The organism is Plantibacter sp. ME-Dv--P-095, assembly GCF_030209365.1.
In the GTDB taxonomy this organism is placed as follows: Bacteria; Actinomycetota; Actinomycetes; order Actinomycetales; family Microbacteriaceae; genus Plantibacter.
Genome location: NZ_JARVSB010000015.1, coordinates 1 through 42,580, shown reverse-complemented (window position 1 = coordinate 42,580; position 42,580 = coordinate 1). Strand labels below are relative to the sequence as shown.

Genomic DNA, 42,580 nt, shown 5'->3' with positions numbered 1-42,580 from the left:
ATCAACCGGCGCTGCTGTTCGGGGTGCTGTTGGTGCTGCTGACGCCGTGCATCGACTACGTGATCGTGTTCGCCGGCCTCGCCGGAGGAGCCGCCGAGCGCCTACTCGCGGTGGCTCCGCTACTGATGCTCGCGCAGATCCTGCTGCTGCCGGTCTACCTGCTGCTGTTCATCGGTCCCAGCGGTGTCGCGGCCGTCGAGCTCGGCCCGTTCGTGCGCGCGTTCCTGCTGCTCATCGCACTACCCCTGAGCACGGCCGCCGTGACGCAGCGGCTTGCCAAGCGGCACCGCATCGGGCGCGGGATCGAGCGCACCATGGTGGCGCTCATGGTGCCACTGATGGTCGCCACGCTCTTCACCGTCGCGGCCTCCCAAGCGGGAGCCGTGAGCACCGCGGCGTTGCAGTTGCTCGTGCTCATGCCGGTGTACGGGGCGTTCCTCGTCATCATGGCGTTCGTCGGCACGGGCGCCGGGCGCCTGTTCCGCCTCGACATCCCGGCAACCCGAGCCCTGGTGTTCAGCGGTGCCACTCGCAACAGCCTCGTCGTCCTCCCGCTCGCACTCGCACTGCCCGCGTCACTGGCGCTCGCGCCCGTGGTGATCGTCACGCAAACGCTCGTCGAGCTCATCGGCATGGTCGTGTTCGTGCGGCTCGTACCGCGGCTGGTTCAGGACCGAAAATCGGTCCGCTGACCCGGCCGCCACCTGTGAGTAACTCAGGCGCCGAGAGCGCTGATACTTGCGCAATCCGCTGGGGTCATCCGCATGCGGCACAAGCCGCTGGGAGCGGTCAAACGGCAGCCGTCGCGACTCACTGCTCGAGCAGACCGCCCGTGACAAGAACCCCCGCTGCAAGTGCAGCGGGGGTTCTACTCTCGCTGGCAGTCACGTTGTTTCGGATCGATCGTTCGGACCATACGCCGCGATCGCGGCTAGCCCTGCTATCGGAACTACCCTTCGTTTAACCGGCGAAAGACCTCGAAATTCGCCGACATCCGAGAACAGCGAGACCACTCGCAATTAGCAATGCTGCAATGAAGGCCGGGACTGGGGCATCGGTTCCCGATGTAGCCAACCCTTCACGCTCCGGGACGTCTGCCTTGAGGCTGGGGACCTCTGCCCCAGGCCCTGGGCCTGGGGCAGGGCCTGAGCCTAGGGTCGGGGTTGACGCAGCGACTACCTCAGCGCCGGCCAAGGAGACAGAGGACATTGCTGGCGAGCTTGCGAGGACTTCGACCGCTCCGGACGTTTCGCTCGTGATGATCGGAGGTAGGGGTGCTGCGCCGTCCGTCCCTGAGGCCACCGTTTCACTCATGGATCCGTCGGAGAAGGTTGCTGGCCCGGAGAGCTCAAACGTGACTTCCCGATTGGGAATTGCATTCCCTGTGGCGTCCAGGATGCTGACTCCTTGATCGAGGTCCGCCGGAGTAGACGTGAGTAGCGTTCTCCGATCCCCCCCGGGGATCATCGAGACGGGATGGGCGATGCCGTTTACGTTCAGTTCGGAGACGCCCGATGAGCCACCGTACTCCCAGTCTCCCCATGCGTCGAACGCCACGCGAATCGCGGAAGTGGTCAGTGGAGGAATCCTGACGGTGTTCGATACGTCTCGTTCCCGACCAGGTAGTTCGGTGTTGGTCGAGCCGACATCTAGCCAGCTGCCGGTGGCTTCGTCGAGACGCTGAATCGTCCAGGCACGGGGTGGGATGAGTCCCTGGCGTGCATCGTCGGTGGAGTCGCTTGCGAATCGGACGGACAAGCTGTCGATCGTCACGACTTCGGGCCACTGGAGGCCGATCCACTGTTGCCCGATCTTCGGCCATGAGCTCCAGAACGTGTCGGCGCTGCCGTCGACTGTCGAGTCGACCGAGGTCTGATCGGCGGTGTACGACGCGGTACGCGCTGCGAGCGGGGCGATGTCGCCGAGGTACTGCTGGCAGGGGACGGTGACGGTGACGGTTGCCCGGTGATGTTCCTCGTCGATCTCATCGACGCGAACGTTCATGCCGGAGTTGAGGGCGACCGTCTCACCGGCGAGTATGAACTCGTTCCCGACGCTCGAGTCGCCCGGGCGCTCCAGGAGGTCGCCACCAGGACGGTCGACGCTGGAGCGAAGGATCTGAACGCCGGAGATGGTTCGAGGAGTTTCCCAAGGGCTGCTGTACTCGCCGCCATCCGATCGCGCGTCGGCCTTGTCGTTGTACTGCAGCCAATAGAGCGCAGCACTGTTCTGCGGGTCCGCCCAGGTCAGCACTCGAGGTGCGCCGGGGCCGGCGCCGAGGGAGTCGATCTCCGTCGTGCGTGGTTCACCGCAGCTTGGTTGTCGGGTTGCAGAGAGCGTCCCCAGACGAGCGAGGGTCGGTGCCGATAGCGGTGTGAACGTCCACGAGTCACCCATGACGTCAGTGAGGTTGCCGTACTCACTCCGAGGGCAGTCCGGGGCATTGCTTTGTCCGCCATCGTCCCAGCCGCTTGCACACTGGACGCTCGAAGCGTGGTTCAGGGACAGATTGTGCCCGAGCTCGTGGGCGAGCAGGATCGCGTCGGGGCCGCCCTGGAAGGTTCGCCCGCCATCGTCAGGATCCCCGGGCTGTTCACCATTCGCCCAGATCGGGCAGGGGTCTCCGGGCGGGACCATCGCGACCAGGTGTCGCGCGGGTCCTGGTTCCCAGCCGAGCTTGCGAATGATCCAGTCGTGGAGTCCGCCGGTGTTGCTGCACCCGATCGGTTCATCGATGACCTGCCAGTCGATCAAACGCTCCAGCTCGAAACGGACAGCCCCGCCGGTCTCCCGGTTGTAGAACCGGTCCACGAGCTCCAGGGCGCGGCTGGCATCTTCTTTTGCGAACGATGGAGTCGTGCCCTCCGGAGCGACCAACGCGATGGTCACCTGATGAGTCACGATGTCGGCGCGCAGCGGAATGTCGACGTCCACGAAGTCGGCGTCGGCGGCGCTCCTGGACACCGCGGAGACGCCGATTGCTGGGCTCGGTGATCCGGTGTCGATCGGGACGACGTGGTCGTCGATCGGAGCGACTGGAGATCGATCCGGGCCGTCCACGGTGTTCCCGATCAGGGGCCGGTCGTGCAACTCCTGTGCCGACGCGCTCCCCCCGACCAGGAGAGGCACGACGACGAGCCCTACTGCCATCAGGCCGAGTGTGGTCAGGGTGCGTTGGAGTCGGGCGGGTCCGTCTGGACCATTGCGTGAGTATTTGGTCATGGTTCTCCCATTTCGGTGTACATGAACATGCGGAACTGGAGGCTGTGGAGGCTGCGGTACAGGGATCACTGCACGGTGAGAAGCCGCGGGCGTGGATGGTGATGCGGCGAGGGGCGTTCTCCGTCCCCCTCTGAGGAGGCGATACCCGCGGCGGTGCGGTGCACCGATCACGCGGGTGTCTCAATCGTCCGAGTGATCCGTCGACGCATGATCAGCGTGACGACGCCGGAGGCCACGCTCATACCGGCCAGGACTGCGAGCCAGAGGGGAATCGCCACGCCGGTCGTTGGCAAAGAACCGCCGTGCTGGTCGCTGCTGTCGGGGACGCCTACGCCGGGCACGCTCGTTTCGGACGGCACCGGAGCGGGTGTCGGCACGGACGGCCCCTCGCTCGCAGGCACGATGACCGCGTTGCTCAGCCGAGACTCCGTCTCATACCCTCGTTTCCGACCGGTCACTTGGAGCTGGACGGTTCGCTGATCGTCCGAAGGAGCGAGTACCAGCGCCGGCACGGAGCCGAGCAGGTCGCTCTCCGCAGGCACGGGGATCCCATCGACGACCCACTGCGAGGTCAGTGCGACGCCCGGGTCCCATGAGCCGACCGAACCGGTCAGGGAGCGTGACGACTCCGATGTGATCGCCGGGTGCGCCTGGCGCTCGAGTGCGGCCGAGTGCCCTCCCACGCGCAGGACCTCTTCGAAGGAGTTCCCGCGACCTGAGTCGGCGATGTCGGTCGAGATCAACGGCGTTGGCCCGTCGGGCGCATGCGCGGCCACCCAAGCGTGCATACGATCGAGATAGCTCCAGATATCGGTGTTGTTGTAGAAGCCGCCGTGTCCGACGCCTGGCAGAACGGATATCTCGGCCCAATCCGACCCGCCAAGACCTGCGACGGTCTTCTGGAATTCGATGACGCCGCCGTCGAGGTAGTAGTTGTCCTGTTCGCCGACCGAAATGTGGAGTCGGCCATCGAGTGCGGCGCCCAGGTTCCTCTCCGTTGACCAGTTCTGCGTGAGGTACTCGGACATGTCCATGGATTTCCAGTACTTCACCGCGTCGGGGTAGATCTCACCCGTCACCTTGTCCCACGGTTCCAATGGGTAACCGTTCAGGCCTTGCACTCCGAAGACAGCGTTCCAGATGTCCCACTGGAGGTTGGACCGGGAGGATGTCCCGAACACGAGCTCCCACTGGTTCTCCTGCTCGACCGTCGTGAGCACCTGCTCGACACCGCCGGGGAAGCTGCGAACGGAGCCGATCTTCGAACCGTCCGGCCTCGTATAGGCATTGGCGCCAGCGTAGAGGTCGATGTCCTGGTGCTGATTGAAGTCGAGCGAGTCGGGATAGTACGAGAAGGTCGACCCGTACAGGTCCGGTCGGAAGACGGTGTTCGCTACAGCGATCCACCCGCCGGTGGACCCGCCCTCTTGGATACGTGCGTACGGCTCAGCAATGGTGTTGAAGGATGCGTCGAGGTACGGGAGGAGCTCGTCGTTGATCGCATCGCCCCACGGACCGAGGTTCGCCGAGTTGACCGCGTAGGAATCGTCGTAGAACGGAGCCTCGTGACGCAACGTCACGAGAATCATCTTCGGGATCTCGCGTGGAGCACCGTCGGAGTCGGCGATCACTCCGGCATCCCAGGAACGCTGGAAGTCGTCCCAATCCGGGTAGCCGAAAGCGCCGCCTGGACCTGGCCAGTGGCTCTGTGAGAACACGACCGGGTAACGTGTGGTGCTGTCCGCAGCGTTGTAGCCAGCGGGAAGGAGGACATTCGCGCCAATGTACATGTCCCGGTTCCAGAACTCACTGAGCACGGCGCTCCGGACCTTGACGTGCTTGAACGTGTCCGTGTCGCCAAAATTCCCCTGCTGGCACCCGCCTGATTCAGGGCCGGACGGTGAAGCAGGACCGTTCTGGACGGAGAGCACCAGATCGAGTGACTGGGGACCGTTCGTCAGGTCGACATCCAGGATCTCTGACCTGAGACTTCCGGCACCGTCCAATTTCGGGGATCCGTCCCCGCACGGGAACCGAAGGCTGACGGTGGATCCGTCGGCTCTCGTCGCGGACTCGTAGGGCGTGAGGAACGCTTGAACTCGATACCGGCTCGGCGGCAACTCGCCGAGGCTGCGGTACGGGAAGCCGTCGACGACTGATCCCGCCTCCGCAAGGTCGTCTCCGCTGAACGAGGCCGAGCTGTCCTCCCCGAAGTCGCTCACGTCGATACCGAAGGACGCGTTCGGGCCCGAGGCCTCGGTGTTCCAGAGCGGGTCGGCTCCTTGCGGAGCAAAGATCACGACGAGTCGTCCGTCGACGTTCTGCTCGAGAAGGTCCCCCGCGACGGAGACGACGACTTCAGGTGTGGCAGCCTCGGCACCGAATGCGGCTCCCCCACCGACGAGCGGAACACCAACCCCGACCATGAGGAGGCTGACGAGGCCGACTCGGCCCGGCTTCCGCGTTCCGCTGAAACGAGGTCTTCGGCTCTTGTAAGAAATGCTCACAGCTTCTCCAATGTTTGGCGTCGGCAAGTCAAGATGAAGGATAGAAATGGGACGTTTCGGGCGTATTGCCAAGCAACAAATCGCACGGTTGAGAGGGCGAAAGTGCCACCCCAGGACCCTTGCATGAGCGAAACATCACATGAAACAGCCACCATCGGTCGGATCGCTCTACGATCAACACATGGACGCGTTGGACGAGAAACTGTTGAACTTCTTGCGGCAGGACGGCCGTGCCTCATCCGCATCAATCGCACGAAAACTCGGAGTGGCGGCGTCGGCGGTCAAGAGACGAATCGAGTCACTCAAGGCCCGGGGGATCATCACAGGATTCACGGTGGTGACCTCCTCCAGCCAGGGTCCGATCGGCACGGAAGCCCTCGTCGAAGTCTTCTGCCGGGGAAATGTGAGCACTGATGAGCTCCGCAGCCTGCTCGCGGCCAGCCCCACCGTGGTATTCGCCGCTTCGATAGCCGGAGCCGCAGATGCCGTCCTCCTCATGCAAGCCGACTCGGTAGGCGCGATATCGGCAGCCGTCGAGGCCATCCGATCCTCCCCTCGAGTAGAGCGGACCCGGACGTCCGTGGTTTTCGAGCGTCTCTAGCACGTCCGACGGCGTCTGCGCGGCAGCCGGGCTGCGCGGGAGACCGGCTGCTGATGCGACCATCAACTCAACCCTCGGCGTGAGAAGACGACGCTGAACCGTGATCGGACTGCCACCCTGCTCCGACGAGCTCACACCTGGCGACCGCGACTGCGGCGAGACACCGGCCCAGATCGGCCGAGCCTCGCCGCTCTCGTGGTGACTACCGGGTGACCGTGAGTGGCACCGTCGCGGTCAGGATCCCTGCTTCACCGGTTGCGACGAGACCGAACGACCCTCCTGGAGTGTCGGCCGGAATCTTGAGGGTGATTCTCGCTGCGCCGTTGACGTCGGTGTACACCTGCCCGATCCGCACGTCTCCGAGCGTGAGTGACAGGAAGTCCCAACGCTCATAGCCGGAGACGGTCACCGTCACGAACTGGCCGGCCGCCACCTGTTTGCTGGTGACCGATACCTTGGTCGGCGGGTCGGCGGCGATACGCACGGTCACGGACCGCTCGGCCTCCGTGTTCCCGGCCGCGTCGATCGCACGGTAGGTGACGACCGAGTCACCCACCTGACCGAAGATCACAGGACCGGTCACCTCCGTCCACGGGCCGGTGCCGATCCGATACTCGAGGCGCTGCACGCCCGAGTGCGCATCCGTCGCGGACAGCTGGAAGCTGACCGGGTTTCGTGGCGTTCCCGCCCGCGTCGTCGGCGTCGACAGCACCGTGGACTTGGGCGTCGTCTTGTCGATACGCACCGTGGTCGTCCCGTCAGAGCCCGGGACCACGACTGCGTCGCGGATCAGACGGTGGTCGACGAGGGTCTCACCCGTCGTGCCCAGCGAGATCGACCTCGAGTAGGTCTTCCAGGCTCCACCCGCGACGCGGTACTGGATCTTGGCGGTGACACCGGATGGCACTGCGAGCTGCAACAGCACGTTCTGCCGGTACCAGCCGCCGGCCCCCGGATCGGTGGTCGCCACGATGGTCGCGACCGCTCCGGCGGATACCGCGTCGACGATGACCGAGGAGGGCGTCGACACGTTCCCGGCGACGTCGGTCGCTCGGGTCCACACCTCGGTCCGCTCGGCAGCGGCCGCGACGGGCGAAGCGTAGGGGGTCCAGCTCGCGCCACCGTCGAGGCTGAACTCCAGGCTTGCGACACCCGAGGTGATGTCAGCCGCGGAGGCGGACACGGTCCGGGCTACGGCGTCGACGACGGCCGTTACCACCGGCTTTGCGCCGTCGATCGACACGGTGACCACCTGGGTCGACGAGCCGCCGGCCGCGTCGGTCGCGACGATCGTCACCGCGTGGGTGCCGTCGCCTGCGACCTGCACCCCCTGCGGCGACGACTCCACTGCGGCGCCGTCCACGCTGTAGCTCAGTGTCGGAGCGGTACCGGAGTCATCGGTGGCAGTCGCGAGGACCGTCACCGCTCCCGTGTTCCAACCGGCGGCGTTGGGAGCCGGCGCGGTTTCCGCGCTGATCGCCGGGGCCACGTTGACCGCCGACACCGTGCTCGGCGTTCCGACGACCGCGGGAGCGATCACGAAGTAGTCGAGGTTCGGTGCGTAGGCCGACGCGTTTCCGAAGGTGAGTGCGCCGTCGCCCGTGGCGAGCTCGATCGGGATGGTGCGCTCCCAGAAACTGTTCCACGAGTAGGTGTAGCGGAAGTAGGCTTCGGCACTCGCGTCCGACCCGGACTCGTTCACCTGCAGGCGGCGGTCTACGACCTGCGGGTTGTAGTCGTGACTTCCGGCCAACTCCGCGTTCGAGTACCCGACGACGATGTCGTACAGCCCTGGCTGGTCGAAGCCGGCAGCTCGCGGAACGGTGAGCGTGTTGCCAGCACCGTTGCCCACAAAGTCGACGTTCGTCCCACCCGAGGCGTTCGTGCCCGTGGACGCTGCGATCGGGTTCTTCCGTGCTGCACCGGCGACCGTTCCCGCCTCGGCCTCGACTCGCACCGCTGCACTGTCGGCCTCGGTGAACCGCGTGGTGCGGACCTCCTTCACGAGCGCACCGTCGGCAGAGCGGATCTCGATCTCGTTGATGCCCTGCGACAGATGCAGACGAGCCGTGGAGATCCAGTCACCTGCGGCGTCGGCAGCGATGTCGGCGACGCGTCGACCGTTCACGTCGATCGTCACCGCCGTGGCGGCTTCGCTCGCATAATGCACGGCGACATCGTAGTAGCCGGAGTCCCATGCGGTGGCGTACACGTCGGCACGTCCGTCCCCCGCGAGAGCGGCCGCTCCCTCTGCACCGTCCACGGCGTAGGAGAGCTGAGCTCCTCCTGCCAGACGCATGACACTGCTCGGATAGGTGGTGGGCTCTCCCGCCGTGACATCGGTCAGGGTGTACTTGTCGAGCGTGATGTCGGAGTTCGCCAGAACGCTGGTGCCGTTCTCGCTTGCCCGAAGTGACAACACGTGGGAACCGGCCGTGAGGTCGATGACGACTTCAGCGCTTCCCCGGTACTTCCAGCGGCTCGTGTCGTTCAGCGCGAGGTCGGCTGTGTACTGCACGATGGTCGACTTGGTTCCATCCACGAAGAGCACGTGGCGCCCCGGGGTTCCTGGGGTCGCCCCGATGACCTGGAAGCGGTACTTCCCGTCTCGCGGGACCTCGACGGTCCACTCCGACTTCGCGTTCACGTTGTTGAAGGATCCGACGTCGCGTGAGCCGGAGGCCAGGAAGTTCCACCCGCCCTTGTCTGTCGGGCTCTGCTCGTAGGTCTGTGCCCAGGTGAGCTGCGTTGCCTCGGCCTCGATGCTCGTCGACCAGACCGGGTCGTTCACGAGGGTCCGGTCCTGCTCTGGCGTGACGACCACCTGGTAGCCGGCGTACCGGTCGTAGTTCGGGACGTCGAGCGCGAGCGATCCGTCCGACAAGGCGACACCTTCGGAGACGCTGACGACCCGAGGGGTCGCGGAGAGCCCTTCGGCTCCGGTCAGCGGAGCCTCGCGGACCTCGACGTCGACGTTCGCGCCGAACACCTGCGGGTCGAGGCCCGACAGGTCGAGTGACACGGTCGATGCTGACGAACCGCCGTAGAGCACGGTCGCGCGAGCGTTCACGGTATCGACGGCGCCGATGCCCTGGAGCGTGTCGGCGACGTTCAGCTGCGGCGGCGTCACCGCGACGGTCTGACTCCCGGCGAGATCGCCGTACCACTTGAACATCCACCAGCCGGCGTTCGCCGCGCTCGTGCGCGCGGAGTTGTCGGAGAGGTTGCCCGCGTAGTTCCAGTAGGCGGTCTGCGCGTCGACCTTCGTGTCCTCGAACATCGAGAACCACTGGATGAGCTGGCCCGGCACGCTCATGTCACGCAGCAGGCCGTACTCGGTGATGTTGATCTGCAGCGGTGCGATCCCCCGCGCCTGCTCCATCTGCCGGTATTCGGCATAGTGCGACCGGTAGGTGGCGAGGTTGTCGATCCCGAGTTCGTGCCAGATCATGAACTCCGGGATGGTGTCGGTCGCCTTCACGTAGTCGAGCCAGACCGCTGTGCGTTCGGCACGCCAGGCGGCATCACCGGGGCCGCCGATGACCGGGTCAGCCAGTCCATGGCGCGCGTAGACCTCGTGGATCTTGTCGTACGCGGCCTTCCAGTCGGCCATGAAGTACTGGCCGAAGACGTTGCCGTCGCCGTACCAGTTACCGGCGTCCGGTTCGTTGAAGGGGATGAACACGTACCGCTCCGGGTAGGAGGACTGCGTGGCGACGGCTTCGGTGACGATCTCGACGACTTCGAGGTAATCCCATACGCCGTTCCCGCCGTCGACGTAGGTGCCCGTCGCCTGGTCGTAGGTGCGGTCGTCGCCGGGACGCCGACCACCGTTGTAGGCCCAATCGGGGTAGTAGTCCTGCACATAGATGTCCAGGTCTTTGCCGTTCTTGGCGAAGAACCCGTCCTCGATCTTCAAGGCGTCGCCGCTGGGGTGCTGCGTGCCGAACGGCGCCTTCTGCGAGGTGTTGGTGATGTGCGCACCGTTGATGAGGGCCTGAGTGGGCGCTCCCTCGTCGCCGAGGCCGTACAGCGTGCCGCTGGCTCCGCCACGGAACGCGCCGGTCGTACTCGAGAAGTCGACGGCGAGGGTTTCGGAGCCCGCCGCGGCTGCGGCGGCCGGGGCTGCGGCGGGCGGGACGGTGATGACTCCGCCGACGACTGCCGCGAGGGTCGCCAGCGAGAGGAGAGCTTTCTTCATTGAGAGCTGCTTTCGTTGAGGTGGGGCCGCGATGGAAAGCACGGCTCAAATTGATAGCGTTATCATGATAACGGTATCAAGAGCAAAAGACCAGGACCGGTGGTCCGGAGCAGCGACGTCAGGCTCTCGGGCCTGAACTCTCGCGCACGACCACCTGTGGTTCGACCGTGGTGATCGACGCCGTCGGCCTTCCTTGGATCAGCGACAGCAGTTGACCGAAGGCGCGCGAGCCGAGTTCTGCGAAGTCCTGTCGCACGGTGGTGAGTGCGGGCACCCACATCTCAGCGAGAGGATGGTCGTCGAAGCCGACCACGCTGACGTCGTGCGGCACCCGGCGTCCACCGTCCGCCAGCCCTCGGATGACGCCCATCGCGATCTCGTCGTTGCCGCAGAAGACGGCTGTGACGTCGGGGCGAGCCGCGAGCTCCGTCCCGATGCTCCGACCGCTCGCCGGCTCCCATCCGGCATCGATGACCGGCGGGATCAATGCGCCGCGCAGTTTGAGGGCGTTCCGCCAACCGGTGGTCCGGCCGTCCTCGCGACGCGAGGGCGGGATCCGCACGTGGTGGACGGTTTCGTGGCCGAGGTCGAGCAGATGGGCGATGAGCTTCTGTGCAGCCGCGGACTCCGAGAGCAGGGCCTGCGGGACCCCCTTCTCGCGCACGCCTGAGATGGAGACGGTGTGGATGTCCTCAGGCAGCCGCTTCAGCACGGCGACACCTGCCGGGTCGAACTTGAGGACGATGATCCCGGCGATGCTCTGCCCGAGGACCAGGTCGACGGCGTCGTCGAGGCGATCCTCGGCGTTGTCCTCCACCTTGGTGATCGAGACGAGGTAGCCGCTGTTGCGAGCGCTCTCCTCGACGCCGCGGATGGTCTCCGCATACCCGTAGCGGGACGTATCCCCGGCGAACACGGCGATCATCTTGGGCTGCCGTGCAACGAGCGCGCGCGCCGCGGCGCTGGGCCGGAAGTTGAGCGTCTTGATCGCCCGCTCGACCCGCTCGCGTTTCTCGTCGCTCACCCGAGCCGCTCCGGTGAGCACCCTGGACACGGTCGGCACGGAGACCCCGGCGAGACGGGCGACGTCACCGATGACGATCGCGCGTCCACGACCGTCTTCACCTGCACTCACGCTACGAACCCCCAAGACGTCACGGTCCCTTACTTTACGGCTCCGCTGGTGATGCCCGAGATGATCTTGCGCTGCATCACCACGAAGGTGATCAGCAACGGCAGGCTCATCAGGATGATGTAGGCGAAGATCAGGTGCCAGTTCTGCAGATACAGCCCCGCGCTCGCGACCTCGTAGAGGTTGAGCGGCAAGGTGTCGAGCCGTCCGCCGACCACGAAGAGGGCGTAGAAGACGTCGTTCCAGATGTAGAGGCAGATCAGGATCGTCGCCGTCGCCAGGGTCGGTCCGAGCAGCGGGAAGATGATCCGGAAGAACACCCCGAACGGCCCGACACCGTCGACGCGCGCGGCTTCCTCCAGTTCGACCGGGATGGTGCGGACGAACCCGGTGACGAAGAAGATGACGGTCGACAGGTACATGCCCATATAGACGCCGATCATGCCGACGGCGGTGCCGGCCAAGCCGATCTGACGCAGCAGTAGGACGACGGTGACGACCGCGGGTGGAAGGACGATGCCGCTGATCGCGAGGGCGTAGACGATCGCCATGACCCGGCTGGAGCGGCGCGCGAGGACCCACGACGCCATCGCTCCCAGGAGCAGCACGCCGACCACCGCGGGCACCATGATGAGCAGGCTCCCGAAGAACGCCGGCGCCATGTTCCCCTGGGTGAACACCTGCCCGAAGTTCTCGAACAGCTGCCAGTTCGTCGGCGGCACCAGGTTGGGGTCGAACGCCTCCTCCTGTGACTTCCCGGCGGTGATGATCACCAGATAGAACGGGACGCCCAGGAGCGTGACGACTGCCGTCAGGGCGACGACGGGTTGGACGAGGTGCTTCCATGACCGGTGCACTGGCCGACGGACGGGCCGCGAGGAGGTTGTGGCGGACGCGTTCGCGCGACTGGTGGTGAGGGTGCTCACAGGACGTCTTCTCTCTTGCGGAGGAACCGGATGACGGGGAAGGCGAGGATCGCGACCATGAGGAAGAGCGCGAGGCTCATGGTGGTCGCTTGAGCGAAGAGCCCCTGCCCGAAGGTGCGGAACACGAAGATGTTCAGCAGCTCGGTGCTCCCGCCCGGCCCACCACCCGTGGTCGCCTGGACGATGTCGAAGCCGTTCATGGATCCGAGGAGCGAGGTCGCGACGTTGAAGGTGACGGCCGGTGCGAGGAGGGGGAAGACGATGGTGCGGAACGTCGTCCACCAGCCCGCGCCGTCGAGGCGAGCCGCCTCCTTGAGATCTTCGTTGATGGTCTTGAGCCCTGCCAGGTAGATGAGCATCGACAGCCCCATCCACTTCCAGGAGTGGATGAGGGCGACGACGACGATCGTCCAGGTGGTGTCGCCGAGCCAGGCCGTCGTCACCGACGTGCCGGTGAGGGCGCTGAGCACCTGGTTGAGGCCGCCCTCGGGCTTCAACAGCGCCTGGAACACGTAGCCGACCGCGAGTGCCGACATCACGACGGGGACGAAGAAGGCGACGCGCGCGATCCGGTTGACGCGGGTGTCACGCTCGAGCAGGAGGGCGAGGATGAGGCCGAAGAGGTTCTGGAACAGGGCGACGAGCAGTGCGTAGACGAGCGTGATGCGAAGGTCGCGCAGCAGTGTGCCGTTCGAAAGGAGGTCCTGCACGTTGGAGAACCCGACGAAGTTGATCTCGGACTTGAAGCTCGACCAATCGGTGAACGCGTAGACGAAGTTGAAGATCGTCGGGACGAAGAAGAACACGACGAGGACCAGCAATGCCGGGGCGATGAACCATGCAGGATGGTCCTGCTTCTGCCGCGCCGTCGCCCCGCGCGGATCGAGTCTCACCGGCCGGGGCTTCGGGAGGATGGACGTTGTCGTTGCCATGATCTGTGGTTCCTTCGCGCCGATGCGGAGCAGTGGTACGGGTTGGGAGCCGGGCCCGAGACTTGGGGGGTGTCTCGGACCCGGCGGCTGAGGGAGGTGGCGATCTCGATCGCCACCCTGACCGCTGTGGGCTAGAAGCCGGAGACGCCCTGGGCCTTGGCGAGCTCCTCGAACTGCTCCTGGGTGGCCTGCGTCACTTCGGTGGCGGTCATGGTGCCCTGGATCATGTTGGTGAGATTGATCCAGAAGTCGGGGTTGGCGACGGCTTGCGCCTGCATGGAACCGACGGAGTCCTTGATCGATGCGTGAACGTCGAGGAGTGCCTGCGGAACCGTGTCGGGCGTGGTGGCCCCCTTCAGCAGTGACGGCGTCGACTGGGTGTCGATGAAGTCCTGGTAGCCGTCGCCGAGCCAGTAGCTGAGGAACTGACGTGCCGCCGCCTCGCGCTTCTCGTCGCCGGTCTTGAAGGCGACTAGGGCGTTGCTCTGGTCGGGGATGAAGGTGCCGACGTTGCCCTTCGGCGAGATCGGGAAGAAGCCGATCTTGTCGTTGAGCTCAGCGGTGTCCGCCTTCGCCTGCAACTGGTTGAAGAAGGAGTTGACCTGCACGACCATGGCCGCGTCACCGGCGAGGAGGGCGTCGCCCTGATCTTCGAAGGTCGAGGTCTTGATGTTCTCGTTGAACAGGCCCTCCTCGATCAGCCCCTGGTAGGTGTCGACCGCTCCCTGGATGGTGGGATCGGTGAACTTCTCCTCGTTCGCGTTGACGCGGTCCCAGAGACCGTCGGCGGCGGCGTCGGCGAGCTGCACTTGGACCCACCACTGCGTGGACCACCCGGGATCACCCATCTCGTAGAACGGTGTCACGCCCTGCGACTTCAACCCGCGGCCGAGCTCGACGAGCTCCTCGAAGCTCTTCGGCGTCTCCGTGACGCCGGCCTTCGCGAGCACCTCCTTGTTGTAGTAGACGCCCTCGACCGCCGGGCTCGAGACGAGCGCCGCGTACCGGGTGTTGTCGAGGAGCCCGGTGAGGTCGCCGAAGTTCGCGTCGTAGTTCTCGACCCACGGAGCGCCGTCCAGCGACTGCAGGTTCGTCTTCGCGTTCAGTGCGGTGAGCTGCGAGGCGGTCGGCTGCCAGAAGGCGAGGTCCGGCTTGTCGCCGGTCGCTACCTTGGTCTGGATCCCCTGTTCGTACGGGTCGGGGATCGTGACGACGTCGACCTTCGCTCCGGTGAGCTTCTCGAACCCCTTGATGACGCTCTCCGGCGTCTTGTTCGAGTTCTGCGCGGCCCAGATGGTTAGGGTGGTGCCGTCGAGCTTGGTGTCCTGCGCAGGCCACGACGCAGGCGCGTCAGAGCCGCCACCGGCGGAGGGGTCCGAGCAGCCGGTCAGTGCGACCGCTGCGACTGCGGCCGTCGCGACGACGGCCTTCCAGGAATTCTTCATTGAACGTCCAACCTTTTCTTCAGGCGCCTCGGGGTTGAGGCTAGTTGTGTTTTGGTGCCTCCGGGGAGGAGATGGGGGTCAGTCCGATGCCGGGCCGACGGAGATCAGGCGGGCTGCCGGCCCAGGTGAGGCATTGGTGATGCTCAGGATTCCGGTGTCCGGATTCCAGTGGTGCTCCCAGGCGGGCAGGCCCGAAGGGAAGACGGTGGAGACGGCGATCGGTCGACCGACGTGTCGGGGCAGGTGCAGCTGGACAACGGAGTCGCCCTGTCGATCCCAGATCCCGACGACGGTGCGTCGGTCCGCGACGAGTGCGAGCGCGACCACCGGGTCGTCCCATCCGGGAAGGCCCAGCGGCCATGCCGGAATCGCCGTGCGGATGTGCGCTCGCAGCTCCTTCGCGACCGTGACGGCCTCAGCGACGACGGCAAGCTGCTGATTCGACATCCGGTTGAGGTAGCCGGAGAGGAAGAAGCGCCCGAGCAGGCCGGTGATGAGAGCGGAGGCAGCAGCTTCTTCATCCATCTCCGGCTGCGGGTAGGCCCAGCTGGCCGCCTGCTCCGGAAGCATGACCATCGGCGCGGAGGCGGCGATCGGTGGATACAGCTGTGGGTCCTGCTGGTCCGACGTCGACTGCACCTGCAGCCGCGACAGGATGGCGAAGTCACTGCGCATCGCTCCGGAAGCGCAGTTCTCGAGCACGAGACCCGGGTGACGGTCGAGGACCGAGTCGAGCCACGCGAGGTGTGCGCGGTTCACCTCGAGGAGGCCGGAACCGACGCTGTCCGCGTAGCGGTCGGGACCGGCACCGGGCGTGACGTTGTAGTCGAGTTTGAAATAACCGACGCCGTATCGGCCGACCAATCGCTCGACGACCTCGTCGAGGTGCGCTCGGGCCGCCGGGTGACGCAGGTCCAGCAGGTACCGCTCGTGTTCGACGATGCGCTGCCCGTGGCGTGAGAGGAAGGCATCCCGAGGCAAGCGGGCTGCAGCCGGGCTGTGCACCCCGATCACTTCCGGCTCGAGCCAGAGACCAACGACCATCCCGGCGTCCGTGATCGCGTCGACGACCTCCTCGAACCCGCCCGGGAACCGGACCTGCGACGGTGTCCAGTCGCCCACGGAGTTCCACCAGTCGCCACCGTCGTCATACCAGCCGGCGTCGATACAGAAGATCTCCGCGCCCACCTCAGCCGCTGCGGCGATCAATGGCAGGAGGAGCTCCGTCGAGGGATCACCGTTCAGCGTGTTCATGTAGTCGTTGTAGATGATGGGCATCGCCGTGTTGTCGACATGGTCCCGACGGACGGCCCGGCGGTAGCGGGTGAGCTCACCGATGACTGCTTCGACGTCGGCTCCGAACGCGACCGCGACCGGGACGGATTCGAACCGCTCCCCCGCGCGCAGCACACGGGTGAACTGATGGTCGATGTCGGTGGGGCCAGAGAGCGCAAGATACACGTCGGCGTCGTCCTCGCCCAGCTCCCATCGCCACGCACCGTTGTGCTCGATCTGCCAGCCCCAAGCAGCACCGAACGTCGCCGACTCAACGACGCCGACCGGAAGGTTCGCCCCGGTCGACCAGGTGCCGTCCGACGTGACCGAGATCGAACCGCGCGGATTGTGTCCGGTGAGCGCCGCCGCGAGGTCGGGAAGGAGGAAGCCGTCGAGGGGGCGCCGTTCCCAGCGCCCCTCAGCCAGCCAGTCATTCACCCCGCTGATGAGGTGCCATGACCGAGGGTCCGCTTCGGCACCGCTCGGGTGTCCGAGATAGCCAGACCAGCTGGGCAGGCATCGGACGACGAACTCGGCATCGATGTCGGTGTTCTCGAGCTGCGTCGTACTCCGGATCACGGTGGTCCCCCGCGCAACGAAGTAGGAGGCCGTCAGCCGGAGACCGTCGAAGCCGGCCGAGCAGTGCACCAGCAGGGACTCTCCGGCCGAGTCGCTCTGCAGCTCATGTCCGATGTACCGGAGGGAGTCGCCCACGGAACCGTGGACCAGGCGGTTGCTCGCCGGGCTGTGCCCGGTCGACACCAGGATGACGTCGACGAGCGGTAGGGCTGTCGGGAAGTCCAGCGCCGGGCCGTCCGTCGCGACGATGCGACGGAGGTGGGGCGCGCCGTCCTCGGGCACCTCGATGGTGACGCGGAGTCGACCGGCGTTCCAGTCGATGCTCCGCGTTTCCGGGGTGGGTGCTGCTGAGCTCTCGGTGAGCGAAAAAACCACGGCGTACTCCTGCTCTCAACACGCGACTCCGATGTCCGTGCGCTTTCATGATAGCGGTATCAAGGTCAATCGCAAGAGAAAGTTTCCTTCAATACCGGGGAAGGACGCCGTGGTACGCAAATCGTGAGAAATCGCTATCAAGCCACTACGTCGAAGCGCAGGGAGAGGTCCGGGTACACGACTCCTCTTTTATGGACCAAGTACAGATATTTGTGAACGCGTGTGTCGTCCTGTGTGACGCCGTACGACGCAGCCGCCGCGACGCTCGAGCGCGATCGTCCATGCTCATGCGCATGATCCGACTCGAACAGCTCACCAAGGTCTACGGTGACGGCGATCACGCCGTGACCGTCCTCGACCGACTCGACTTCTCGGTCGAGGCACGCGAGATCTTCGCCGTCGTCGGTCCAAGCGGAGCAGGCAAGAGCACCCTCGCCGCCTGCGTGAACCTGCTCGAGCGGCCGTCTTCGGGTTCGGTCGTCGTAAACGGTGAAACCCTGTCGCAGCTCTCGGAGGAGCAGCTCCGCGCGGCACGCCGCCGGATTGGAACGGTCTTCCAATCTGACGGACTGTTCAGCCGACGCACCGCCGCGCAGAACGTCGCCCTCCCACTCGAATACCTGGGCGCCACGAAGGCCGAGACGAAGCAGCGGGTCGCTGAGCTCCTCGACCGTGTCGGCCTCGCAGATCGCGCGAAGGCCTATCCGCATCAGCTGTCCGGTGGCCAACGTCAGCGCGTCGGCATCGCCCGCGCACTGGCACTCAGACCGTCGGTCCTGCTCTCGGACGAGGCGACCTCGGGGCTCGACCCTGCTGCCACCACCGCGATCACGTCGCTCCTCAAGGAATTGCGAGACGACCTCGGGCTGTCGATCCTCTTCATCACGCACGAGATGGAGACCGTGCGACAGGTCGCCGACTCGGTCGCCCGGCTCGACCACGGGCACATCGTCGAGTCCGGACGGCTCGTCGACCTCCTGCGCGACCCGACCTCGCCGCTGGGACTCGCACTGAATCCCGTGCGGCCATCGGCCATCCCTGCCCCCGGACTCACGGAGTGGATCGTCTCCTACGCCTCGGCCGATGTGCCCACTGACTGGGTGACGCGTCTGTCCGACGCGGTCGGGCCGGTCTCGCTCCTCGGTGCGGCGATCGAGACGATCGACGGCCAGGCCGTCGGACACGCGACGATCGCGCTGGCTTCGACTGACGAGCCCCGCATCACGGCCGCAGCGACCCGCCTCGGTCTGTCGATCCGCTCGGTCGTACCGCTGAGCGTGCAGGACCTCGTCGCATGAGTACCATCACCGCTGGCGCGCTCCACACCGGCAACCAGGTGCCAATCGCCGACATCCCGGCACTCGTCTTCCCGGCGCTCGGTGAAACACTCATCATGGTGGGGATCGTCATGGCGATCGTCGTCGTCGTCGGCATCCCGCTCGGCGCTGCGGTGCACAACCTGGCCCCCGGCGGTCTCTTCGAGAACCGAGTCGCCCATCAGGCGCTCAGCTGGGTCATCAGCATTGGCCGGTCGCTGCCGTTCCTCATCCTCATGGCGGCGATCATGCCGTTCACCCGGTTACTCACGGGAACCAACATCGGGATCGCCGCGGCCGTCGTGCCGATGTCGATCGCCGGGGTCGCATTCTTCACGCGGATCGTGGAGAACTCTCTGCGCAGCGTGCCGATCGCGCTGACCCGCGTAGCCCGCGCGTCGGGGGCTTCTCGACTGCAGGTCATCAGGAGCGCGCAGTTGAGTGAAGCGGTCCCGCAGATCATCGGCGGACTGACGATCAACACCATCGCAATGATCGAGTACTCCGCGATCGCCGGCACGATCGGCGCCGGTGGCATCGGCTACGTCGCGGTCACCTATGGCTACCAGCGCTTCGACAACACGGTGATGCTCGCCACGATTGTCATTCTCGTGGCCACCGTGGCACTCGTCCAGCTCGGAGGCGACGCCCTTGTCCGCGCCACGACGCCCAGCGCCGCGAAGTCCTCCCCAACCGGGGTCCGCCGCACGCCGCGACCTGTCTCGGTCTGACCTCGCACCGTTTCTTCACCCGCACACACACTCGTCTTCCATCGAAAGGAATCACCATGTCCTCAGACACCGAGCTCGGCTTCGAGCTGAAGAAGAAGCGCCGTTGGCCTTGGATCGCGGGCGGCGCCGTTGTCGCCCTCGGCATCGCATCGATCATCGTCGTCCCGCAGCTCCTCCCCTCCGCATCCGCCAACGAGCAGGAGGGCGCGACCCTGTACGTCGCAACGGCTGAGGGCAACGCGTCCGAGCAGGCGCTCGTGAACTTCGTCGCGAAGGAGGTCGCCCCGAAGTACGGCATCACGGTCGAGTTCAAAGGCCTTTCCGACAGCAACACGATCAACCGCGCCGTGAACGATGGTGAGGTCGCGGCGACCGTCTACCAGCACAAGCTCTGGCTCGGCCAGGTGTTGGAAGCCAACCCCGACTTTGAGGAGGAGGCGGCGATCCCGGTGTTCCGTTGGGGCTTCGGTCTCTGGAGCGACAAGTACGGCGATGTCAGCGAGATTCCCGACGGCGGCACCATCTCGCTGTACTCCGACCCGGCGAACGAAGCGCAAGGGCTCTGGTTGCTGCAGAGCGCTGGGCTCATCACCTTTAAGGCCGGTACGGAACCGGGGACCGCGACGCAGGACGACATCGAGTCGAATCCGAAGAACCTCACGTTCACGCTGCTCGACTTCGCCGCGCAGTCGCGTGCGCTACCCGACCTCGATGCGGCCGTCGGCTACACCGAGTACTACCTCGCAGCGAACATTCCGATCGAGCAGCAGATCTATGCACCGCAGGCGCCCGACGACTTCGCCGGCCAGCTCACGATCGGCACGAAGTACAAGGACACGGAGAACATCAAGAAGCTGATCCAGGCGTTCCGGGACCCCGCGGTGCAGGAGTTCCTTGCCACGGACCCGACCGTCAAGGGCATCCTCCTCCCCCTCGACGGCAAGTGAGGTCTGTGGCCGGGCCGGCGCTCGGCGTGTCCGGCCAGCATGGTCGTGATCACGGTTATGGCGCTGCCTCACATGCGTTCGCATCGGGCCTCGGGACAACACGACGGCACCGACCGCCGTAAATGACCAGGATCCACTCGGGGAACCGGCACGTACGGAAGTCCACGCTGGTCCATCGCTGTGCCCGACAGCTCGCCACGGCTCGCGGCTACGGGTGCGAATGAGGATCTGCTGGTCGCCGGCATCATGGGCGGGCTTCGGGCAATTGCCTGAGGTGCGGCCCTCACCATCCGGAGCCGACGACGCCGCGTCCGATCGGAGGACGCCGCATGAGCCGCCGCATCGTTCGCGCAACCGGCGCATCACTCCTGCTCGCTTCCGCCCTCTCCCTCCCAGCCCTCTCAGCAAGCGCCTCCACCTCATCCATGGCAGCCTCGACGATCGAAACCGACAGCCGCCCAGCCGCGCCTCGAGCGATCACCGGTTATGGCTGGGGCCAGCTCGTTAACTACGTCACCCCCGACGGATCCTTCGCCTACTGCATCGACGTGCAAGCTGACTGGCCCTCCGGTGCGACGAGCGGTGGAGGCCTCGTCGGCGGCATCGGCGCGATACCCGGCACCCGCGACGTCGGCGGCACCGAGCTCGCGATCCTGAACGCAGGCTTGTCCCGGTTCGGGCAGACGACCGACAACGACACCGCGGCAGCCGTCGCCGCGTTCGTGTACGCCTTCACCTCTCAGAACCACCCTGGCTACGAGGGTGCCGTCCACTACATCGGCCAGAAAGCCGACGGGCACGACGCCGCTGTGACGGCGGCCTTCAACACCATCTGGACCTGGGCTGGCGAGAACTGGGCCACAGCGGCAGGCGCAAACTTCGCGACCACGACCATCGTCATGGCTGACAGCACAACCGGATACATCGACGTCGCCGTCGATCCCGCCACCGCGACCGGCACGCTCGCCTTCACCGGCGCGCACGAGACCGGGACCGGTGCAACCTCGGTCGCCGTCGGCAACGGGTCTCGCATCGAGATCACCGGTGACCCTGTCGACGGCATCGCTGACTACGACATCCACGCCGACGGCTCCTGGACCACTCCCGGCGGATACGCCTCCGAGACGTGGATGTACGAGACGCCAGGCCAGCAGCGCCTCGCCCGCGGCAGCGACAACCACTCCCCCCTCCCGTTCGCATCCGCAGCCAGCACGACCTCCTCGACGACGTTCCAGCCGATCGTGACGAGCGAGATGCAGCAGACGCTCGTCCCAGTCGGCGGCGCCATCATCGACCACGCAACCTGCGAACTCTCCCCCGACAGCACGAGCACCAACTGGAGGCGCAACCGGGACGGCGACGGTGTCGAAGTCATCTGGGACGTCGCGATCTACGCCAAGCTCCCCGGCGAGGACAGCCTCCCCGATGTCCCTGCAGACCGGCCCGTACTTGGCACGGCCACAGCCACTTGCGACGAGGTCGGCGACGTCATGGAAGCCAGCTTCCCCCGGCCCGAAGAAGTCGGCGGGCCGATCACGGCGGTCTGGTCACTCGACCTCGACAAGCAGTCCGACACCACCAAGCCAGTCCTGCAGGGACCGTGGCACGACGCGTTCGGGCTGCCCGACGAGACCACGGCCATCCCGCGCGTCACGACGAAAGCCGTGCCTTCAGTGACGGAGGGCGAGCAGTACGGCGACACCGCCCACCACGAAGATGCCTCTCTCTACCCCGACACCGCCGTGCAGACCTTTACGGCCTACCGCATCACCGACGGCCAGCCCGTTTGCGATGCAACGACCGAATACCTGCCGGAATCGGCGCCGATCCTGGTCAACGGCCGCACCGATGTCCCCGGACCGACCTTCACCGCCAACCGCGACATGGGCACCGGGGTCAACTGGATCGAACGCACCTACGCCGATGACACGAAGCAGGTGCTCCTCAGCGAAGGTGTCTGTGGACAGGAGGGTGAGCAGACGCGTTTCGTCGACCGCCCAGGGCAGGCGCTCGCGAGCACCGGCTTCGACGGCGCCACGCTCGCCGCCGGCGCCGCCGGCGCCGCCGGCACGATTCTGCTCGGAGCCTCGCCATTCGTCGTTCGCGGTGTCAGGCGGCGTCGATCCAGCATGACCAACTCGAGCGAGACGGTCGCAGGATGAGCGGCGAACAGAAGGACCCCGCGTCCGACCTCGGGCAGGACCAGCAAGAGTGGGTGGAGACGTATCGGCGCGGGCTACGATTCCGAATCCCAGAGCCGGACTCTGACGAGGTGTTCGACAACTTCGAGGACGTTCACGGCGATGACCCCCGGCCGGAGGCCGATGTGCAACGCAGAATCGCAGAAGCACAGATGGATCTGCTCCTCCGCTTCACCGGGGCGTCGGACTACGCAAACAGCCACGACCCCGACTCATGGCTCGACACGTTCTACGCATTGGCAGGCAAATGGCACGGGCACGACGCCACGATGGATGAACAACTGGAGAGCATTGACCAAGTTCTCTCGCAGACCGGCGGGCCGCTATGGCGTCCGGACTCGTACCTCCCGTTGGACGAGGTTCACGAAGCTGCGGCAGATGCCGTGCGTGCGAGCCCAGAAACCGCGCCGTCGACCTCAGCTTCGAGCTGGCGAGAGCCACCCCGTCTCATCGACTGGACTCCGGACGAGGACCCAGCCGCGGGGTACCTTCGGGAGCTCCGCGCAAGTCGCCAACGGACACAGGAGTCGGGCGTACCCGAGCGTTCCGAAAACGCGCTGCCGCTGGATTCGAGGGGGCGGCTAACCTGGTTGGCTCGGAAGCTCCCGAGAAGAGTCCTCCGACCGCGCTCAGACGACACCCACCGCGACGCTCGTCCGATGCATCCGTCCGCGTCCGGCGGAGGTCTGGAGCTTTAGAGCGGTCCGCTCTCTGCGATCAGCAAAATCGAGCATCAGAGAAGGCCCGCAGCACCCGGCAGCCGTCCTCACAACTGTCCAGGTGGCCGCGCCGCACCGCGGCAGGTGTCACAGTGCAATCAACGGAACGCGGACAGGCAGAGGACTCAGGGAGCGCCGACTACCTGGTGTGCCTGGGGCCGCTGCATCTACTGGAACTAAGTCACGGTGCCCATCACGCGTCGGCTGGTCAAACTCATGTACGCGGATAGCCTGTGACGAATGGAGCTAGCGCTCCGGTTGAACGACGACCTGCCCGGCGACGAGGGTCATGACGACCCTGGCATCACCAAGGGTCGTCGGGTCAGCGGTCCGAGGGTCCTGGTCGAGGACGGTGAGGTCTGCCGGCGCGCCGACGACGATCATCCCACCCTCCTGGCCGATCGTCCGGTGCGGCTCGACGGTGAATCCTCGGAGGGCTTCATCCGCCGACAGAGCCTGATCGGGCTGGATCGGAACGACATCCGGGCGATCGTGGGGCCGACGGAGCTGCGCGTCGGCGAGGATGCCGACCGCGTCACTCGGAGCCACCGGCCAGTCCGAACCGAGCGCCAACGGGACACCGCCGGCGACCAGGTCGTGCATCCGGAACCCCCGCGCCGTCCGATCCGAGCCCAGCCTCCGCGACCAATTGTCGGTGCCGTCGGCCTTCGTATAGAGCGTGCAGTGCGTCGGCTGCATACTCGCCGTAGCCCCGGAGGCGATGAACGCCGCCAGGGTCTCGTCGGTCATCGTCTCGATGTGTTCGATGCGGTGCGTCGCACTGCCGCGTGGGAGCGAGGCGATCACGTCCACGACGTAGTCGATCCCGGCGTCTCCGATCGCGTGCGTGGTGGTGGGGATGGCGCGCCGATCGAGTTCGACCATGGCCTCCCGGTACCCCTCCGGCGCGAGCCATAGAGACGCGGTGGACTCGCCATGGCAGTCCGGCTCATGGAGCCAGGCGGTGCCGTTGTCGATCGTGCCGTCGATCATGAGCTTGACGCCCTGGACGATCCAGCGTCGTCCCCCGACGCCCTGCAACGCCTGCAGACGCTCGACCTCCTCGACGGCCGTTCCGGGGTAGAACCACGGCGACATGCGCAGTCGGATCGGAAGTTCCCTGGCGGCTTCGATGGCCCGGAGGAGGTCTTCCGTCTCCGGGGCGAGATCCTGGACCTGACCCGCGGTGAAGCCGGCTTCGGCCATCTGCCTGAGCAACGCGTACAGACGTTCGACCCGCTCGTCGAACGTCTGCTCCGGCACATGCCGCTCGACGAGCGTGAACGCGTTGACCTCCAGGAGATACCCGGTCGGGCGCCCTTCTGCGTCGGTCACCACACGTGATCCGTCGTCGAACGTCTCCGTCCCGTCGCACTGCGCGATCCGCATCGCGGCCGTCGATGCGAGGGCGGCGTGCGCGTCGAAGAACCGGATGAAGACCGGACGCTCGCCGGCGACCTCGTCGAGGACCGAGTTGTCGACGGAGCCGTCTCCGAACACGTTCGGGTCGAGCCCCCATCCCAGCAGCCACTCGTCGGCGCGGAGGGTGTCGAGTTCCGCGAACAACCGTTGCCGGACATCGTCCAGGGAGTCGCATCCGTTGAGGTCTGCGCCGCGAGCGAGGCCGAGGCCGAACACCGGATGGATGTGGCTGTCGACGAATCCCGGCAGGACCGTGGAGTCGTGGAGCTCCAGCACGCTCGTGTCCTGGCCGACATGGCTCATGATCACGTCGCGGCTGCCGACCGCGACGATGCGTCCGTCGCGGACAGCGACGCCCTCGGCGACGTCGGATGGACCGACCATCGTGACGACGTTTCCGAAGATAGCGAAGTCTGCGCTCATCGCTGCGCACCCCCGGTCACGGCGACACCCTCCGTGCCGCCGATGCGCGCGTAGATCTCAGGTCGATGCCGCCGGAGCACGAGTCCGTAGATCGACCCGCCGACGAGCACCATCGGGACGACGGCGAGGATGATCGTATTCACGACAGGTCCGGCGGACGTGAGGCTGTTGATCGTCACCACCATGATGCCCAGCAGGACGGCCATGATCACGAGTGAGAGCACCACCATCGGGAGCACGTACCAGCGGCGCGCGATGTGACGGTTCCGCAGGATGAACATCAGCACGGCGACCGAGGTCAGGAGCTGCAGGCTGATCACGCCGTACACGCCGGGCGAGTTGACGAGGATGACGAGCGAACGCAGCGGATCGAGTCCGGCGAGACCGAAGGCGAGCACGACGAGGACGGCGACCGCGTTCTGGACGACGCTCGCGAGCCACGGCGATCCCTGTCGGTTGGTCCGGGAGAACATCGGAGGGAGGATGCCGTCGCGAGACAGGGCGAAACTGTAGCGGTTGATGGCGTTGTGGAAGGCGAGTTGCCCGGCGAAGATGCTCGAGACGATCAGAGCGAACATCACCGTGACGCCCCACGGACCGACGTAGTCGCTCATGGCTCGGAAGAAGAATCCAGCAGGATCCTCGGCGATCACTCCCTGGACGGCGGAGTCTCCGAACGCCTGCGTCACGACCCACAGCGTCGCACCGTAGAACGTCGCGAGGAACGCCACCGCGATGTAGGTCGCCCGAGGAATGGATCGGTCCGGGTCACGGGTCTCGTTGCGGTACAGGACCGTGGACTCGAACCCCATAAACGCGGCGAAGCCAAATCCGAGGACGGCGAACATGTTCGGTGTGAAGACGTTCTCGGGTGCGAGGACGCCGAATTCCAGCTGACCGGCCCGTTGACCGAGGATCGCGATCGCCAAGACGAGGAGTAGGACCGTCTCGAGGACGAGGAACACGCCGAGCACCTTGGCGCCGACATCGACGCCAGCGGAAGCGAGCGCCATGACGAGTCCGACGCCGATGAGGGCGAGCGCCCACCAGGGTACGGCGACGCCGAACATGGTCGACAACATGGCCTCAGCCATCTGTCCGAACAACCCCCAGAGCCCGATCTGGAGCAGGTTGTAGGAGATCCACGCGAGGAAGCCCGATGCTAGGCCGATGACCTTCCCCAGTCCCACCGAGATGTACGTGTAGAAGCCGCCCATCACCCGGAGGTGACGTGCCATGAAGAGGAACCCGACCGAGAACACTGCGAGGGACGCCCCGGCGACGACGTACACCAGCGGCGCTGAGATGCCGCCGATGAGGACGGCGAGCGGAGCGATACCGGCGAGCGCGCTGAGTGGAGCGGCTGCCGACACCACGAGGAACACGACCCCCCACGGGCCGAGAGCGGCCTGTTTCAAACGGCCTGTCGTCTCGGTCGTCTCACCGTCGAGTTGCTGAACACTCATGAGTGCCTCCTTCGCTGATCGGCGGCATCCCTTGAGCGGTCTCTGCCGGATTGTGGTCCGAGTGTGCACTATCGGCAGCTGATGCGCAATCGATTGTTCATCATCGGTTCATCTCGATCCATCACCTAGGCTCGTCACGGAGGAGCGGACATGCCCACGAGACGAATCGCGACGCTGCAGGATGTCGCCGACCTGTGCGGCATCTCCCGAGGTACGGCGTCACGCGCACTCACAGGCGGAGGACGAGTCTCCGCGGAGACTCGTGCGAAGGTGCAGGATGCCGCGCGACGACTCGACTACGTCACGAACAGCGGCGCGCGGAACCTCCGACGAGCGCGAGCCGGCGCGGTCGGCCTCTGGCTCCCTCGGGATCTCCGCTTCATGGATTACTACATGAACTTCACCTTCGGCTTGGTCGAAGGCACACAGGACGAAGAGCTGACGGTCTCCCTCATCCCCGGAAACCTCGCTGGACGCAAAGTCGCCGGACTCCATGTCGATGGGTTCGTCCTCGCAGACGTCGACGCGCACGACGATCTGGCCCGAGCGATCCTGCGCGACCCGCGGCCGACGGTCAGCTCGGAGCTCGTTCCTCCGGAGCTACCCCAGCCTGCCGGTGTGGTGGCCGCCGACCACGCCTCGGCCGTACGCCACGTCCTCGAGCGTCTGCGTGAAGGCGGCTCGTCCACGATCGGCATCCTCGCTCCGGATCTCGATCAGATGTGGGTCCGGGAGGTCAGCCAAGCGGCGCGCGAATGGTCGTCCGCCAATGGGGTGGGCGTCCATGTCACCCTGCTCCACAGGGTCCCGACGTCGCCGGAACTGTCCGAGATCGTGCGCGGCATGCTCACCGACCGACCCGAGCTCGACGCGATCCTCTGCCTCCCGGAAGGTCTCGGCGTCGGGGTGCTGACGGCGCTGCACGCGTCCGGACGATCGGTGCCCGGTGACATCCAGCTCGCCTCGTATACGGACAGCCCGTCACTGCTCATCGTCGATCCCCCGGTCTCCGCCGTGGACCTCCGTCCGCGGGAGGCCGGCATCCGCGCCGGGCGCGCATTGGTCGCACTCCTGCAGGATCCAGCCTCCGACGGCGACGTCTCTCGAGCGGCACCGCAGGTCGACTGGCTCGACCTGCCGTTCCGGGCGCGCGGGTCAACGAGGGCGGCGTCGGCAGATTGACCCTGTACATCAGGTGATTCAAATGCAAAACTATGTGCACTTCAGGCCGACGACGATGTCGGATGAGAGAGGGACACATCATGCGCGTGGTCATCATCGGAGCTGGCATCGGCGGACTCGCCACGGCACTCAGCCTCGAAGCCGCCGGATTCCGGGACATCCAGATCTACGATCGGGTCGCACGGATCCGCGGACTCGGCGTCGGCATCAATCTGCTCCCCCATGCCCTCCGCGAGCTCACCGAGCTCGGCCTCGCCGAGCGCATTGCGTCGCTCGGGGTCGCGCCGTCACGACTCGGCTATCACAACCGACGCGGGCAGCTCATCTGGCAGGAGCCGCGTGGTCTCGCCGCGGGCTACCGGTGGCCGCAGCAGTCCGTACACCGCGGGCGCCTGCAGCTCGAGCTTCTCGATGTGGTGCGCGAGCGCCTCGGAGACCGGGTCCACGCCTCGCACCGACTCGTCGAGGTGATCTCCGGCACCGACCGTGACCGCGTGGTGTTCGATACGCCGGACGGGCCGGCCGACGTCACTGCCGATCTCGTGGTCGCCGCCGACGGCATCCACTCCGCCGTGCGCGCGCAGTATTACCCGATGGAGGGCCCGCCGCGCGAGAGCGGTTTGACGCTCTGGCGTGGAACGACGGTCGCAGCGCCGTTCCTGGACGGCACGACGATGATCATGGCCGGCGACTCGGACCAGAAGTTCGTCGCCTACCCGCTGTCCCCGCCCGACGCCGACGGGCTGGCACGCATCAACTTCGTCGCCGAGCAACGCGGCGCAGCGTCCGCAGCGGTCGACTGGAACGCTCCAGTCGATCCCGCGCCGATCGTCGAGCGCTTCCGCGACTGGTCGTTCGACTGGTTGGACATCCCCGGACTCATCGGTGCGGCTGACGAGATCCTGGAGTACCCGATGGTCGACCGGGACGCGCTTCCGCGCTGGACCTTCGGTCGCACGACGTTGCTGGGCGACGCCGCGCATGCGATGTACCCGAACGGGTCGAACGGCGCATCGCAGGCGATCATCGATGCGAGGACGCTCGCTCATCGACTCGCGACCTGCGCGACGGTCGACGAGGCCTTGGAGAGCTATGAGGCGGAACGCCGCCCACGCACCGCCGCCCTGCTGGAGGAGACCCGCAGGACCGGCCCGGAACAGGTGATGCAACTCGCCTACGAGCGCGCGCCCGAGGGGTTCGAGCACATCGACGACGTGATCCCGGCCGCGGAGCTCGCGGCCATCGCGGATGGGTACAAGCGGGCTGCCGGGTTCCATCCCGAGGCGCTGAACCTGCGCCCGTCGCTCAGCGCCCGGGTGCGGGCATGACGCTCGACGCCTCGCGACTCGCCGCCGTGATCTCGCCGCTGCGGCGGGCGTTGCTCGCCGCAGCGAAGGAGCGGGAGGGGTTGCCGAACATCCCGGACGCGCAGATCGAGGTCTTGCGGGCGCTTCCGCCCGGGGTGGTCCGATCGCCTGGCGAGCTCGCAGCCGAGCTGGGCCTCCAGCGGTCGACGTTGAGCAATCTGCTCGGCGGAATGGAGCAGACCGATCTCATCACCCGGCAGCCGGGGGCCGGTGACCGTCGCCAGGTCGAGGTGCGCGCCTCAACGCTGGCGCTCCAGCACCTCACCGCGTTCGACCAGGCAGCCACCGAAATCCTGGCCGACGTCACCGGCGCCCTCGGTCCGGACGATCAACGACTCCTGTCCGATGCGCTGCCCTCGTTGGAACGACTCCGCGCGGCCCTGCAGACCCGACCGAAACCGCTCCCCGACCACCGATCGAAAGACCTCCGCACATGACCACCCAGGCACCTGTACCCACGCTCGTCCCAGCCTTCGACGCGATCGTGACCCTGGGCGAGCTCCAGGACCACGGACCCACTCGAGCCGGCCACCGCCGGATCATCCCGGTCACCGGCGGTTCGCTGCGCGGTGATGTCGAGGCGGAGATCCTTCCCGGCGGAGCCGATTGGCAGATCATGCGTACCGACGGCGCCTTGGAGATCGACGGGCGGTACTCGGCGCGGACGCGGTCCGGAGACCTCGTCCATCTGCGGGTCAGCGGCGTGCGAAGTGGGAGCCCAGCCGTCCTCGCGTCACTCCTCGCGGGGGCCGAGGTCCCACCCGCCGAGTACTACTTCCGCACCAGTGTCAGCATCGAGACCTCCGCTCCCCGGCTGGAGCACCTTCAGCACTCGCTGTTCGTCGCGTCCTGCGTCCGGCGCGCGGCGACGGTCGAGTACCGCGCCTACCGCGTCACCTAGCAGCCCACTGCTGGATGCCCGGTGAGTCTCCGGCGGAGCCCCGCGGTCACGACAGCAGGCGTTGCTCGTCGAGGGCCGCATCGGCGACCGCATCGGAGCGGCTCAGGGTCTCGCCGCGGAAGAAGGCGGGTGAGGCCTTCGCCTGGATGAACATGATGACGATGCCGACCACGAACACCAGCACACCCATGATGCCGACCAGCCCCACCCCGAGGATCTGGCTTCCGGAGCCGAACGCCGGGTCCATGGCGTCCCAGAGAGTCTGCGCGAAGATGACCAGGAGCATCACCCCGCCGATCCCGGGTAGGACCACCTGAGCGAGCACGGCCTTCCAGCCGGTCGCAATGGCCTGCTTGCGGAAGTACCAGGTACTGGCCAAGGCGGTGAGGCCGTAGTAGAAGCACACCATGATGCTCAGCGTCGTGATCGTGTCCCAGAGCGTGTCCTCGCTCACGAAGCGGAGGACCGCGTAGAACACGGACGCGACGATCGATGAGGTCAGGAGCGCTGCCGACGGCGATTTGTATCGCGGATGGATGCGCTTCAGCCCGGCGGGAAGGGCGCCGTAGTGGGCCATCGCGAGCATCGTGCGCGCCGGCGAGATCGCGGTCGAGTTGATGGATGCCATGGCGCTGACCAGGATCGCCAGGGACAACAGGATCGCCGCAGGTCCCATCACCGGGTTCGCGAGCGCGGCGAAGACGTTCTCCGCGATGTCCGGATTACCAAGTCCGGTCCCGGTCGTACCGGTGCCGGCGAATGCGAGGGTCGCCGCCGCGATCCCGACGTACATCACGACGAGCAGGACGAGAAGAATCGATGCCGCCTTGCTCTCGGTGGAGATCCGGCCGCGCGCGGCCCTGGTCTCCTCGCCCATCGTGAGGACCGTGTCCCATCCCCAATAGACGAAGATCGAGACGGCGAGCCCTGCGGAGAATGCACTGAATCCGTCGATGCGGGTCGGGTCGAACCACGACAGGTCCGGGACGCGGCCGGCCGGGTTGGCGTCGTCGGCCGCTCCGGCGAGGAGGGCGATGAGGAACCACACGAGGATGGCCATCTGGAACGCGACGGCGCAGTACTGGAACACCTTGGTTGACGTCATCCCCCGGTAGGAGATGAACGTGGCGATCGCCATGAAGGCGAGACAGGTCGCGACGTTGATGGCCGGGTTCTCCGTCAACAGCGCCAGCGATGGATCGCGGAACAGGATCGCGAGGCTCTGGTAGAAGAAGTCGACGGCAATGCCTGCGAGATTGGACAGGACGAGCACCGTCGATGCCACGAGTCCCCAACCGGTGAGCCATCCGACCCACGCCCCGAAGGCACGCGAGCCCCAGGTGAACGACGTCCCCGAATCCGGCATCGCCGTGTTCAGCGCCCGGTATCCGAACGCCACGAGGAGCATCGGGATGAAGCCGACGAGGAAGATCGCGGGGGTCTGATCCCCCACCACACTCGCCGCCGGGCCGACCGACGCGGTGAGCGTGATCGCCGGCGCACAGGTCGAGATCCCCAGGACCAGCGCTCCGAGCACCCCGATCTGTCCCCGGGGCAGGCCTTTCCTGCTCAAGCCGGTCACGGCGTCCAGGGAACGTGTCTGCGGGCTCGGGCCGCTGAGGTCGAACGTGTCCACGCCAGGCCAGTCTTTCTCGAGGGTGATGCAGGACGCGCGTCGTCGATGACGGCGGACGGGTCGTGTCACCTGAGAGAGGCCGACCAGAAGCTGACGTTAGGAGTCAATGCGCAATTGTGTCAATAGCGATTTCTTTACTGGATATTCACTCTCGACCTAGACCGACATACGGTGTATGTTTTCCTTTCGACGCGAGGGACCCGACCCGGACGCGACCCAAGGAGACAACGTGCCGATCACGGTCGATCCGATCTTCGACGCCGCATTGACGGAAGCAGCCGCGGCTCCAAGACTGCCGCGGGGCGACGCCGCAGCCCGCCGCGCCGCGCTCGATCCGCTCCTCGCGGAGGAGTTCCGGCGCATGGGTCCCACACCCGACGTCTCGCATCGTGATGTCCGCCTGCCGGTGGACGATGGGCAGGAGATCCTCGCGCGCTGGTACAGCCGCGTCGGATCGGCGCCTGGATCGGCGGTGGTGTTCTTGCACGGCGGCGGTCTGATCGCCGGTTCGGTCGAGATCTACCACCCCTACGTGGCGCACCACGTGCACTGGTCCGGGGTGCCGATCCTCTCCGTCGACTACCGCTTGGCCCCCGCCGCCACTGGCGACACCCCGGCGCAGGACGCGATGGCCGCCCTGCGCTGGTTGTCCGAACACGCGACCGAGTTGGGGGTCGATCCACACCGGCTGGCACTCATGGGAGACTCCGCCGGCGGTGGAATCGCGGCGGCGGCGGCGATCATCGCGCGCGACAACGGGATCGAAGTCGCCCGCCAGATCCTCATCTTCCCGATGCTCGACGATCGCACGGTCGGCGCGGATCCCTCACTCGGCCGACCGGGCATCTGGACGGACGACGACAACTACACCGGCTGGCATGCGCTGCTCGGCGACCGTCTGGGGACCGACGCGGTCTCGGCGTATGCCGCCCCCGCACGGCTCGGGGACTTCTCGCGCCTTGCGCCGGCATACATCGAGGTCGGAAGCGTCGACCTCTTCCGCGATGAGAGCATCGACTACGCGCGCAGATTGTTGCGGGCGGGGGTACAGACGGAACTGCACGTCCACCCCGGCGCACCGCACGCCTACGACTCGATGGCCCTCGACTCGGCGTTCGCGGACCGTTGGAGGGCGGATCGCACCCGAGCACTCATGGGGATTTGAGCCGCCGCGCGTCGCGGCCTAGCGTTCCTCGGTCGGTCGGCCCTGCGGCCGAGCGGACGCGATGAGCATCCGTAGCCCCAGCTCGAACGCTCGCGTCGCCACCGGGTCGAGCGGGTCCTCGTCCTCCAGAGCGACGAACGCCGCGGCGAACCGGGGGAACCGATCCTCCTGTCCGCTGGGATCGAAGACGACGGTCGGACCAGACATGTCCAGCACGCTGCCCAGGATGAACGACTCGAACGCGGTCAGGAGCGGCAGGACGTCGCCGATCCGCCATCCGACGGCTTCCGCCGCGACGACGAAGTCCTCGTACTCGGCGAGGAGCACTGGCGCGGACACCTTGGTGGTCATGAGGAGCGGGATCGTCTTCGGATGGTTCGCGAACGCCCGTCGGTAGGACGTCGCCCAGGCGAACAATCCCTCCTCCCACGGCTGTTCGACGAGCGGCCGTGAGTCGATCGGCGCCGACACCAGCGCTCGTACGTCCTCGACCATGGCGGCACGGCTCGGCACGTGGTTGTACAACGACGCCGGATTCACGCCGAGCTTCGCGGCCACACGGCGGATGCTCGCACCCTCGACGCCCTCTCGGTCCACGAGTGCGAGGGCGGTGCGGGCGATGAGATCACGACTGAGTAGGGGTCTCGGCGGTCGAGCGATAGGAACCTCCTTGTACGCACCCCAGCCTATCCGTTGAAGAAGTCTGGTGCTCAAGAAACAAACGCTGTATGTTTTAGTCCCAACGCGCCGGATCGCCGTGCGTATTCGGAAATGAGACTCATGGACAACTCGACTTTCACCGTCGTCGAAGCCGACATTCGGCAGCTGAACGCTGCGATGGACGAGGGGCTCGTGACGAGCGTGGAACTCGTCGCCCGCTATCTCAATCGCATCGCCTTCTATGATCGGTCGGGCATCCGGCTCAACGCCGTTCCTGTCATCAGTCCCCGCGCGTTCGACGACGCGCGCGCTTCCGATCTCCGGCGTGCCGACGGAGGGTCGCTCGGGCTGCTCGACGGCATCCCGTTCACCGCGAAGGACAGCTACGCCGTGGCGGGGATGACCGTGTCAGCCGGATCTCCTGCCTTCTCCGACGTCGTCGCGTCGCGGGATGCGTTCGCCATCGACCGACTCCGGAAGGCCGGCGCGGTCTTCCTCGGTCTGACCAACATGCCGCCGATGGCGGCCGGCGGGATGCAGCGCGGTCTCTACGGTCGGGCGGAATCCCCGTACGATCCCGGCTTCCTGACGTCGGCCTTCGGCTCCGGATCGTCGAACGGGTCGGGTACGGCGACGGCGGCGAGCTTCGCCGCCTTCGGACTCGCAGAGGAGACCTGGTCCTCGGGCCGGGCGCCGGCGTCGAACAACGGGCTCGTGGCGTACACGCCGTCCCGCGGCGTGATCTCCCTCCGAGGCAACTGGCCGTTGGTACCGACCATGGACGTCGTCGTTCCGCACACCCGGACCATGTCCGATATGCAGATCGTCGTGGACACGCTGATCGCCGACGACCTGGACACGGACGGCGACTTCTGGCGGACCCAGCCGTGGATCGCTCTCCCCCGCCCGTCGGAGCTGCGACCCGGCTCGCTCGTCGACCTCGACCCACTGCCCCTGAAGGGTCTGCGATTCGCGGTGCCGCGGATGTACATCAATGGAGACGCCGAGTCCGCCCACCCGATCACGACCCGTGAGAGTGTCATCGCCCTCTGGTCGACCCTGCGAGCTGAGCTCGAGGCCGCCGGCGCGGAAGTGGTCGAAACCGCCTTCCCGGCAGTCGACAACTACGAGCGATTGCATGAGGGCGACCTCGACCTCGTCGAGCGAGGCCTGGTCACGGAGCAGTACCTCCTCGACGAGGTGGGCGCATTATCGATCTGGGCGATGGACGACCACCTCCGACGGAACGCCGACCCGACGCTCCACCGGCTCGCCGACGCGGACGCGCCGCGCATCTTCCCCAAGCCGCAGGGAGCCCTCGACGACCGATACGGTCGGTTCCCGTTCGACATCGCGTACGACATCGCCGACTACGTCCCGCGGGCCGCTGAGCGCGTCGTCGACTGGGCCGAGATCCCCGGCTTGGAACAGGGGCTTCGCGGCCTGGAAGCGGCGCGGCGCAGCGACCTGGAAGCCTGGATGGACGAGGAACGCCTCGATGCGGTGATCTTCCCCGCAGCCGCCGACATCGGCCCGGCGGATGCGGACGTGAACCCGCGATCCGCCGACATCGCCTGGCAGAACGGTGTCTGGGTGTCGAACGGCAACCTGGTGCCGAGGCACCTCGGGGTCCCGACGTTCACCGTCCCGATGGGCGTCATGGACGACCTGGGAATGCCCGTGGGCGCGACCATCGCCGGGCGCGCGCACGACGACGTTCGCCTCATGCGGATCGCCGCAGCCGTCGAGTCCCTCCGTCAGCGACGAGTAGCACCCGGGAGGACGCCGACGCTCGCGACCGAGCAACTCTTCCCCACCGCAGCTCCCGCCGCACCGGGTTCGATCACCGTGGCGATCGGAACGGTGACGGTCGACGCTGGAGCGCACGACGACGTGGTCCGGTTCACGGCCACGGTAACCGGTGGCGTCGCCGATGAGGCCGTCGCCTCCGTCGACGGCGTGCCGGTGCAACTCACCCGGCGAGGGGACCGGCTCGAGGGCGAACTCACCGTCCCCGCCGGTCGCTTCGAGCAGCCGCACAGCGAATGGCGGGCGCCGTACGGTCCCCTCGTCGTGGTCGTGGTCAGGCAGTCCGGTGGAGCCACCGTCGGGGCTGTCGCCACGACGCTGGCAGCGCCCTTCTGACCTCGAACGTTCAGCTCCACTTCCACCTCACCATCTGTAGACCATTGGAGAAACATCATGGGGACCGAGTACTTCGACTACTTCCAACACGTCGAGCTCCCCTCGCCGGCACTCCCGGATGACGAGGTCCGGAGGCTGTTCACCGCCACGTTCGGCGTCGACGTCGACGTCCGGTCGCTCGGCAGTCAGCAGGATCAGAACTTCCGGGTCTTCGAACGAGGTTCAAGCAACCCGCTCGGCGTGCTGAAGCTGAGCAACCCAGCCTTCAGCGAGACCGAGATCGCGATGCAGGACGCCGCATCCGCGCTCGTCGGTGAACGCGAGCCAGCGCTCAGAGTCCCCCGTGCCGTCGTCGGACCGCGGGGCACGATGAGCGCCTGGTGGGACACCTCGCAGGGTCGCATCCACGCGCGGGTGATCGAGAACCTCGAAGGACGGACCCTGATGGGCTCCGGTCATCTCTCCGCCGCCGTCGTCGAGCGCATGGGGGATCTCGCGGCGAGAGTCAGCCTGGCCCTCGCCGACTTCGAGCACCCGGCCGCAGATCGGGTGCTCCAGTGGGACCTCAGGCATGCCGGCCGCGTCATCGACACGCTGCTCCCGTTGGAGCCGGAGGCCGACGTGCGGGCGACCATCCGAGCCGCCGCGGACGACGCGCTCCTCGCCCTCGACCGCGTAGCGGACGGACTGCCGATCCAGGCCGGACACTTCGACATCACCGACGACAACGTGCTGCGCCGCTCCGACGAACCACTCCCGGACGCGGTGATCGACTTCGGGGACGTCGTCCGCTCGTGGCGCGTGGGCGAGATCGCGGTGACGGTGTCCTCGATCCTCCACCACGACGGGGCGACGATCACCTCCGGGCTTCCTGCGATCAGGGCCTTCCACGCACGCCGACCGCTCGATGAACACGAACGGACCGCGCTCTGGCCCCTGGTCGTGCTGCGCGGCGCCGTGCTCGCACTGAGCGGCCGTCAGCAGGTTCGACTGGACCGGGAGAACACCTACGCGAGCGATGCCCTCGATCGCGAGATGCGCATCCTGGAGGTCGCGGCATCCGTGCCCGTGCAGGTGATGACCTCCCTCATCCGCGACGCCCTGGGGGAACCATCCCGTGCCGGCGTCGAGTGGCTGGGGGCTCCCCTACTCACCTTCGCTCGCGGGGTCGCCATCGATGCCGGCACTCTCTCCGAGGTGAACGCCGAAGGCGCTTGGATGCGCGAGGACACGCTCGCCGGCGCGGCCCTGGCAGCCCTGGACGACGGGGCTGACGCCGCTTTCCTCCCGCCGTGGCGGCCTGTACTCACCGGCGCACCTGCTCGCACCCCGTCCGCCCCGGCGACCGTCCCCACCGGGATGAGCCTGTGGCTCGCCGAAGCGACACCGGTCGACCGCCTCGGCACGGTGAGCGCCGTCCGGCCGGGCATGATCGCCGTCACAGGCGAGCACGGGACGATCACCGTCTCCGGCTTGCCCGTCACCGGAGCCGACGTCCTGCCCGCGCGCACACCACTGTTCGTCCAGCTGCACCACGGTCCGGAGTCCCCCGCCCCGGAACGCACCACTGCGGCCCTCGTACCCGGGTGGCGATCGCTCCTCGGCGACCCCGGACCGGCATTCGGCCTCTCCCCGCAACACCCGGACCCCCGCGACGACGTGCTCGGCCGTCGCGACGCCGTGCTCGCGGAGGTGCAAGAGCACTACTACGCCCACCCGCCTCAGATCGAACGCGGGTGGAAGGAGTACCTCATCGACGTGGAGGGGCGGGTCTACCTGGACATGGTCAACAACATCGCGTCGGTCGGCCATGCGCACCCCCGTGTCGCTGACGCGGCGTACCGACAGCTGCGACTCCTGAACACGAACTCCCGGTTCCACTACCGGGCCATCGCCGATTACGCGGAGCGGATCGCAGCGACGTTGCCCGACGAGCTGGACACGGTGTTCTTCGTGAACTCAGGCTCGGAGGCGGTCGACCTGGCCATCCGGCTCGCCCAGGCCTCGACCGGGCGCGACGACGTCGTCGCGATGCGTGAGGCGTACCACGGGTGGACCTACGCGAGCGACGCCGTCTCAACCTCGATCGCCGACAACCCGTCCGCGCTCGAGACGCGTCCCGACTGGGTGCACACCGTCGCCGCAGCCAACTCCTACCGGGGCTCCCATCGTGGTGCCGATGCGGTGAAGTACGCACCGGAGGCGGCGGAGGTGATCGACGCCCTCGCCGCAGCCGGCACCCCACCCGCAGCTTTCCTCTGCGAGTCCTATTTCGGCAACGCGGGCGGCGTCGCACTGCCCGACGGCTACCTCCGTCAGGTGTACGCGGCGGTCCGGCGCCACGGCGGCATCGCGATTGCCGATGAGGTCCAGGTCGGGTTCGGCCGCCTGGGCGAGTGGTTCTGGGGGTTCCAGCAGCAAGACGCCGTGCCCGACGTCGTGGCCGTCGCGAAGTCGATCGGCGCCGGTCAGCCGATCGGGGCCGTGATCACAAGCCGGGCGATCGCCGATCGGTATCGGACGCAGGGCTACTTCTTCTCGTCGACCGGCGGCTCGCCGCTCTCATCGGTGGTCGGTCTGGCCGTCCTCGACGTCATCCGCGACGAAGGCCTGCAGGAGAACGCCCGACGGGTCGGCAGTCACCTGAAGTCGCGGCTCGAAACCCTGCGCGATCAGTATCCGATCATCGGTGCCGTCCATGGTTCCGGGCTCTACCTGGGACTCGAATTCATCCGGGATCAGGACACGCTCGAACCCGCGACGCTCGAGACGGCAGCCATCTGCGACCGGCTGCGAGAGCTCGGGGTCATCATGCAACCGACCGGGGACCACCTCAACGTGTTCAAGATCAAGCCACCCCTCTGCATCACCGAGGAGTCCGCGGACTACTTCGTCGACGCCGTCGCACACGTCCTGGCGACGGGCTGGTGAACCGCTCGACGAGCTCCACCGTCGTCCCGAACCGTCATCCTCTCCCACCCACCCCGACCGAATCGAGTACCCCCATGTGGCGCATGCCAGCTGAGACCGCGGAACACACCCGAACGTGGATGGCCTTCCCGCGCGAGGGTTTCACCCTCGGAGACACGCTCGCCGCCCGCGAGGAAGGCTACGCCGCCTGGACCGCGGTGGCTCATGCGATCTTGGAGTTCGAGCCCGTCTCGATGGTGGTCGACCCGACCGAGATCGGGCGCGCACGACGGATGCTGGACCCGTCCATCGAGATCATCGAAGCGCCGGTCGACGAGTTCTGGATGCGGGATATGGGACCGACCTTCGTCCTCGATCCCGACCGACCGGGAACGCTCGGCGCGGTCGACTGGATCTTCAACGGTTGGGGTGCCCCGGCGTGGGCGGAGTGGCAGCAGTCCGCTCGCGTCGCGCGACTCGTCGGCGAGCACGTCGGCGCGGAGATCGTCTCCTCCCTGCTGGTCGCGGAAGGTGGCGGACTCCACGTCGACGGGACCGGCACCGTCCTGCTCACGGAGACGGTTCAGCTCGATCCCCGACGCAACCCCTTCGCCGACCGAGCGCGCGTCGAGGCGGAGATGGCTCGGACGATCGGCGCCGAGCACGCGGTCTGGCTCTCGCAGGGGCTGACGCGGGACTACGAGGATCTGGGCACGAACGGCCACGTCGACATCGTCGCGACCTTCGCCGCTCCGGACCGCCTACTCCTCCACGACCAGCTCGACGCGGGGCACCCGGACGCCGCGGTGATGCCGGTCCTCCGGCGCGAGCTGGAGGAGCAGTTCGAAGCGCTCGGACGTTCGGTGGAGATCGTCCCCCTGCCCGGGCCGACGACGATCCGCGACGAGGGGGGCTTCGTCGACTGGAGCTACGTCAACCACCTCGTGGTCAACGGCGGGGTGATCGCCTGCGGCTTCGGCGAGGAGGCAGCCGACGCCCGGGCACGCTCGATCCTGAGTGACGCCTACCCCGGACGCACCATCTCCACCGTCGACGCACTGCCACTCTTCGCCCGTGGCGGCGGTATCCACTGCATCACCCAACAACAGCCGGCGCTCACCCCCGTGAGCTGAGCTCCCCCTCCATACCGACACATCCGGCGATCGAGCCGGGGAACGAGGTCATCATGGCTCCAACCGGTAACGACACGCGGCTCCCACTCAACACGAGACGCGCCATATCCACCTTCGGGCTGTCCGTGCTGGGGCTGCTTGCCGGCAATCTGCTCCCGTTCATGGTCCTCGCGCTCGAGCAGTCGCTCGGCATGGGGGCCACCGAGGCCGGCGCAGTGATGACCGGTTCCCTGCTCGCCAGCGCGGTGTCGTGCGTGGCCACCACCCGCTTGGCCGAGGGAGCGCGTCGCACCCTCGTCGCGCGGATCGGCCTGGCACTGGCGGCCGTGGCGTTCACCGTAGCAGCGCTCAACCCCGGTGCCAGTGTCACCGTCATCGCGATCGTCGCGGGAGGTCTCGGCACCGGCGGGGCGCTCTCCGCAAGCGGTGCTGCACTCGCAGCGCTGCGCAACCCGAACCGGATGTCAGCTGCGAACGGCCTGGTCAACCGCGTCGTCGTGACCATCATCCTAGCCGTCGTGCCGCTGATCGGCATCACGACCGGCAGCGTCTTCGGTGTCATCGCCGGTGCGGCGTTCCTCCTCTTCTTCGCCGCGACCTGGCTGCCTCGAGCACCGATCGTCGCAGTCGATCCCCTCCCCTCGGCAGCATCCGGCCAGCACGTAACCACGGGGAACCCACGTCCCTCCCGCTCCATCACCATCGCCGGAGTCGCACTTCTGGCCATGTACGCGGTCTGGGCCGTGAGCGAGGATTCGGTGTGGGCGCTCGCCGGCATCATGGGCGCGGATCAGTCCGGTCTGACCGATGCCGGCCTCGGCCTCGTCCTGAGCGCCTCGAGCGCGGGCGGACTCGTCGCGGCGGTCGTCCTGATGTTCCTCGGCGAACGGATCGGCCGTGCCGTTCCGCTCGCGGTCCTCCTCGTCGCGGGCGGAGCGCTGAAGCTCGTCGCAGCGGTCACGACGGACCCGACCGTCTACACGATCGCGCTGATCGCCTGGAACACCGCCTACCTGGCCGTGTTCCTCCTGTTCATCGCCACAGCAGCCGCCTTGGACGCGAACGGTCGGTTCTCCGGCCCGGCGATCGGCGTCTATCTCTTCGGATCGGCCTTCTCGCCACTGGTCGGCGGATGGCTGGCGGAGACGTTCGGGTACCCCGGCTTCGGGTGGGCGATTGCGCTCGTCAGCTGGATGCTGGTGGTACCGGTCGTCGTCGTGGCCCGTCTGTCCACCCGCGTGGAACAGCGGATGGACACATCCGAGAAATCGACCGTCGCAACAAAGGAGATGACCCGATGAACGCTCGCACCATCATCTCGGGTGCTCGGATCATGGATCCGGGCGCGCGTGCAGCTACCCGAGCCGCTACGACCGACACCGTGGACGTGGTCGTCGAGGACGGGAGGATCCGCTCCGTCGGTGAGCGCGTCAGCGTTCGACCGGACGACGTCGTGATCGACGCCAGCGGTACCGTCCTCCTTCCCGGATTCGTCGACTCGCACGTGCATCTCGTGTGGACCGGCCAGAGCCTGGCGAACGTCGCACTCACCGACGCAGCCGACCTCGCGGAGATCCAGCGGCGACTCGCCGCCGAACGTTTCCGGTTGGGCGACGATGCGACCGTCCTCCGCGGCCGCGGCTGGCTCTTCGACGCGGTCGACGGTGAGCCGACGGCTGCGATGATCGACGAAGTGGTCGCCGACATCCCCGTCTTCCTCGATTCGAACGACATGCACTCGATCTGGGTGAACACGGCTGGCCTGCAGGCCCTCGGAGTCGACTCGTCGACGCCCGATCCAGCCGGCGGTCGACTGTCTCGGCACCCGTCCGGCGAGCCCGCCGGAATGCTCTATGAGCGTGCCGCGCATGAGATCGGCTGGGCCCATGTCACGGCGACGACCAGCGATGCCGATCGCGTGGAGTCCGTGCTCCGGGCGCTCGACGCGTTCGCGGCGGCCGGAGTCACGTCCGTCATCGACATGGGGATGGACGAGGACGGTTGGCGGGCGCTCCGAACGGCGGCCTCCCAACTCGGGGGTTCCCTACCCGTCCGCGTCTCGGCGCACTGGCTGGTGGTCGACACCGGCGATGACGAGGGCAACCTGGCCCAGATCCGTCGCGCAGCCGAGGTCGCCGCCGACGGGTCGGACTGGCTCTCGATGATCGGGGTCAAGCTCGTCCTGGACGGCGTGATCGACGCGTGCACGGCGGCAATGACGTACCCCTATGCCGACGGCAGTAACGGCGACCTGATGTGGGACCCCCAGCGGCTCGAACGAGCGGCCGTCGCCGCCGACGCGTCAGGCCTCCGGATCGCCATCCACGCCATCGGCGACCTCGCCAGCGACGTGGCCCTGGACGTACTCGAGTCGGTCGTGGAGGCGAACCCGCCGTGGGACCGACGCCCGCGGCTGGAGCATCTCGAGGTGGTCTCGGAGGCGACGCCCGCGCGGATGGCCGCACTCGGGGTCACGGCGTCGGTCCAACCCGTGCACGCCGACCCCGCGATCCAACCGAACTGGCGTGCGCAGCTCGGCGACGAACGGGCCGAGCGCGGATATCCGTGGCGGTCGTTCAGCGACGCGGGAGCACGGCTGGCGTTCGGAACCGATGCCCCCACCGCGCCGCATGAAGCGCTGGACAACCTCTACATCGCGACGACGCGACGCTCCATCATCGATCCGGCTCTGCCCGCACACACCCTGCACTCCGCAGTGCTCCCCGATGCCGCACTCCGACACGCGACGATCGACTCGGCGGCGTCCTTCGCCGCCGACGGCCGCATCGGGCGTCTCGAACCGGGGTACCTCGCAGACCTGGTCGCGTTGGATCGGCATCCGTTGGACGCCGGCGGGTTCCGCGAGAACACTGTGGCCTTCACCATGACGGGCGGTGACGTCGTCTTCCGTTCGACGGTATCCCTGGACGTCCCGGACCAATCCGGACCAGACGATCCACCTCGTGAGTCGGACTGACACCACACCCCCGCCGGTGTCGCCCTGATCCGGGCACCGCGCCAGCACCAGCAGCACCTCAGACAAAGGAGCACACCAGTGAGC

Annotated in this window: 27 protein-coding genes and 1 pseudogene; 16 read left to right on the top strand and 12 right to left on the bottom strand. The window is 66.9% G+C overall.

The window, feature by feature from the left end; all coding sequences use genetic code 11:
* On the top strand, positions 1-692 hold a 692-nt coding region (locus QRN26_RS18065), incomplete at its 5' end, for a bile acid:sodium symporter (RefSeq protein WP_285037793.1).
* A 268-nt stretch (positions 693-960) separates the two neighbouring features.
* Here QRN26_RS18065 and QRN26_RS18060 read toward each other — a convergent pair.
* Both QRN26_RS18060 and QRN26_RS18055 read right to left on the bottom strand, forming a co-directional pair.
* On the bottom strand, positions 961-3,150 hold the full coding sequence (locus QRN26_RS18060; RefSeq protein WP_285037792.1) for an anaphase-promoting complex subunit 10 family protein: 2,190 nt from the start codon (positions 3,148-3,150) through the stop codon (positions 961-963).
* 239 nt (positions 3,151-3,389) lie between these two features.
* Entirely contained in the window at positions 3,390-5,444 is a 2,055-nt protein-coding gene (locus tag QRN26_RS18055; protein WP_285037791.1) for an alpha/beta hydrolase-fold protein, read from the bottom strand.
* Positions 5,445-5,910: 466 nt separating this feature from the next.
* Here QRN26_RS18055 and QRN26_RS18050 point away from each other — a divergent pair, with 466 nt between their 5' ends.
* The gene (locus QRN26_RS18050) at positions 5,911-6,330 is read left to right on the top strand and encodes an Lrp/AsnC family transcriptional regulator (protein ID WP_285037790.1); all 420 of its coding nucleotides are present in this window, start codon (positions 5,911-5,913) and stop codon (positions 6,328-6,330) included.
* A gap of 202 nt (positions 6,331-6,532) precedes the next feature.
* Here QRN26_RS18050 and QRN26_RS18045 read toward each other — a convergent pair whose 3' ends face one another.
* The 6 genes from QRN26_RS18045 to QRN26_RS18020 all read right to left on the bottom strand — a co-directional run bounded on the left by QRN26_RS18045 (position 6,533) and on the right by QRN26_RS18020 (position 17,195).
* Positions 6,533-10,531: an OmpL47-type beta-barrel domain-containing protein gene (locus tag QRN26_RS18045; RefSeq protein WP_285037789.1), complete on the bottom strand. Its 3,999-nt coding sequence runs from the start codon at positions 10,529-10,531 to the stop codon at positions 6,533-6,535.
* Positions 10,532-10,649: 118 nt separating this feature from the next.
* Positions 10,650-11,666, bottom strand: coding sequence for a LacI family DNA-binding transcriptional regulator (locus tag QRN26_RS18040; RefSeq protein ID WP_285037788.1), 1,017 nt, complete (start codon positions 11,664-11,666; stop codon positions 10,650-10,652).
* Positions 11,667-11,695: 29 nt separating this feature from the next.
* The gene (locus QRN26_RS18035) at positions 11,696-12,589 is read right to left on the bottom strand and encodes a carbohydrate ABC transporter permease (protein WP_285037787.1); all 894 of its coding nucleotides are present in this window, start codon (positions 12,587-12,589) and stop codon (positions 11,696-11,698) included.
* Entirely contained in the window at positions 12,586-13,521 is a 936-nt protein-coding gene (locus QRN26_RS18030) for a carbohydrate ABC transporter permease (RefSeq protein WP_285037786.1), read from the bottom strand. Before QRN26_RS18030 ends, QRN26_RS18035 begins: the two co-directional genes overlap by 4 nt.
* A 131-nt stretch (positions 13,522-13,652) precedes the next feature.
* Entirely contained in the window at positions 13,653-14,966 is a 1,314-nt protein-coding gene (locus tag QRN26_RS18025) for an ABC transporter substrate-binding protein (RefSeq protein ID WP_285037785.1), read from the bottom strand.
* Positions 14,967-15,044: 78 nt separating this feature from the next.
* Complete coding sequence (locus QRN26_RS18020; RefSeq protein ID WP_285037784.1) at positions 15,045-17,195, bottom strand: glycoside hydrolase family 36 protein; 2,151 nt, start codon at positions 17,193-17,195, stop codon at positions 15,045-15,047.
* A gap of 293 nt (positions 17,196-17,488) precedes the next feature.
* On the opposite strand from QRN26_RS18020, the gene QRN26_RS18015 reads away from it, so the two are divergent.
* The 4 genes from QRN26_RS18015 to QRN26_RS18000 all read left to right on the top strand — a co-directional run bounded on the left by QRN26_RS18015 (position 17,489) and on the right by QRN26_RS18000 (position 22,351).
* Complete coding sequence (locus tag QRN26_RS18015; protein ID WP_285037783.1) at positions 17,489-18,493, top strand: methionine ABC transporter ATP-binding protein; 1,005 nt, start codon at positions 17,489-17,491, stop codon at positions 18,491-18,493.
* A complete protein-coding gene (locus QRN26_RS18010; protein ID WP_285037782.1) occupies positions 18,490-19,242 on the top strand; it encodes a methionine ABC transporter permease in 753 nt (250 codons plus the stop codon). Before QRN26_RS18015 ends, QRN26_RS18010 begins: the two co-directional genes overlap by 4 nt.
* A 56-nt stretch (positions 19,243-19,298) precedes the next feature.
* Entirely contained in the window at positions 19,299-20,189 is an 891-nt protein-coding gene (locus QRN26_RS18005) for a MetQ/NlpA family ABC transporter substrate-binding protein (protein ID WP_285037781.1), read from the top strand.
* Positions 20,190-20,518: 329 nt separating this feature from the next.
* The gene (locus tag QRN26_RS18000; RefSeq protein ID WP_285037780.1) at positions 20,519-22,351 is read left to right on the top strand and encodes a hypothetical protein; all 1,833 of its coding nucleotides are present in this window, start codon (positions 20,519-20,521) and stop codon (positions 22,349-22,351) included.
* Positions 22,352-23,355: 1,004 nt separating this feature from the next.
* On the opposite strand, the gene QRN26_RS17995 is transcribed toward QRN26_RS18000, so the two are convergent.
* Together QRN26_RS17995 and QRN26_RS17990 are read right to left on the bottom strand one after the other, a co-directional pair.
* On the bottom strand, positions 23,356-24,954 hold the full coding sequence (locus QRN26_RS17995; RefSeq protein WP_285037779.1) for an amidohydrolase: 1,599 nt from the start codon (positions 24,952-24,954) through the stop codon (positions 23,356-23,358).
* On the bottom strand, positions 24,951-26,420 hold the full coding sequence (locus tag QRN26_RS17990) for an APC family permease (RefSeq protein WP_285037778.1): 1,470 nt from the start codon (positions 26,418-26,420) through the stop codon (positions 24,951-24,953). The genes QRN26_RS17995 and QRN26_RS17990 overlap by 4 nt, the downstream gene beginning before the upstream one ends.
* Positions 26,421-26,570: 150 nt before the next feature.
* Here QRN26_RS17990 and QRN26_RS17985 point away from each other — a divergent pair, with 150 nt between their 5' ends.
* The 4 genes from QRN26_RS17985 to QRN26_RS17970 all read left to right on the top strand — a co-directional run bounded on the left by QRN26_RS17985 (position 26,571) and on the right by QRN26_RS17970 (position 29,870).
* The gene (locus QRN26_RS17985) at positions 26,571-27,602 is read left to right on the top strand and encodes a LacI family DNA-binding transcriptional regulator (RefSeq protein WP_056781271.1); all 1,032 of its coding nucleotides are present in this window, start codon (positions 26,571-26,573) and stop codon (positions 27,600-27,602) included.
* A gap of 62 nt (positions 27,603-27,664) precedes the next feature.
* Positions 27,665-28,930 carry a flavin-dependent oxidoreductase gene (locus QRN26_RS17980; RefSeq protein ID WP_235522645.1) on the top strand — a complete coding sequence of 422 codons (1,266 nt, stop codon included), beginning with the start codon at positions 27,665-27,667 and terminating at the stop codon, positions 28,928-28,930.
* Positions 28,927-29,406, top strand: a complete 480-nt coding sequence (locus QRN26_RS17975) for a MarR family winged helix-turn-helix transcriptional regulator (RefSeq protein WP_056013325.1) — start codon at positions 28,927-28,929, stop codon at positions 29,404-29,406. Before QRN26_RS17980 ends, QRN26_RS17975 begins: the two co-directional genes overlap by 4 nt.
* Entirely contained in the window at positions 29,403-29,870 is a 468-nt protein-coding gene (locus tag QRN26_RS17970; RefSeq protein WP_056013328.1) for a DUF3237 domain-containing protein, read from the top strand. Before QRN26_RS17975 ends, QRN26_RS17970 begins: the two co-directional genes overlap by 4 nt.
* A gap of 46 nt (positions 29,871-29,916) precedes the next feature.
* On the opposite strand, the gene QRN26_RS17965 is transcribed toward QRN26_RS17970, so the two are convergent.
* Positions 29,917-31,506, bottom strand: coding sequence for an APC family permease (locus tag QRN26_RS17965; RefSeq protein WP_285037777.1), 1,590 nt, complete (start codon positions 31,504-31,506; stop codon positions 29,917-29,919).
* Positions 31,507-31,735: 229 nt separating this feature from the next.
* On the opposite strand from QRN26_RS17965, the gene QRN26_RS17960 reads away from it, so the two are divergent.
* Positions 31,736-32,671: an alpha/beta hydrolase fold domain-containing protein gene (locus QRN26_RS17960; RefSeq protein ID WP_056013330.1), complete on the top strand. Its 936-nt coding sequence runs from the start codon at positions 31,736-31,738 to the stop codon at positions 32,669-32,671.
* An 18-nt stretch (positions 32,672-32,689) separates the two neighbouring features.
* On the opposite strand, the gene QRN26_RS17955 is transcribed toward QRN26_RS17960, so the two are convergent.
* Positions 32,690-33,385 carry a TetR/AcrR family transcriptional regulator gene (locus tag QRN26_RS17955; RefSeq protein ID WP_082456092.1) on the bottom strand — a complete coding sequence of 232 codons (696 nt, stop codon included), beginning with the start codon at positions 33,383-33,385 and terminating at the stop codon, positions 32,690-32,692.
* Positions 33,386-33,451: 66 nt separating this feature from the next.
* On the opposite strand from QRN26_RS17955, the pseudogene QRN26_RS17950 reads away from it, so the two are divergent.
* The 5 genes and pseudogenes from QRN26_RS17950 to QRN26_RS17930 form a co-directional block, all read left to right on the top strand.
* Positions 33,452-35,125 (top strand): annotated as a pseudogene (locus QRN26_RS17950) (amidase); the annotation flags it as partial.
* 408 nt (positions 35,126-35,533) lie between these two features.
* Positions 35,534-38,407: an aminotransferase gene (locus QRN26_RS17945; RefSeq protein ID WP_285037776.1), complete on the top strand. Its 2,874-nt coding sequence runs from the start codon at positions 35,534-35,536 to the stop codon at positions 38,405-38,407.
* 83 nt (positions 38,408-38,490) lie between these two features.
* The gene (locus QRN26_RS17940; protein WP_350223934.1) at positions 38,491-39,519 is read left to right on the top strand and encodes an agmatine deiminase family protein; all 1,029 of its coding nucleotides are present in this window, start codon (positions 38,491-38,493) and stop codon (positions 39,517-39,519) included.
* A gap of 53 nt (positions 39,520-39,572) precedes the next feature.
* Positions 39,573-40,820, top strand: a complete 1,248-nt coding sequence (locus tag QRN26_RS17935; protein WP_285037774.1) for an MFS transporter — start codon at positions 39,573-39,575, stop codon at positions 40,818-40,820.
* The gene (locus QRN26_RS17930; RefSeq protein WP_285037773.1) at positions 40,817-42,496 is read left to right on the top strand and encodes an amidohydrolase; all 1,680 of its coding nucleotides are present in this window, start codon (positions 40,817-40,819) and stop codon (positions 42,494-42,496) included. Before QRN26_RS17935 ends, QRN26_RS17930 begins: the two co-directional genes overlap by 4 nt.
* Positions 42,497-42,580 lie beyond the last annotated feature (84 nt).

Bases quoted from the DNA above. Each gene is read 5' to 3' on its own strand.
- QRN26_RS18030 (WP_285037786.1), bottom strand. From the start codon at position 13,521: ATGGCAACGACAACGTCCATCCTCCCGAAGCCCCGGCCGGTGAGACTC.
- QRN26_RS17930 (WP_285037773.1), top strand. From the start codon at position 40,817: ATGAACGCTCGCACCATCATCTCGGGTGCTCGGATCATGGATCCGGGC.
- QRN26_RS18010 (WP_285037782.1), top strand. From the start codon at position 18,490: ATGAGTACCATCACCGCTGGCGCGCTCCACACCGGCAACCAGGTGCCA.
- QRN26_RS17940 (WP_350223934.1), top strand. From the start codon at position 38,491: ATGCCAGCTGAGACCGCGGAACACACCCGAACGTGGATGGCCTTCCCG.
- QRN26_RS17970 (WP_056013328.1), top strand. From the start codon at position 29,403: ATGACCACCCAGGCACCTGTACCCACGCTCGTCCCAGCCTTCGACGCG.
- QRN26_RS17975 (WP_056013325.1), top strand. From the start codon at position 28,927: ATGACGCTCGACGCCTCGCGACTCGCCGCCGTGATCTCGCCGCTGCGG.
- QRN26_RS18000 (WP_285037780.1), top strand. From the start codon at position 20,519: ATGAGCCGCCGCATCGTTCGCGCAACCGGCGCATCACTCCTGCTCGCT.
- QRN26_RS18050 (WP_285037790.1), top strand. From the start codon at position 5,911: ATGGACGCGTTGGACGAGAAACTGTTGAACTTCTTGCGGCAGGACGGC.
- QRN26_RS17945 (WP_285037776.1), top strand. From the start codon at position 35,534: ATGGGGACCGAGTACTTCGACTACTTCCAACACGTCGAGCTCCCCTCG.
- QRN26_RS18015 (WP_285037783.1), top strand. From the start codon at position 17,489: ATGATCCGACTCGAACAGCTCACCAAGGTCTACGGTGACGGCGATCAC.
- QRN26_RS18025 (WP_285037785.1), bottom strand. From the start codon at position 14,966: ATGAAGAATTCCTGGAAGGCCGTCGTCGCGACGGCCGCAGTCGCAGCG.
- QRN26_RS18005 (WP_285037781.1), top strand. From the start codon at position 19,299: ATGTCCTCAGACACCGAGCTCGGCTTCGAGCTGAAGAAGAAGCGCCGT.
- QRN26_RS17995 (WP_285037779.1), bottom strand. From the start codon at position 24,954: ATGAGCGCAGACTTCGCTATCTTCGGAAACGTCGTCACGATGGTCGGT.
- QRN26_RS18045 (WP_285037789.1), bottom strand. From the start codon at position 10,531: ATGAAGAAAGCTCTCCTCTCGCTGGCGACCCTCGCGGCAGTCGTCGGC.
- QRN26_RS17935 (WP_285037774.1), top strand. From the start codon at position 39,573: ATGGCTCCAACCGGTAACGACACGCGGCTCCCACTCAACACGAGACGC.
- QRN26_RS17990 (WP_285037778.1), bottom strand. From the start codon at position 26,420: ATGAGTGTTCAGCAACTCGACGGTGAGACGACCGAGACGACAGGCCGT.
- QRN26_RS18060 (WP_285037792.1), bottom strand. From the start codon at position 3,150: ATGGCAGTAGGGCTCGTCGTCGTGCCTCTCCTGGTCGGGGGGAGCGCG.
- QRN26_RS17980 (WP_235522645.1), top strand. From the start codon at position 27,665: ATGAGAGAGGGACACATCATGCGCGTGGTCATCATCGGAGCTGGCATC.
- QRN26_RS17985 (WP_056781271.1), top strand. From the start codon at position 26,571: ATGCCCACGAGACGAATCGCGACGCTGCAGGATGTCGCCGACCTGTGC.